Origin of the sequence: Nocardia amamiensis (assembly GCF_015477605.1) — a bacterium.
Lineage (GTDB): Bacteria > Actinomycetota > Actinomycetes > Mycobacteriales > Mycobacteriaceae > Nocardia > Nocardia amamiensis_A.
This window is the reverse complement of record NZ_JADLQX010000024.1, coordinates 1-54,701: the sequence shown is the minus strand read 5'-3', so window position 1 is coordinate 54,701 and position 54,701 is coordinate 1. Positions and strand designations below refer to the sequence as shown.

Here is a 54,701-nt window from a genome sequence, read left to right as displayed (position 1 = left end):
GTCGGCTTCGCGTGGCCCTTGGTCGAGCCGGAACGGCGGATACTCGTCGCGCATCAGACTTGCGTAGGCCTGAACGCGAATGATCCAGCGGTTGATGCCCATCACGAAGTCGTAGACGCCCTGCGGGTAGCGCGCCGTGAACAGCAGCGCGATCAGCGCGACGATCAGCAGAATGCTCATCAGCGGGAAGGAGGGACCGCTCCAATCGTCGCCGCCGCTCATCCCGATCGCGACTCCTCCGCTCACCATCGCGCCGACGATCAGGTAGTGCGGAATAGCCAGCAGCCACCATTTCACCAGCACCAAGCCGCGGTGCAGGGTGTCCGGATAGTCGATTTCCAGATCGGCCGGATACTCCGCGCTCGGCTGCAAGCTGAACGGCGGGTACTTGTCGGTGCCGAGCACCGACAACGCGTAGAACGTGACCCGCCAGCCCCAGCGCATGACACCGACATTGAAGTCGAACAGCGCCCGCGGGTACGTGCCGGTGATCAGGATCGCGAAGAAGGCGACGATCGTGAGGACCAGGTACGCGACGTGCAGGAAGAACAGCACGATGTAGTGCGGGATGGCCAATAGCCACTTGACCAGCCACATCCACCGCGACAGCTCCGGGTCCAGATCTCCCCGAACGCGAATCGGGTCGGCCGCCGCGACGGACTTCTCAGGTTCCATGATCGACACTCCTTCCGGTTGTTTGTGATTCAGGCCACAAACAGTGCGGTATGTCCTGATTGTGGCGCATCCGGTCATTCGGAAACGGCACCATCCGATACCGACACGCCAACAAATCGGTGCAGCATGGCGTGGCGCGCGACGGCCCTGCCGCAACGCCCGCGCAGCCCAGCGCCGGCAGCCTTGCCGGCAGTGCCCGCGAATCGCACTACGCCACGGCGACATGAATACTGACGGACATTTCGACCAATCGCGTTGACCCTGGAGGCAACTCGGTTATGCGCAAATCTCGTCCGGTTGTGGTGGTCGTCGGTGTACTGATGATCGCCGTGCTGGTGTCGCCCCGCGGCCACCTCCACCACACCGCAGCAGCCATTCCGGGATTGCGCCGAGGCGCGGGCTACGGGGAAGGCGCCGGTGCGGCGAAACGACCCCGGCTACTCGATCCGGCTGGACCAGTTGGACGGCACGGCCTGCGCGGTTCGGCCGTCCGTCATCCCCCGCTGACCATCGCGCGGAGCGGCTCCACCGATCGGGTCGGCCGCCCGGCCGCTACCTCGGGGGATCGGTCAGACAGGTCCGTTCGACTGCGCCGAGTACAGGCTGACTTCGCCGTCCTCGCCGAGAAATGCGTTGACCAGCATGGTGCGGGTGGCGCGGAGCTCATCCTGATCCGGAGCGGCGGTGGTGATGGAGATCTGCGGGATGACCGCCCAGTTGACCACGTAACGTTCCGGCGGGCCGTCGTCGTCGGACAGCCGGGCGAGACGGAAGACCGAGACGGTTTTGCGGACGATCAGCGTGCGCACGACCTCCGCGATTCGCTCGGGGTCTTCCAGCGCGAACATGAACCCGAATGTCAACTCGGGCGATGACACGTAGGCGGGCACGAACACCGAGGCTAGCCGATCGAACCCGGACGCGCAGCCGCGGCGCCGGATCGGGTTGCCACCAATGCGCTCGGCTATTCGCGCGGATGCGCGACCGCTCGCAGCCCCCAGGTGACCGATCCGTAACGGAACATAACGATTTCCCGGCAGCTTTCGGATTCGTCCATCACCCTATTGCGTGGCTTCGGCTGCCGCGCTTTCCTGAAAGTGTCCCGATTTTCTCGGACCGTCTTCTCTCGCATCGTCGCGGATTTCCCGGTTTCTCTGCCGTGCTGGTGGACTGTGGGATGGCCATCCGGGTTCGGGACTGCGCCGGAGCCGAGGGGCGCCCCTCCCCGAAATCCCCCTCGGCCCTGGCGTAGCCAGGATTTCCGATCGTGCCGCAGGGGTACACCATGCCGACCGAATACGCGCAGCGCCGCTTCGGAGCCGAAGAGCTACCACCGGCCGCCGCACTGCTTCGCGCATTTCGTGAGCCCGACGACGCCGACCGGCACCGGCACTGCGTGCTGGAGGCCGCGCGAGCGCTCGCCGAATGCCATGAGCGACGACACCGGGCGCTCGAGCAGGCGCACGCCGCCGGAGCCTCCAGCACGCGGGTCGCTGCGTGCACCCAACTGGTGGAGAACATCGACGACCAGCGTGCCGAGTGGATAGGACGCATAGACTCCTGGGTCGACGGGCACATCGAACACCGCGCGGGCGCCTCGCTGCACACGGAGACGCTGGGCGCGGTGATCGATCGCATCGCGGAGAAATGGATTGCCGCCCAATATTCTTTGGGCGACGACATCACGATGAGGCCACATCCACTGCAGGTGGACGGGGAAGCTCACCTGCAGTGGACCAGGCTCGCCGAGCTGATCGACGGCTACCAGGATCTGATCACCGACGTCATCGAGCACCGACGCCGGCTGCCGGTGTGGTGATCAGCGCGTCTCGTCGACCTCGGCGTCGACGACCTCGGCGTCGACGAACCCCGGCGTCTCGGCCACCGGCGGCTTCGTGACCTGGGCGTCGTCGGAATCGTCCCCGAGATCACGCTGCGCCGCCGCGTCCCGGCGCGCCGCGGCGGCGGCCTCGTTCATCTCGATCGCGTCGGTGATCCACTCACCGATCTCCCTCGTGACCTCCGCGACGGTGCCGGTGATGATGTTGGCGATATTGCCGACGTGCCGGGCTCCGGAGGACGTCAATTCTTGAATGAGATCCTTGTTGCTTTCGAATTTCCCGATCATTCACACGCCCGCTTCGCTCGCCTTTCGCTGACGCATCACGATAACACCGGGCGAGGGCTCGCTCTTCACCCAGCGCGGCGGCAGCGCGAGTTTGAAAATCTTCTTCCAGACCGAGCCGATCTGCTTACCGAGGGGGCCGGTGTTGTACGGCAGGCCGTATTTTTCACACAATGCGCGCACCGTCGGCGCCATCTCCGGATAGCGGCTGGCAGGCAGGTCCGGAAACAGATGGTGTTCGATCTGGTGCGACAAATTGCCGCACATGATATGGAACAGCTTGCTGCCGGTAATGTTGGCCGAACCGAGCATCTGGCGGATGTACCACTCACCCCTGGTCTCCTCCGCGGTCTCTTCCTCGGTGAACGTCTGCACTCCGGTCGGGAAGTGTCCACAGAAGATGATGGCGAAGGCCCACACGTTGCGCACCAGGTTGGCGGCGACGTTGCCGGCCAGCGTGTGGAAGAACAGCGGCCCGGTCAGCGCCGGGAACACCAGATAGTCCTTGACCACCTGCTTGCCCGCCTTGCGCCACTGGCCGACGATCAGCTGCTTGACCTCCGGCCACTTCCGCTCGCCGCGCAAGATCTTCTCGACCTCGAGATCGTGGCCCATCACCCCCCACTCGAACAGCACCATCAACACGAAGGCATACAGCGGCTGGCCGAGCCGCAGCGCGTTCCACTCCTGTGCTTCGTCCATCCGCAGGATGGAGTAGCCGATGTCGCGGTCCTTGTTGTGGATGTTGGTGTAGGTGTGGTGCAGGTAGTTGTGCGAGTGCTTCCACTGGTCGGCCGGGCACACCGTATCCCACTCGAACACACGGGAATTCAGTCCCGGTTCGCGCATCCAGTCGTACTGGCCGTGCATCACGTTGTGCCCGATCTCCATGTTGTCCAAGATCTTCGACACGCTCAGCGCCGCCACCGCGGCCAGCCAGAACGGCGGAAGGAAGCCGAGATACATCAGCCCGCGCCCGGCGATCTCGAAGCCGCGCTGCGCTTTGATGATCGAGTACAGGTACTCCCGGTCGCGCTCGCCGAGATCGGCGACGATCGCGGCGCGCAGCTCATCGAGTTCGCGCCCGAGCTCCTCGATCTGCTCCGGGCTCAGCACCAGCGGCCCGTGTTCGGTTTCGGTGAGAATGGTCATGGTTGCTCCCCTTCGGTGTCAGATATCGATGTCGACGTCGCCGACCGGCGCGCTGATGCACAACTGGATCGGCTGGTCGGGATCGCTGTCGGTCTCGCCGGTGCGCAGATTGCGCGTGCAGCCGGAGCGGCGCACCGCGGTGCAGGAAAAGCAGATCCCCATGCGGCATCCGTACTCCGGACTCAGGCCCGCGGATTCCGCCTGCTCCAGCAGTGGCGCCCCGTTGTTCTGGGCGCTCACCCCGCTCGCCGAGAAGCGCACCGTGCCGTGGGCTTGCCCGGCGTCGGCAGGCGCGACGGACAGCGTGAACTCCTCGGTGTGCAGCCGGTCGTCCAACTGTTCCGCGTGGTAAATCGTGCGTACCGCGTCCATCAGCGATTGCGGACCACACACATAGGTCTGCGCGTCGGCGAACCAGGGCGCGACGCGCTCCAGCTCGTCGTAGTCGAAGTACCCGCTGCCCTTCGGATGCGCGACGTCCACCCACGGCGCACCGGAGTCGACGCGTAGCCTGTCCGGTCGGTACGGATGCCGCAGTTCGATGCGAAAGTTCTTGTGCTGCCGCGCGATCACATCGAGTTCGAACCGGTGCGGCAGTACCGCGGGTGACTTCGCGTAGTGCAGGAAGACGACCTCGCCCGGATGCTCCTCTTCGGCCAGCGTGCGCAGCATGGACAGCACCGGGGTGATGCCGCTGCCACCGCTGATCAGCAGCACGCGTTCCGGACGCGGCTCGGGCAGCCGGAACACGCCGTCGGCGGGCGTCAGGTCGACCACCATGCCGGGCGCGGCCTCGTGATAGAGGAATTGCGACACCACTCCGCCGGGATGGGCTTTCACCGTGAGCTCGATGCGGCGATCGCGACCGCCTTCCGGATTCACCGGCGAATAGCACCGGGTGTGCCGCACGCCATCGATCACCACGCCGAGCTGGACGTACTGTCCCGCCCGATGGCCTTTCCACTGTCTGGTCGGACGCAGGGTGAGCGTCACCGAGCCCGGCGCCGAGTGGCGCACGCGGGTGATCTCCGCCCGCATGTCCCGCAGGGTGAGGGTGGGCCGGACCAGTTCCAGATACCGATCCAGCGGGTGCGGCGAGGTCAGGGTCTGCACCAGGTTGACGAGATCCACCATTCGTTCTACGCCTCCAGTCGGGCTGACGACGTGCGATCCACTTCAGTGCACGTCTGTACACTCAACTAGTGTGAACGATGACCGTGGGCCGGTGTCAACCGGCAAAACCTGTGACCCGAACAACAGTTATGGATAGACCGAATGGTGAACGGATGTATGCTCACCGGGATGAGTGAGCAGGCAGCTACCCGAGGCGAACGCAAGGAGCGGACCAGGCAGGCACTGCTGGACGGTACCTTGGCGCTGGCCGCCGACCGCGGTTTCGCCGCGCTCAGCCTGCGGGAGATCGCCCGATCGGCCGGTATCGTGCCGACCGCGTTCTACCGGCACTTCGCGTCGCTGGAAGACCTGGGCGCGACGCTGGTGGACGACGGCGTCACCGCGTTGCGGCTGGCGCTGCGCGAAGTGCGCCGCAACGCCGACGCGGGCCTGTCGGACACGGTGCGATTCGTGTTCACGCAGGTAGGTCCGAAGCGGGAATTGTTCGGCTTTCTCACCAGGGAGCGGCACGGCGGATCGGCGGCGCTGCGCACCGCCATCGCCCGCGAGATCCAGTTGATCATCCGGGAACTCGTCGCCGATCTGTCCCGGATCAGAGCACTGGACTCCTGGACGCCGCGCGACCTGGAGATCGCCGCCGACCTGATGGTGACGACGGTGACCGACGGAATCGCCGCCTACGTGTCCGCCGCATCGCGCGAGGAGCAGGCGATCGTCGACCGCACCGTGCAGCAGATGCGGATGATCGCACTGGGCATGGGTGCGTGGCGGCCACCGAAGCGGCGCTGACCCGGCCGCGCGCGGCGAATCTCAACGGGTCGGCCCGGGCTCCTCCGGAGTCGGTTTTTCATGGACTTCCACCGGATCCGGCGACCGCACGGGCAGCAGCACCGCGAGGCCAACCGCGAGCACGACGAGCAGCCCGGCGATGCCCGCGCGATCGGCGTCGAACAGCCAGACGAACAATCCGAAAAGGGTTGGAGCGAGGAAGGACACCGCACGTCCCGTGGTGGTGTACAAGCCGAAGAGCTGACCCTCGCGGCCCGGCGGAGCCAGCCGCGCCAGGAACGACCGCGCCGACGCCTGCGCGGGACCGACGAAAACCGTGAGCAGCAATCCGAAGATCCAGAACATCAGCGGGCCGGACACCACCAGCAGCGCGAGCCCGCACACCAGCATCGCGGCCAGCGACACCACGATGACGATCTTCGGCCCGGCGCCGTCGTCGAACCTCCCCGCGACGATCGCCCCCAGCGCGGCAACCACATTGGCGGCGATGCCGAACAGCAGCACGTCCGAGTCATCGATGCCGTAGACCCGCACGGCCAGCACCGCCCCGAAGGTGAACACCCCGGCGAGACCGTCGCGGAAGACAGCGCTGGCCGCCAGGAAGCCGATCGTGCGACGGTCGGTGCCCCACAGCTCGCGCAAATCACGCCAGAGCACCCGGTACGAGGCGAAGAACCCGGCGCTCGCCGCGCCGGGATCGGCGTCCGTGCGGGGCAGTTCGGGCACCGCGAACATGACCGGCAGCGCGAAGGCGGCGAACCAGACGGCGGCAAGTACCGCGACCAAGCGGATGTTGAGCCCGTCGTCGGTGGGCACGCCGAGCAGCCCGCGGTTGTCGCCCTCGCCCGAAATGAAACCGAAATAGCAGATCAACAGCAGGAAGATGCCGCCGAAATAGCCCATCGCCCAGCCGAATCCGGAGACCCGGCCGACCGTCTGCGGAGTCGACACCTGCCGCAGCATCGCGTTGTACGGGATGTTCGACAACTCGAAGCAGGCCGACGCGAACGCCAGCAGCACGAGGCCCAGCCACAGGTCGCGATAATCGTCGTGCACGAAGAACATCAGCGTCATCGCGGCGATCATGAGCGCGGTCAGCACGCCGAGGGAGTGCTTGCGTTTCGCCGAAGCATCGAAGCGCTGACCACTGATGGGCGCGGTCAACGCCACGATCAGACCCGCGATACCCAGCGCCCAGCCCAGCCAAGCGCTGGCGGAGACCGAGCCGGGCAGGTCGTCGCCGACCTTGTCGGTGAGATACACCGAGAAGACAAAAGTGAGGATGACGGCGTTGAACGCCGAAGACCCCCAGTCCCACAGCCCCCACGCCACCATCTGCCCGCGCCCGGCGGCCTGCCCGACCGTCGCCCGCGCGTTCACCTCGGTCATGCCGCGCAGCTTAATGGGCGCGGCCCGTCGGCGTGGGCGGGAAAGCGAGCGACGGCCGAGCCAGCCTGATCGAGCACGGACTCGCGGTCCAGCACCACAGATTCACTATGCACCCAGTTGCATAGTACCGAATGTCACGGCTATCCTCACCCCATGGCACTCGAGCATGCGTTGCTGGTATCGCTGAGCGAGCGCGCCGGCTCGGGGTACGAATTGGCGCGTCGCTTCGACAAGTCCATCGGCTACTTCTGGAGCGCCACCCACCAGCAGATCTATCGCGTCCTCAAGCGGATGGAGGAGTCCGGCTGGGTCGACGGCGAGTCCGTGGTCCAGGAGGGCAGGCCGGACAAGAAGGTGTACTCGGTGAGCGAGGCGGGCCGCACCGAACTGGCCCGCTGGATCGCCGAACCGAGCGACTCCGGCACCCCGCGCAACGAGCTCGCGGTGAAGGTCCGCGCCGCCGACTACGGCGACATCACGGCGTTGCGCACCGAGGTGGCCCGCCACCGCGACCAGCACGCCCAACGGCTCGAGCTGTACCGGCACATCGAGAAAAGCGACTTCCCAGCCCCTGGCCAGCTCGCAGGGACCGCCCTGCACCAATACCTCGTCCTGCGCGCGGGCATCCGCGTGGAGTCGGGATTCGTCGAATGGTGCGACGAAGTTCTGCAAGCACTGCATCCGCGCGTCGCAGCCCCGCACGCGGATTGACAGAGAAAGGCGACCTCACCGATGAGCTCCTTCCCCCACCTGCTCGAGCCGCTGGATCTCGGCTTCACCACCTTGCGCAACCGCGTGGTGATGGGCTCGATGCACACCGGCCTGGAGGACCGCGCCTGGGACACCAACAAACTGGCCGCCTACTTCGCCGAACGCGCACGCGGCGGCGCGGGCCTGATCATCACCGGCGGCTACGCGCCCAACCGCGCGGGCTGGCTGCTGCCTTTCGGCGCGAAGCTGACCAACAAGACCGAGGCATACCGGCACCGGACGATCACCAAGGCGGTGCACGAGCAGGGCGGCAAGATCGCCATCCAGATCCTGCACGCCGGCCGCTACTCCTACATGCCGGGCAGTGTCTCGGCGTCGTCGATCAAGGCGCCGATCAACCCGTTCCGGCCGCGCAAGCTCTCGGCCAAGGGCATCGAGCGGACCATCGATGACTACGCGCGCTGCGCGAAACTGGCCCAGTTCGCCGGATACGACGGCTGCGAGATCATGGGCGGCGAGGGCTATTTCATCAATCAGTTCCTCGCGCCGCGCACCAACAAGCGCACCGACGAATGGGGCGGCTCCGCGGAGAATCGGCGCCGGATCGCGGTGGAGATCGTCCGCCGCACACGCGCCGCCGTCGGCCCGGACTTCATCATCGTGTTCCGGCTGTCCATGGCCGAGCTGGTGGAGAAGGGACAGACCTTCGACGAGATCGTCGCGCTGGCAAAGGAACTCGAAGCCGCCGGGGTGAACATCCTCAACACCGATATCGGCTGGCACGAAGCGCGGGTGCCGACCATCGTGACCTCCGTCCCCCGCGCGGCCTTCGTCGAGTTCACGGCGAAGATCACCGCCCAGGTGAGCATTCCGGTCTGCGCGTCCAACCGGATCAACATGCCCGAGGTGGCCGAGGAGATCCTGACCCGCGGTGACGCCCAGCTGATCTCCCTGGCCCGCCCGTTCCTCGCCGACCCGGAATGGGTGAACAAGGCCGCGCAGGATCGTGTCGACGAGATCAACACCTGCATCGCCTGCAACCAGGCCTGCCTGGACCACGCATTCCAGCACAAGACCGTGTCGTGTCTGCTCAACCCGCGCGCCGGGCACGAGACCGAGCTCAAGCTGCTGCCCACCCGCCGAACCAAGCGCATCGCGGTGGTCGGCGCGGGACCGGCCGGGCTCGCCGCGGCGGTGAACCTCGCCGAACGCGGCCACAGCGTCGAGCTGTTCGAGGCCGACGACAAGATCGGCGGCCAGTTCGACATCGCCCGCCGCATCCCCGGCAAAGAGGAGTTCAGCGAGTCGATCCGCTACTACGACCGGATGCTCGAGCGCACCGGTGTCACCGTGCATTTGAACAAGCGGGTGGGCGCCGACGAACTCATCGAGGGCCGCTACGACGAGGTAGTGCTCGCCACCGGCGTGCAGCCGCGCATCCCCGACATTCCCGGCATCGATCACCCCATGGTGCTGTCCTACGCCGAGCTGGTCCGCGAAGAGAAGCCGGTCGGCAAGCGCGTCGCCGTGATCGGCGCGGGCGGGATCGGGTACGACGTGAGCGAATTCCTCACCGTCGAAGGTCATCCCACGCTCAAGCTGGACGAGTGGAAGGAAGAGTGGGGCGTCACGTCCGACGACGAGCAGGTTCCCGGACAGCTCACCACCCCGAGGCCCGCCCCCGCGGCACGTGAAGTCGTTCTGCTGCAACGCAAGACCACACCGTTCGGCAAGGACCTCGGCAAGACCACTGGTTGGGTGCATCGCGCCGCGCTGAAGGCCAAGGGCGTCGAGCAGATCGGTGGCGTGAACTACGAACGCATCGATGACAATGGCCTGCACATCAGCTTCGGCGAGAAACGTCAACGGCCGCAGCTGATCCCGGTCGACAACGTGGTGATCTGTGCGGGCCAGGAATCCGTCCGGGACTTGGAGGTCCCGCTGCGCGCCGCCGGCGTCAACCTGCACCTCATCGGCGGCGCCGAGCTGGCCGCCGAACTCGACGCCAAACGGGCCATCGATCAGGGCACCCGCCTCGCCGCCCGGCTGTGAACCCTCCCGGCGGCCGGGCGTCGACGCCCGGCCGCCGTTACGCCGGCGCCTGAACACCCCGCGGGGAACCGCCCCTGTCAGCGCGGGCGGCATTGCCCGCACCCGGCGGCGATAGGCGGGCGATACACCGGACCGCATTCAGGCCTCCGACATCAGCGCACGCGCAACCGTGAGCGCGGGTGGTCTCCGCGCATCGCCGAGGCATACCTCGGCCTTTGCTGCGGCCGCGCGCGGACTCGAGGCGGACCTTGTCCGACAGCGCCCATTAAGCTGCACCGGGTGAGCCTGCCCTCCCCCACTTCCGAGAACCGCGCGGTCGTCACCGGCGCCTCCTCCGGCATCGGCACCGCGCTCGCCGCCGACCTCGCCGCTCGCGGCTACTCGCTGATCCTGGTCGCCCGTCGCGAGGAGCTGCTCACCGAGCTGGCGCAGCGACTGACCCTGGCCCACGGCATCACCGCCGAGGTGCGTCCGGTCGACTTGGCCGACCGCGCCCAGCGCGGTGTACTGGCGGAGGAGCTGGCCGCGCGCGACATCGCCATCCTGTGCAACAACGCCGGCATCGCGACCTTCGGGGCCGTCGCCGATCTCGACCCCGGCTACGAACGCGCACAGATGGAACTCAACGCCGTCGCCGTGCACGATCTCACGCTGGCCGTGCTGCCCGGCATGATCGCCAGGGGCGGCGGGGGGATCCTGATCAGCGGCTCGGCGGCCGGCAATATGCCGATCCCGAACAACGCCACCTACGCCGCGAGCAAGGCGTTCGCGAACACCTTCGCCGAGTCGCTGCGCGGCGAACTGAAGGGCTCCGGCGTGCATGTCACCCTGCTGGCCCCCGGGCCGGTCCGCACCGACGCTCCCGATCCCGCGGATGCCTCGATCGTGGACCGGATGGTGCCCGACTTCATGTGGGTCTCGTCGGAATACACCGCCAAGGTGTCCATCGACGCGCTCGCCCGCAACAAGATGCGCGTGGTCCCCGGCCTGATCAGCAAGGGAATGAGCGTGGCGGGACAATACGGACCCCGTGCCCTCACCGCGCCCATCGCGGGTGCGTTCTACCGGAAACTCGGCGGCTGAGCGACCTGCGTGACCGACGGCGTCAGCGGCCTGTCATCCTCGCCACCGACATACGCCCGCCCACCGACCTGCGTCCCGGCGAAGTGCTCGCGGTGCCGCGCACGGGCGCCTGCCACCACAGCCCCGCTTCGTCGTACAACAGTGTCGGCCACCGTCCGGTGATCGCCGTCCGCCACGGCCGCGCCCGCGAACTGGCGCGCAGGGAGACCCTCGTCGGCGGCCTTGGCTGCCTTCCCGGCGCCGATTCGGCCGCGCGGGTCGCGACGGCCGTCGTCCGCGGCGCGCGCGGAGGCGGGGAACGGGCCGTACCGAGGGGCCGGGCGGTTCGATCCGGCTAATGTTGCACGAGTGTCCGACAAATACATGGTGTGGATGGATTGCGAGATGACCGGCCTGCGCCTGGACAGCGACAAGCTGATCGAGGTGGCCGCGCTCGTGACCGACAGCGATCTCAACATCCTCGGCGAGGGCGTGGACATCGTCATCCACGCCGACGACGACGCGCTGGCCGCGATGCCCGCGGTGGTCGCCGAGATGCACGCGCGCTCCGGTCTGACCGAGGAGGTCCGCCGCTCCACCGTCACCATCGAGGAGGCCGAGGAGCGGGTGCTCGACTACATCCGCCAGTACATCCCGACCCCCCGAACCGTGCCGCTGGCCGGTAACTCGATCGCCACCGACCGCGGTTTCATCGCCAGGGACATGCCGCTGCTGGACGCCCACCTGCACTACCGGATGATCGACGTGAGCTCGATCAAGGAGCTGTGCCGCCGCTGGTACCCGCGCATCTACTTCGGCCAGCCGGAGAAAGGCCTGAGCCATCGCGCCCTGGCCGACATCAAGGAGTCCATCCGCGAGCTGGAGTACTACCGGCGCACCGCGTTCGTCGCCCCGCCCGGGCCGTCCACCATCGAGATCGCCGCGGCCGCCGCCGAGGTGGCCGAGGAGGTCGCCGAAGAAGTCGCTGAATCAGCCCAGCTCAATGGCTCGCCAGAAGCCGATTAGGGAGTCGGCGGGGTGACACGCTAATATCTAGCCCGCCGGTTCTTCACCGGCGATGGTGAGCGTAGTTCAGTTGGTAGAGCACCAGGTTGTGATCCTGGCTGTCGCGGGTTCGAGTCCCGTCGCTCACCCCATCCGGGCCAGGTCAGGGCATTGAGTTCCTGACCTGGCCCGCTTGCTACTCCGCCGAGTACGGCTCCGTATCGGTCAGCCGCAGCGTCCGCGCAGTCATCGGTGCCACCAAAAGGTCGGGTTCCCGGCTCACCGCAGCAGTCGGCTCCAGACCGATTCCCCCGATCATCCGCCCCGAGAGGGGACCTGGAACGCCGAACGGGCCACCGGATTCCCGGTGGCCCGTTCGGCGTTCTCGTGCTGCGGCTCAGCGGTTGTCGTCCGCGTTGCCTGCCTTCCAGACCGGCCAGGGAATGTTCCAGTCGCCCAGGCCGTCCACGCCCGACAGCGTGCCGCCCACGGTGTTCTTCACGATCGTGATGTCGCCGCGCTTGGCGTTCTGGTACACCCATTGCGCGTTCGCCGGGCTGAGGTTCAGGCAGCCGTGGCTCACGTTGGTGTATCCCTGCTGCCCGACCGACCACGGCGCCGAGTGGAAGAAGATGCCGCTGTAGGACAGTCGCGTCGCGTAGTCCACCGGAGTCTTGTACCCGTCCGGCGAGTTCACCGCCACGCCGTAGGTCGAGGAATCCATGATGATCTTCTCGTGCCGGTCGGCCACGATGTAGACACCATTGTCGGTGGGCGTGCCGGCCTTGCCCATCGAAGTCGGCATGGTCCGGATCACCTGACCGTTCTGCTCGACGGTCACCTGCTTGGTGTTGTCGTCGGCGGTGAAGATCACCGCGTCGCCGATGGTGAAGAACGAGTGGATGTTGTCCTGGCCGTAGAGACCGTCACCGAGATCACGCCCATAGACATTCACATCGATGGTGACCTTCGTCCCCGGCGCCCAGAAATGCTCCGGCCGCCAGCGCACCTCGCGGTTGTTCACCCAGTAGAACGCGCCCTCCACCGGCGGCTCGGTTGTGATCTTGATCGCGGCCTGCGCGGCCTTCCGGTCGGGGATGTTCTCGTCGAACTGGACGGCCACCGGCTGACCGATGCCGACCACCTCCGCCTCGCCCGGGATCAGATAGGGCTTGGTCTGGTTGTCCGGCGAACTGGTGGTGAAGCTGAGCGTCGCGGAGTTCGCTCCGCCGAGCCCGATCGCGTCGGCCTTCAACCGGTAGGTCTTGCCATAGCCGAGCACCTCGGTGGTCTCCCAGGACCGTCCGTCGGCGGCCAGCTTGCCGCTGATCGATTTGCCCTGCGGGCTGATCAAACTGACGGTGGTGAACTTGCCGTCCTCGACCTTGAATGTCATCGGCATCCCCGGCGAGACCCCCACCTCGCCGTCCTTGACCGGAGAGAGAAGCTTGGGCTTGATCAACTCCGTGATGGGGTTGCGATCGATGGCCACCTGCGCGGCGCGCGAGGCGTCGGAGGACGAACACCCTGTCAACGCCAGTGCGGCGACGGTTACGACGATCAGAGGTGCGGCGATCGTGCGTATCGACCACCGCGTGGCCGGTCTGCGCCGACCCTTACCAACGCTCATTTCAACCCCGTTTCAAGTCTCGGTGCTCCCGGAACGCACCGATGGCTTCGGATGCCAACCGCCATGCCGCTCACCCCGCCGTGACGCGGGCGGTCGGAACCACAATCGGACATTCTGCCAGCACGTCACGCCTGGGCCAATGTGAACACCGCGCCCGTCACTGCAGCGTTACAACCGATAGATCAATTCCGCACATCCCGGCGTTACGGGCAGGCAGATACCGCATCAGCGCCGGTCAGAGCGCGATTTCACTTCTGACACCTCAGCCTGTTAAGGTTTGTCCCGCAGCGGAAACGCCGCGCGCCATTAGCTCAATTGGCAGAGCAGCTGACTCTTAATCAGCGGGTTCGGGGTTCGAGTCCCTGATGGCGCACAGAAGCCTGAACGTCCTGTTCGGCAGGGGTCCTCTGACCGGTTAAGAGGTACAACGCCGAGATCCCGACCGTCCGCTCAATGAGTTCGAGCTCATCGGTGTTCATCGCCGTCTCGCCGGACAGTCTGCGGTTAATCGTAGATCGACCGAGCCCGGTCATATTTGCAAGTTGCAGGCCCGAGATGCGCAGCTCGCCACAGCGACCTCGCAATCGCCGCGCCACAGCCTCGGTCAACGTCTCCTGCCTACTGACACTGCCGGTCTCATATGTAGCCGTCATGCGCCAATGATGACACGGTGAGCGAGTAGATTCCAGCTTGAGAGTGTAGGCAACGCGCCACACGGGCGTGGCAGCCTCCGCAACACGATGCGGCAACCTCATTGACGGTGCACGCCCAGCGTGTAATCTACGCGGCATGACCGATTTGCACGCTGAGCGTGTAGCAAGCTCGGCTAGAGCGGAAATTGCACGAGCAAACCTGTCGCAGTCAATGGTGGCTCGCCACCTGCGCCTCAGTCAGCAGGCGATCTCTCGTCGACTAACTGGCAAGGTCACATTCGACGTGGTGGAGCTCAAGAGGCTCGCCGACCTGCTGGGCATCTCGGTAGAGGTCTTGATAGACGGCGGCCAGCACAAGGCAGCGTCATGAGTGCACGCGTCGATGAGCTGCCCGATTGGGCACACAGGTTGCTGCGAGCCGAGTTTGCGGCACATGGAGGCCGACTGTGCTGACGTATGTGCAGTTGCGTGCTCGTGGATGGGTCGCTGTGCGTACCGCGGCGGGGCTCGGATTTGTGGCGGTCGCTGCCTCTCGTCTGCAGCTGGCAGTGGGTTTGGGGGTCCCGATCCTGTTCGACGTGGTCGTGTGGTTGGCGATGGCCGCGGTCGCGTTGACGGGGTGTGGTGCGGCCGGGGTGTGCGGGTGGACGTGGGTCTCCGACTATGTGGCGCGCCACCGGGCTCGGGTCCGGGGGCGGCATCGGCGGGTGGCGTCGTGATCGCGGGCCCGGGCTACCGCTGGTGGACGCCGCTGGCGAGTGATGCTGCGGCGTGGTCGGCGACGGCGGGGCTGGCCGCGGGCTGGGTGGCGTATCTGGCTGGGTGGGTTTCGGTTGGCACGTTCGTTGTGTGGGCGGGGGTGACGTTGGCGGCTGCGGTGCTGATGTGGACCGCGCGTCTGGCGGTGGTGGCGCGGCGGTGGCTGGTCCGGACTGGGCGGAGGTGGCCGTGATGACCGCGCAGCTCGGGTGGATCGCGGCGCATAGCCCGGCCGAGGACGAGATGGTGCGTGTGACGAATGCCACTGTGGCTGGGCACGACGAGTGGGACAGTCCGCACTACTTCACTGCGCTGGCTTGGGATGGGACACGTGTCTTCGCGACGATGGTCACGGTCATCGACCCGGGGGTGAGGCCGCAGGACTACCCGCCTGTGCTGCTCGAGGTTATGTCCAAGCATCTGGCTGACCGGTTACGCGACAAGCCCGGCGCCGCCCCCGTGGTTGCCTGCATGTTGCAGGTCGAGACGTTCGGGCTGCGCACGGGCCCGGGCGGGATGATCCCGGAAGAACGCGCAGCGTTGCACCGGGGTGAACTGCACATGCTGCCGCATCGCACCGAGGCCGTGATTGTCATGACCGCTGACATTGCGGGGCGGATGTGGTCTGCGGCCAAGGAACGGGGCTGGGACGGCGGCCCGGACGAGGTGCTCGCCGACGACATCCGCTGTGGTGAGTTCCCGGAGCTGGCGCGCCGCTGCGCGTCGCTGGCGCCGCCGATGTATGTCGCGGCGGCGCGGTCGTTCTGGGCGCGGGGAGGGGGTGATCTGGGTGGGTGATTGGTTCGTGTGGCTGCGTGTGTGGCTACGTCCGGCGCCTTTGCCGCTGGCGAGTTTCTGTGCGCCGGTGGGCGTGTGGCCGGTGTAGCTGAGCTGCCCTCGTTGCGGGTGGATTGTCCTCGCAGGCGAGGTGCGGGGGTGCGGCCCTGGTTGTTTGGTGAAGGACCCGCGCGATGGCGAGAGGTTGGCCCTTCGCGGAGCCGCACCCCTTCCCAACATACCCCTGGAGCAAGGGGTGAAACGGCCGTCGGCCGCCGCGACCAGCGAGGCGAAGCGGGTCGCGGCGGCCGAGGAGCCGCGGGACAACGGCGAGTGTTCGTGCGAGAGGAGAGCTTACTGGATGGCTGGTGAAAACCGCTACTACACATCCTCTTTCGCGAACCGACTAGTCGGCTCTGTGGTTTTCGCCCGACATGTCCACATCCCTTCGTGAAGGAGTTCATTCGATGTCCATCAACGGCGACCAGCCCTTCTCCGGCAGCATCGCGCACGCGTTCGTCACTGATGAAACGCAGGCTCGTGTGGCATTTGCGCGGTTGCTCGAGACGGCCGCCGGGCTGGCCGCGCGGGATGAGGCGGTCGCGATCGTCGTGCTGGCCCCGCCGCCGCCGGGGGTCGAGGCCGATGTGGCGGCGTACACAGCGGCCCTGCACATCACCTCTCCCTACGTCTACGCCGACGCGGTGTCGGCGATGGCGCAGCAGTGGCGCGCGGCGGCGGACGCGCAGGCCGGCGGTGCGGGCGGCTCCGGGTGTGCGCGGGAGTAATCCCGGGCCCGTGGCCGGGCAGTGGCGATCCTCCGGAGAAGCAGGGCAGGCGGCCTGCGGCCGGTGGGGGGCCGCCGCCTGTGCGGGTGGTGCGCACGGAGTGTGGCCCGCTGCCGCACCGCTACCGGGTGGGCCGGTATGGGCCGGTGGTGCTCATGGACTGCCGGGAGTGCCGCCGCCCGTTCGCCCCGGACCGGCCGGTGCCGCGCGATCGGTTGTGCGGTGAGTGCCGCGCGCTGGTCGGGGCCCTGACCTTGTTCGACGTCACCGAATCCGATGGAGATCTCCCCGAGAGTGAGCGCGACCAGTGACAGCCACCCATCACGACGACCAGCCGCCGGAGCAGACCGCCGCGGCCGCGCTCGAGGACGGCACCCCGGTGCGGTTGGCGGTGCAGTGCCGCCGCTGCCGGGGCTGGGTCCACGCACCGAGCTCGGTGGCGGCGCGGATCGGGCCGGTGTGCCAGATGCACGAACGCGCCGCCGCGCGCCGCGTCGCGGCACTGGCTGAGCCTGGGCTGTTCGACATCGCCGAGCCGCTCGCCGGGGACCAGACCTAGTTCCAGTCAATGCGGCCGGATCCACCCCCGGTCCGGCCGGAAGTCAGAGAGGCGAATTTATATGGGACGGAATTTCACGAAGTCGTGGGCCTCTCGCCTACAGGACGACGAATTCTGCGAGCAGCACGACGTTCTGGAGAAGCTGCTGTTTCTCGTGCTGCAAAGCCACACCGAATGCGATAACGCCGGGTTGGGTCGGGTGACGGTGCGGCGGTGGGTACGGATCGTCGCTCCGGCCACCGAGGCCGATATCTGGGATGCGCTGGCACGCCTGGAGCGCACCGGTGAGGTGTTCGTCGATGCGGCCACCGAGGAATTCCTGGTGCGGGAATTCATGCACGACGACGAGGTTGGCCGCAAACCGAACATCCTGATCAACGCCGCCCGCTCCGCGGCGCTGGTCCGCTCCCCGAAACTGGCGTCGGTGCTGCTGGCCGAACTGCAGCGCGTCGATGTGCACCGGCCCGCCAACGCCGAGATGGCGACCCGCCTGGACGCTGCCCTGGTCGCCGCCGAAGAGCACCTGCGCGAGCGCGCCGCACGGCTGCCCGCGCCCGCGCCGGAACCCTTCGGCGAACCCTTCACGGGAAGGGTTCCGGGAACCCTTCCCGGTGAGGGGCCGAAACCGGCGAATCGGGCGGATTCGGAACCCTTCGGCGAAGGGTTCGACGAACCCTGTGTTGCTGGTGCAGTTGCAGCTGTTAGGTCACCTTCTGTTTCTTCACCGATCGAGAAAAACAATCACCTAACGCAACCCAGTTACGTGCCCCGCGCCCGCGAACCGCGCACAGACTCCGACTCTGATCACGATCCCGGCAGACCACCACCAGGTCGGCATCGATCCCGACCACCGGCCACGGCGACGGCGGGCGAGCACGCGTGCGGGCACAGCTGCGGGCAGCCGTGCGGCGACTGCGCGGATGCGGCACGGGCGCGCATCGCCGTGGTCGCCGAGCGCACCGCCGACCGGCAGGGCTGCTCGTGGTGCGACCACCACGGCCATCGCCACGAACCACCCGAACTGGTCGCCCTGGGTCTGCCGGTGGTCGTTTGCGACCACACCGCGTACTCGGTCGCCGACTGGCAGCGCCACGCGCCGCGCCCCAGCCCGGGCGACGGGCGGGTGCCGGTGATTTCCGAGGCCCGCCGCAATGCCCTCGATTCCACGAAACGAACCACGAAACGAACTCAGAAACGGAGCACGAATGGCATCCACCACGTTCGTCGACGTCGAGACCACGGCCGCTCACTTGCGTCGTAGGCCCTGGGAAATTCACCTGATCCAGGAATTCGAGAAATATTCCGGCGACCCGGTCGAATGCCGGGAGATCAATATCCAGATCACCAAGGTGGACCTGACCTACGCCGAACCCGCCGCGCTGAAGATCGGCCGGTTCCATCAACGGCATGTCGAGTACGCGACCGACCGCGGCCCGGATGCCCCGCCGGTGCTGTGGTGGCCTGCGGCGCACACCCCCGACATCCCGGCGGGCACGACCCCCGCCGAGCACGCCGCGACCACCATCGACGAGGCCATCGCCGACGGCGGTATCGACCCGGCCACGGTCTTCGCGGTCGACGAGCCCACCGCCGCGGTGCTGGTGTCGCGGTGGACGGCGGGCACCAACATCGTCGGGTTGAACCCGAACTTCGACACCGAGACCTTCGCGTGGATGCTGGATCGCCACGGGTTGGATGCCGAGCCGTGGGACTACCACCTGACCAACATCGCCACCGAGGCCGCCGGATGGCTGCGCGGCCAGCTCGGGGTCTCCTACGCGGCAGCGATGGCCGAAGGCGGGCTGGCGGCCGCGGCCGCTGAGCCACTGCGGATCACCCTCGCCCTGCTCGAGCGGCTGCCGCGCAACTCGGCGCTGCTGTCACGGCTGTGCGGCGTCGAACCACCCGCGCCCGGCCAAGCACACGCCGCCCGGGCCGATGCGCTGTGGGTGCGCCGCTGGTGGCACCGGATGCAGATGGGAGCCATCACCTATGCCTGAGGAGGAGCGGATCGAGGGCGCGGTCGGTGTCGTGTGGAGCGGCGCCGGAGGCGGTGTGCCGAATCTGCGGGTCATCCGCGACCGGGTGACCGCCGACCGGATCGCCCGAGGGCTGCGCAGCATCCAGCGCGCCCGCGGCGCGGTCCCCGACGCGCACGTGGTCACCGGCGCCACCGTCGGCGGGAAACCGGTCGGTGAATGGCTGCCCGCCCCACCCGCCGCCCCGCCCGCGAGGCAAGCATGAGCGGCCGCCACCACGCCACCCACACCGCCGCCGACGCCCTGGCCGGGCGCGTCGCCCGGGCGCGGCTGCGGATGGCTCACCAGAACGACCCGGCGCTGACCGACGCGCTCAGCGATGACGAGCTGGCCGCCGAGCGCGAGCTGGCCGAGTACACCCGCCGACTGGACCGTGCAGGCCTGCGCGCCAGCGCCCGATCGGCGGCCGCCGCCCGCGAGCGCGCACGCAAGACCGCCGATGCGATCGCAGCGATCGAGCAGCGCGACACCCTCGGCGCGGCCCGGGCGCTGGCCGAGCATCGGCGCACCCTGCACCCGGCGGCGTGGCTGGCCGGGCTGCGCCGCTACCGGGTCTGGGCCGGGCGTGGTGTCGGGTTCGTCGTCACCGCGGCGATGGGTTGGTCGGCGGTGAACGTGCAGCACAACATCGCCGCCGGCCTCACCGTCACCGACCCGCTGTACTGGTTCAGCTATCTGGTCGAGGCGATGATCTCGGTCTGCCTGATCATCGTGATGGCCGGCGCGTCCCGGCTGGCGGCCTGCAAGATCCACCTCGACCGCCGCGCCCGCACCGCCGCGGAGGCGGCGCTGCTCGCGCTCACCCTCGGGCTCAACACCTACCCGCACCTGCGCACCGGCGCGTGGTTCGAGGTCGGGGTGCACTCGATCCCACCGGCCATGATCGGCATCGCGCTGCTGATCCACCACACCGTGAGCACCGCGGTCGCCCACGCCATGCACCAGGCCGCACCCGCGACCGCCGAACCGGAATCACCGCAGGCCACCGCGGGTGCACCCACACCCGCGCCGATGGGTGCACCGCCGCGCGCACCCGCCGCCGCGAGCGCACCTGCCCCGGCACCGGCCGCGGGTAGTGCACCCACACCCACCGCCACACCGGCCGCCCCGGCTGCGCGTGCGAGCGCGGTGCAGTTGCATCCGAGTGCGGTGCACGCGCTGGCCGCGCGGCTGATCGCCGAGGGCGCCACCACCATGCCCCCCGATGTCGTGGCCGTCGTGATCGCGGCCGCCGATGCCGATGCCGCCGCCGGCCGCACACCACGCATCACCCGCATCGCCAAACACGCCAAGGTCCACCACAAGACCGTCAAACGCATCGTCGACGCCGCAACCGTGGCCCGCGGCAACGCCCGAGTCATCGCCCTACGCCCAACCATCCAGCAGCAAAGAAGCATCCCATGACCCGCAGAATCGCCCGCACCGCAACGACCACCCGCAAGTCCACCGCCCGCGACGCCGACAAGCGCCTGATCGCCGTGCTCACCGCGCTCGGCGAAACCTACAGCCCGCTCGGCGTCGCCCTCGCCGCCGCTGTGCTGACCGACCCCGCGGTGCTCATTCATCGACTCACCACCTCCGAGGAGGACTCCGCCGCATTATGATTCGCGAACACACCCACTCCGGCGCCCCCGTCGACGTCGACCCATTCGGGCGTGACGTCGACGCCGGGCTGCTCGGCCAGCTCGTCGGCGCGGCACTCGACGGATGTCAACCCTGCCAGCGCGAACTGATCGCCGCGGTCGCCGACCATGCACCGACCAGCGCCCGCGTTGTCGAGCTGGCCTGCATCGGCCTGCAGGACGCACTCGGCGGCGTGCCCCCCTCGGCCTACATCGACGACGACAGCTCGAGTTTCGTGCCGCAGTTCCGCGCGCTGGCACGCACCGGACTCGACGGCGCCAACGACGCCATGTGGACCGCCGCCGCCGCGATGACGCCGGCCGAGCGCGCCGCCGCCATCGACTGCGCGCTCGACACCCTGATCGGACTGCTATGACTTCGTACAGCGCCGCCGCGCGGCAGCGGAAGGGGCAGGCCGCGGCCCCGCACGCGGTGCCCGAGCGTCGAGTGCAGCTGGTCCTCGAAGCACACGCCGACAGCGGCAGTGCGATGACAGACGTGCTCGACGACATCGCGGGCCGCCTCGATGGCTGCGACTTCCCCCATGGCACCGATCTGCTCGAGGGCGGCAAGCACTCCGGTTACCGCCTGCGCGTCGATGTCGACGACGCGATGACCGCCGAGCGGTACCAGCAGGAACTTCATGACTGGCATGCGGCGAAGAAGCGCCTCGCCGAGGGTGGCGGGCTGTCTGATGCGTGATCGAGCGACCCCCACGGGGGTCGTCCACGTCGGTAGTGCCACGGCGGTGATCTTTTTGCCGTGGACGTGCCCGCCGTTGTCGATGAACGACGGCGGCGCCAGCCCCGGCGCGCGGATGGCGAAGGCCCGCAAGATCGCGACCATCCGCGCCGCCGTGGTCACCCTCGCCCGCGCCGCGGGCCTGCCGAAGGGCGTCGGGTACGCCACGATCACGCTGCACTACCGGCCCCGCGACAACAAGCCACGCGACAGCGTGAACCTCGCCCCGACGGTGAAAGCGGTCGTCGACGGGCTCACCCCGCAGAAGGTCGTCAAGACCAAGCGCGGGTTCAACGTGCACCCCGGATACGGGTTCGTCCCCGACGACTCCACACGCCATGTCTCCACACCCGAGCCGGTCATTCACCCCGCCGAGCCCGGCCGGGACGGCGCGCTCTGGCTCGACATCACGTGGGAGGCATAGCGATGGCCTGGTATGAGACCTACGAGCGGGACGTCAACGGCTGCCCGGGTGTGCCCTGGCCGACACGCCCCAGGAATGTCCTCCCGGAATCCGATTCAGGGATTTCCTCGCCACCGGCACTTACTACGCCCATACAACCCTCGACGCTGCCGAAGCGTCGACGCCTGGAGTTCGACGCTGCGGCTGCGGCCGGTGAGCTGGTGAGCGGATTCGTCGAGGGCCTACTCGAATTCGTCCTAGGCAGGCGATGAGCGAGACACCCTGCCTAGCCTGCGAACGTCCCGTGGCCGACCACGCGCCGCTGTGCACGAAGTGCGGCCACCGCATCGTCGAGGCCTTGGGCATGGTGCCCGCGCTGCTGGCCGAGTTCGCGGTCACCCGCGCGGGTCTGGCCCGCATGACCGCACACCAGGTCGGCCGCAGCGCGGAGATCGTGCTGCCGGTGCGCGTCACGACCGGCCGCGGCGTCGTCCTCGCCGGCGACATGGCCTATCACCGGCTCGTGAACTCGGTCACGACGTGGGCGCGAGTTTTGGCCGAGGACCTCGGCGAGTCGCCGTACATCGGCGGGCCGTACTTGCTCGAGTTGGCGGCCGCGCGCCGCGGCGCGGTCACCGCCGACCGGACCGCCGCGGCGCTGCCCGTCGTTCCACCGGATGCCACGGCGCAGGCCGCGGTGTGGCTGGCGCATCACCGCCACCAGCTGCGCGCGCACGAGGCCGCCGCCGAACTGCTGGCCGACATCACCACAGCTGTCGATGCGCTGACCCGTTTCGTGGACCGGCCTGTCGAACGCCGCTACCTCGGTGCGTGCTCGGCAACCCTCGACGACGGCCAGCCCTGTGGGTACGGGTTGCGCGCCGAACTCGACGACCAGGGACGCCCGGCCGCCTACGTGTACTGCGGCCGCTGCAAAACCCAGTACGACGTGCGCCGGATCGAGGCTGAGGCCACCGCGCTGGCGATCGAGCAGTGCTACAGCCTCGCCGAACTCGTGCGGCTGCTGCCGGCACTGGGGCATCCGGTCGCGCGGCCGACCTTGTATCGGTGGGCGAGCAACGACCGAGAAAAGGGCCGCCGAATCCAGGCGCGCGGCTGGCGCCACGTCGACGAGCACGGCTTCATCCGCATCACCGACCACCTGCTCGCCCCCGACGACGAGCAGGTGTACCGGCTCGGCGACGTACTCGACACTGCCGCACGAGAACGGACCGCCAAGCCTACAAAGCCCACGAAGGAGGCAACGGCATGACCGGCGAAGTCATCACCGTCGACAGCAACGGCGACATCGCAAGCGTCGTCGAGTACGACGGGGAGCGATGCTGGTCGCGCGTCAGCATATTCCGCGGCCGGCAACTGATCGACGAGTACACGGTCACCGACGAGGAAAGAGCCCGCGGCCGCAGCCTCTACGACTACGACCCGCAACGGTCACTGGCGAACCCCGGAGGAGGGATGCCGGCGTGACGGAGATCGACATCGTCGCCTCAGGCGAGGAGCCCGGAGCACTGGAGTTCCTCACCACACTCACCGACGCCGGCGCCGCCCTCGAAACACGGTATGCGGGAACCCGCCGCTACCTGGCCGGCCGGATCTTCGTCCCCGGATATCTGCTCGCGGTGTTGATCGAGAACTTCCACCGCCGCATCTACTGGGCGGTGGTCGATGACATCTACATCCGAGTCTGGGGATTCGTGCGAGACCGCCGAAGCGGTCGCGGGCACCTCGAGGTAGACCAGTCCGCGCCGGTGCTGATCCCGGTGGGCGGTGGCGCCTGTGGATACCTGCGGCTGGTCGAGCCGTCCCCGCCCCGGCCGCCGACCGAATGGCTCGACGCCGAGAAGGAACGCGCTCGCCGCGACTGGGAGGCGTTCCGCGCCATGGCCACCACCATCGACGAAATCCTCACCCGGCCAACCCTCGACGGAGGAGCATCCTCGTGATCCCTCCTCGCGGCTCGGAATGCGACTATCCCGATTGGCCTGCATCCCGGCCACGTGGTGATCAACCCAAAGGAGCGGACATGACGATCGACGAGCGGTTTCTGCCGGTTTCATGATGGTTCGGGTCGGTCGGGGGTGTCGGTGATGAGCCATTCCGTTTCGCTGAGCTGTCCGTCGGGCTGGTGTTGGCGGGCCAGGTAGCCGTACTCGAGGAGTTCCTGCAGTGCCGTGGTGATCGCGGCGGGTTCCTCGGTGCCCGCGGCGGCGATCGACTCGATCGTGAACTCCTCACCGCCGCCGGCCGCGATCAGCAACGCCAGCACACCCTTGGCTCGAAACGACAACCGCGCATCCCGCACCGCCGCGACACTGAGCCTGACACGATCGTTCACACCAGGGCACGTACCCTCGCAGATCGATTCCACACGCCAGCCCGCCCACTCCTGCCCGAACTCGAGGGCGGGCAATCGAGGGTGCACCGAGTAGCGGCAAATGATCGAAACCGTACGGCTGATCCTGATCGGCCGGGCGCGAACATCAGCATTTGCGCACGTCATCGACCGTAAATCGAGTTAGTCCCCACGCGAAAGTGTACTGTTCATTTAGTTTCGCGTGAGCGTGACAAATCGAAAGGGTGCTCGAATGGGGCGTGGCCGTCCGGCTCGTGACGAGATCTACAAGCGACTCGATGCGCAGATCAGTGAGTTGTGGAACCAGCTCGGTGGCCTCCCGAGCCCGCTGGAGGCATCGGATATCTGGACCGATATCTGGACTGCCGAGGCCCATCACTCGACAGCGCTCGAGGGGAACACACTGGTCATCTCCGAGGTGGAGCAGCTGCTGAAGGAGGGCCGAGCAGTTGGCGCCAAACAGTTGAAAGAGTATCTGGAGGTGCAGGGCTACGCGGCTGCGTCCACGTGGGTGTATCGCGAGGGCTCATGGCGCAAAGATGGCCCCACGCAGGACTCGTTGTATCAGTCCGACGGCGTGATCTCGATCAACGAGGTCCGTCACATCCATCAGTTGGCGATGCAGCCGGTCTGGGACGTTGCACCCCATCCCGACGCGACCGACTACGAGGGCCCCGGGTCGTTTCGTCAGCACGAGATCCAGCAGTTCCACGGCGGCATGAAGCCGCCGACGTGGCCGACAATCGACTCCCGCATGGCCGCGTGGCGCGAAGACGCCTTGACGATCGGCGCACGTACGCCGGAGTTCACCGAACGAATCGCCCGCTCGCATTGCCACTTCGAACAGATTCACCCGTTCCTCGACGGCAACGGTCGTACCGGACGCCTGGTGATGAATCTCATGCTCGTCCGGTTCGGGTATCCGCCGGTGATCATCTTCAAGAACGACCGGGAGCGCTACCTCAAGGCGCTGCGACGGGCGGACAAGGGCGATTACGGAGCGATGGGCGAGTTCCTCGCTCGCGCGATCCTCGACAACCTCTACCGATTCATCGTGCCCGCTGTGGCGGGGCCGGCCAAGCTGGTCCCCCTGGGCGCTCTGGCCACGAACGAGATCAGCCACACCACACTGCGTACCGCAGCGAATCGGGGGACCCTGCAAGCGACCAGGGGCGCTGATGGCCAATGGCGGTCGAGCCGTAAGTGGGTCGACGACTACCTGCGCAACCGGTACAAGCGCCGCTAGCCGCCTCGCCGGGCCGCCGTGCGCGAAGCCCGGTGCCGACCAACGATCTTGCACGCAAATTGCCAGGTCGCTACAGTGAGACTCCAAACCGCTACTGACGACCCGACCCCGGAAGTCGATCAGGGCGGTTTTTTCATGCCCTGACGGGCCGCCGCGGCCCGCTCGGGGCTGGAAGGCGGCGGTCATGGACGACCACAGCGATCCGACCCGGACGGGCATCCGCGATGCGGAGATCATCCACGGTGAGGCCCTCGCGACCATGCGGACTCTCACCACCGGTGGGTTCGACGCGCTGATCACCGACCCGCCCTACTGCAGCGGTGGCACCAGCAGCGCCGAACGAACATCGCGCACCGCCCGGCAGAAGTACGTCAGCACCGGTTCGGCCGCGGGCAAGGCGATGCCGGACTTCGGTGGTGACCAGCGCGACCAGCGCTCGTTCACTCTCTGGTGCACCCTGTGGCTGGGTGAAGCGTTGCGCCTCGTGCGCCACGGCGGGCAGGCCCTCGTGTTCTGCGACTGGCGCCAGCTGCCCGCGATGTCGGATGCGCTGCAAGCCGCGGGGTGGCGCTGGCGCGGAATCACGGTGTGGGCCAAAACGAATGCGCGCCCGCAGCCCGGCTTCCGCAACGAATGCGAATACGTCCTGTGGGCCTCGCACGGCACCATCGACCGCGATCACCAGCCGCCCTGCCTGCCTGGTGTGTACCGGATCGGCTCGCCGAAAGGCAAAGAGCGCCAGCACATCACGGCCAAGCCGGTCGAGCTGATGCGCTACCTCGTGCGCACGGTTCCTGTCGGCGGTCTCGTTCTCGACCCCTTCGCAGGCTCCGGAACCACCGGCGTCGGCGCCCTGGCCGAAGGCCGGCGGTTCCTCGGTATCGAGGCGAGCGCGGCTTACGCCGAGATCGCGACACGACGGCTGGCCGAACACACCGACCACCACCTATCGCAAGGAGCTGATCCGCTGTGACGAGCTACCACGACCCGAACAGCACCGACGACATCGACAACCGGTTCAACTATCACCCGGCCAGCGGCGACAAGGTCACCGCACACGAGCAGACCCGCGCCGCCTGCCGCGAGCTGGCCCACCGGTTCGACCGCGAACTACCGCCCGGCCGCGAGAAGGCCCTCGCGCTCACCAAACTCGAAGAGACGATGTTCTGGGCCAACGCCGCCATCGCGCGCGCCAAGAACTGACCCTCGATCGCAGCACCGCACTCCCCGCAAGCGGCCCATGACCATGGTGCCCGCGTCCGGGCCAGCGGGGGACACGGGCGCCACCGGAGCCCCTTATGTCGTCGCAAATTCATTCCATCCACCAGGAGGTCGAACAGTACATGGCCGGCATTCACCGCACTCTCGACTTCGAGACGTTCACCCTCGCAGTCGATCTGCCCACCACCGCCCAGGTCGACATCGAGACCCGGACCACCGGCAGTCGCGACTACCTCGCCGGGCAGATCATCGTCGATGCCGGCACCATCAGCGCCTACCTCGACGACTGCGCCATCGCCGCTGACCGGTTCCTGCGTCGCGACGACGGCAGCTACATCCGCATCACCGGCGGCGCGATCGATGGCGACGGCGGTGTGCTCTACCTCGACCAGTCACGCGAAACCCTCTTCAGCCCACCCGAAGGCGGGGATCCGGTGCTGTTGCGCGTCGTCGAGCCGGATCCGCCGACAACGCCGATGGACTGGTTCTTCGATGAGGTCGCGCGGGCATTCGCAGACCTCGAGCAGGAGTGATGGACCTGCCCACGCTCGCCAACGCCGCAGCCGAGATCGTCAGAGCTGCCGTCGATTCCCTGCTGCACCACCCGATCGGTCACGCGCCGATGCTGAAGGCGATTCCGCTGCGCATCCTGATGGCGGTGCAGTGGTGAGCCCGATGCGCCTGCGCGTGCTCGAACTGCCGACGCGAACACTCGGCGCCGCATCCGAGACGCCGTTCGTACTCGTGATCGACCGCTGTGCACCCGTAGACGCCGAGGTACTGGCGTATCAGGCGCACGGCATCCGCGCCACCACCGGCGCTGCCGGTGTCCTGGTCTTCGTGGACGAGGTCGATTTGGACGCCGCGGCTGAATGGGATGAGGCCACCGCCCGTCAGGCGCTCGGCAGCCTGGCTCACCTGCTCGACGCATCCGAGCCGGTCACGCACAGGGCGGACGAGGACCGGCCGCCCTGCGTCGGCGACACCCACCACATCGTCGGCAGCAGGTGCGCGTGCGGCATGGCCGGCGCAGGCGGCGCAAGAGCCGGTCGCGCGTGACCGTCGTCGCGGCCATGGTGACCGGCGATCACGTGGTGATGGGCGCCGACAACGCCTCCGATCACAGCGGCACGTTCGTTTACAACCAGGGCAAGATCGCACGCAAGCAGTTCTCCATATACCCGGAGCAGCTCATCATCGGCGCATCGGGCAACGCGGCCATCGTGCCGACCGTGACACACAATCTGACCATCGAGAGCGCACCGCAGCCACACGCCGACCGGGATGCGGTGGACAGCTGGGCTCACCAGGTCGCCGAAGCGATGACCCAGATCCTCGCCGAGGCCACCCCATCGGTGCTCGACGGGAACAACATCGACGGCGCGATCCTCATGGCCTGGCGCCAGCATCTGTGGTTGGTGCACGCGCACAACGCGATCCGCCCGAACAACGGCATCGTCGCCATCGGGTCAGGCCGCGACATCGCGCTCGGCAGTATGCACACATCCGCTGCCAACCGCGCCGACCCCGTGAAGGCCGTCGACCTCGCTGTCCGACTGGCAGCCACCTACGACAGCGGCTGCCGCCTCGACGAGTCCGGTCCGCTCATCTACACCACAGCGCCGGACTGATGGCCTGGTCCCGTGACCCCGACCGATACCGCGGAGTGCCGCGGGCACAGGCCGAGCAGATCCGCCAGCGCGACAAAGGCATCTGTCAGAAGTGCAGCAGGCCCGGCCATGAGGTCGACCACATCATCAACGTCAAGGCCGACGGGACCGATGACGACGACAACCTTCAGGTGCTGTGCAAGGACTGCCACGACGCCAAGACTCAGGGTGAGGCGCAAGCGGGCAAGGCCAAGCGGAGTCGGTACCGCGAGCCCGAGCCACACCCCGGACGGTTGCCGAGGCGTAGCTGAGGGGTGGGGGATGACCCTCGATCGGGCTCGGGAGCGGCGGAAGGCATAGCACCTCCGACCATGCGTGCGCCCCTCTCCTGTTTTTTCGCAGGTCAGCGTGGTGCGCCCGGTGAGCCGACGTGACCAGTCCGCCGTGTTGCTGGCATCACCACTGATAGGGGCTCTAATTCGTAACACATCCAGGTAGAATGGGTGTATGGGCAGCAGGGAGTGCGAGTACTGCGGCGTGCGGTTCCAGCCGACGAACGCGCGCGGCCGGACGCCGCGGTTCTGTTCGAACGCCTGCAAGCAGGCCGCCTACCGTGACCGCCAGGTGCTGCCCGTCGAGTTGCGCACCCGCGACCGCTGGGTGATGTGGAAGCTGGCCAGCCGCGGCGGGCTGCCGACGAAGGTGCCGATTCAGCCGACCGGCAAGGCTGCTTCGTCGACCGACGCCGCGACCTGGTCGCCGTGGTCGCGCGTGCGCCCGGCCGCCCGCAAGGGGTTCGTCCTGGGTGCTGGCATCGGCTGCCTCGACCTCGACCACTGCCTCATCGACGGTCTACTGACCCCGGCCGCCGCGAGGTTCCTCGCGCAGCTGCCGCCGACCTACATCGAGGTCTCGCCCTCGGGTGATGGTCTGCACGTCTGGGGTCGCATGCCCGAAGGCCGCGGCCGCCGATATGTGACCGGCGACGGTCTGCGGGTGGAGCACTACAGCGTTGGCCGGTACATCACGGTCACCGAGCGTCCGGCGCCGGGCTCGGTGCGCCGCCTGGCTGATCTGTCCGAAGTAGTGAGCTGACCTGCGGTCTCGGCCTCGGGGCGGCTCGGCCAGCCGCCCTGGTGGCGGTCGAGACCCTGGAGGTCGGATGGCATCGAAACCTGCTGCGCCGAAGGGGCTTCGCCCCGGTGGCCGGAAGTTGTGGACCGACATCGTCGGCAAGTGGGAGTTGCGTCCCGACGAGCTGCGCGTGCTGCGTGAGGCCGCGCGCGAGGTCGATCTGATCGACGCTCTGGAGTCGGCGTTGTCGAAGGACTCGATCATGATCGCGGGCTCGATGGGTCAGCGTGTGGTCAACCCGCTGGTGAGCGAGCTGCGTCAGCATCGCGCGACGCTGGCCGGCCTGCTGCGGCAGTTGAAGCTGCCCGACGCCGATAGCGGCGAGGCCGGGATGGAATCGCGGAGCACGGCGGCCCGCGCGGCGGCGAACGCGCGCTGGTCCAAGCGTGGCCAGAGCGCGTAGCGCCGGTCCTGCCCTCATCACGTCCGCGGAATCGGAGTTCGCGCAGATCATCGAGTGGTACGAGTACAAGCTCGAAACCACCGCGCCGCCAACAGATCTGGAGTGGGAGCCGGTCAAGATCGGCCCCACCTGGCAGTGGGACGGCGGATGGCTGCTGCCGGAGTGCACGCTCGGGTGGCGGGTGCTGGCGTGGTGTGGTCGGTGGCTGCGCGACAAGAAGGGCCGCGAATGGCAGTTCACCCTCGAGCAGGCCCGGTTCATCCTCTGGTACTTCGCGGTCGATGCCGAAGGCGACTTCATCCATCGCAACGCGGTGCTGCAACGGCTGAAGGGCTGGGGTAAGGACCCGCTGGCCGCGTGCCTGGCGCTGGCTGCGTGCTTCGCCGAAGTGAACTTCGACCACTGGCATCATGGCCGCCCGGTCGGCGCGCAGGAGCCGAACGCCTGGGTGCAGATCGTCGCGGTGTCGGAGAAGCAGACCAAGAACACCATGCAACTGTTCCCGGTGCTGCTGCCACCGGAGACGCGCAACCGCTACGGCATCGGCCAGCCCGGCAAGTTCCACGTCTTCGGGCTGGGCGATACCCGCCAGATCGAGGCCGTGACCAGCAACCCGGACTCGATCGAGGGCGGGCGCCCGACCCTGGTGATCCGCAACGAGACCCAGAACTGGCGCGAGTCCAACCGCGGTCACGACATGGCCGGTGCCCTGGCGGGCAACGCCGCGAAGTCCGAGCGCGGCGCGGCGCGGATGCTCGACATCTGCAACGCCTACCGTCCCGGGGAGGACTCGGTCGGCGAGCGCCGCCGCGAGGCCTACGACGCCACGCAGGGCGAGGACCCGACGGCGATGGACTTCGGCCTGCTGTATGACTCGCTGGAAGCGCCGCCGGAGGCCCCGCTCACCGCGGAGGACGCGCCCGCGGTGGTGCGGGCGATCGCGGGCGACTCGACCTGGCTGGACACCCGCCGCAACGGCAGCATCGTCCAGTACATCCTGAACCCGGAGAACCCGCCGAGCGAGTCACGGCGCAAGTGGTACAACCAGATCGTCGCCACCGCCGACGCCTGGACCACCCCGCAACTCTGGGATCGCCTGGCCGACCCGAGTGTCCTACCGCCCGAGGGCGCCGAGGTGTTCTTGTTCCTCGACGGCTCCAAGAGCGACGACGCGACCGCGCTGATCGGCTGCCGCCTCGACACCGGCGACGTGTTCGTCGTCGGCATATGGGAACGACCGGCGAACTGGGACAGCAAGCGCGCGTGGCTGGTCGACCGCGCTGACGTCGACGGCCGCGTCCGGTGGGCGTGCGCTCGCTGGGACGTGTACGGCTTGTGGTGCGACCCGTCCGACGCCCGTGACGACGAGTCCGGCGAGCTGTACTGGGAGCCGCTGTGCGACGACTGGACCGAGATCCAGGACTGGCGTCTGCCGGCCGTGAAGTCGGGAGACCGCCAGCACCCGATCATCTGGGACATGCGCTCACCGCGGCACGCCGCGCTGCACACCCAGCACGCCGAGCGCACGGTGACCGACATCAAGGACGGCGCGTTCCGCTACGACGGCAACAAGCGGTTGCGCACGCACGTGCACAACGCGCGCCGGCGCCCGGGCAAGTACGGCGTCGGCCTAGGCAAGTCGGGCCGCGGTTCGTCGAGGAAGGTCGACGCCGCGGTGGCGATGGTCGGCGCCCGGCTGATGCGAAAGACCTGGCTGCTGGCCAACCCCGACGGGCCGAACGAGGCGTTCTTCTTGTGAGAGGCGGTGATCGGTGAATCGGGCTCAGGCCGTCGACGCCGTACGCGAGATGTTGCAGGGCCCGCGGGCATATGAGATGCCGCGCCTGGATGTGCTCGACGCGGCGCTGAAGCCGTGGGATTCGCCCGAAGCGGCGGTGCACGCACTGGAGATCCGCGGCATCAGTTCCTCGCAGGCGCAGGGGTCGTTGGCCGCTCTGGTCGGTCTTGCCCGCAAGTCGCAGACGAACTTTCTGCCGTTGATCTTGGACGTGTACGGCCAGGCGATGAAGGTCGGCAACTACCTGACCGGTGTCACGGTCGACGAACTGACCCAGCGGCGCACCGGCACACGGTCGGGGCCGTGGAAGTGGTGGCAGCGCAACCGGATGGGCGCGGGCCAGACCGGCATTCATCGCTCGGCACTGCACTACGGGACCTCGTATGCGACGGTGCTGCCGTCACTGCGGCCGAAGGATTGGACCGGCGGCGAGGAGATTCCGGTCTACATCCGCGGCGTCTCCCCGCGTCAGATGACCGCGATCTACGGTGAGCCGCTGGAGTGGGATCCGCGCGACGGCGGCCCGGTCGACGACGCCTGGCCGATCATGGCGCTGGAAATGAAGGGGCCGATGATTCGGCTCTACGACGAGGTGAACGTCCACTTCATCGGCGCGAAGAACCTCCCGCAGTCCGCCTTCGGCTGGCGCGACCCCTCCTACATCAGCGTCAACAACTTCGACTACATCGAGGGCCGTCGTCACGATGTCGGCGTCTGCCCGATCGTGCGATATCGAGACCGCATCCTGCTCGACGGGGAGGAACAGTTCGGCATCATCGAACCCCTGCTGACGATTCAGCAGAGGATCAACGAGACCACCTACCAAATGCTGGTGGCCCAGTACTACTCGGCGTTCAAGCAGCGCTACGTCATGGGCTGGCTGCCCAAGAGCGAAGCCGACGCACTGCGTGTCGCAGTCTCCGACACCCAGTTCTTCAAGGATCCGAACACCAAAGCCGGCCAGTTCGACGCCACCGACCTCGAGAACTACATCAAGTCCAAAGAGAGCGCCCTGCGCGACGCCGCTGCGATCGGGCAGGTACCTGCCCAGCAGCTCGGTTTGTCGGGGATCAGCAATATCTCCGAGGCGAGCCTGGCAGCGCTCGAGGCGGGTAAGGATCGCAAGGCCTCCGAGATCCAGACCTCGCTCGGGGAATCGCACGAGCAGACACTGCGCACCGCGGCGCACATCTCCGGTGACGTGGCGGCGGCAGCGGATTTCGCGGCCGAGGTGATCTGGGACGACACGACCGCACGCAGCTTCGCGCAGACGATCGACGGTCTCGGCAAGATGGCCACGATGCTCGACATCCCACCGGAGATGGTCTGGGAGGACATTCCCGGCTGGTCGAAGGAAAAGGTCGAGCGCGCCCTGCAAGCGCGCGCACGCCAGGACGACCGCCTGATCGAGGTCTGAATGCTGTCCGCTGCGCTGCGGCTGCTGCACCGCGCGCTCGGCGCCACGCTGTCCCGGATCATCCTGCGGCGCATGCGCGCCGAGGGTGTGCCGGTCACGCCGCAGCAGCGGCAGCAGATGGCGCGCCGCCTGCACCGCGAGGTGGTGGCGGCCCGCCGCCGCAGCCACGCCCAGGCCACGCGGGCGATCCGCGAGTTCGACCCGGATATTCGCATCCCAGAACCGGACCCGTACCCGGTCGCCGCCGTGGTGGCCGCGATCGACCGCGCCGTCGAGCCTCCGCCGCCGCGGCCCGCACCCGAACCAGAGGAACCGCAGCCCGCTGCCCGCGTGACCGGTGCCGATGAACAGCCGCGGGAGCGAATACGGGTCACCGCGCCGGAGGTGGCCGAGCGCCCTCGCGGTCGCGTGGCCGCACCGAGCGAACTCGACCCGCGATCCCGTCGGCGAGCCCGTAGCCGGGTGATCGCGCCGACGCTGGACAACCGCACCGACCCCCGTGTGGTCGTGCAGGTGTCGCAGCGCCTGTCGGCCACCCTGGCGCGGCATGCCGCGCAGGCGGGCCGCAACGCGGTGGTCAACGCGGCGCTCGGTGCGGGCGAGGAGATCGGTTGGGCGCGTGTGCTGTCCGGCAGCGAGAACTGCGCGTTCTGCGCGATGCTGGCCTCACGCGGCCCGGTCTACCGGTCGGACAAGTCCGCGCTGACGGTCGTCGGCCGCGGCGGGCGGCCTCGCGGCAGTCGTGCGCTGGGCGAGCGTTACCACGACGGATGCGACTGCGAGGCCGTGCTCGTGCGCCGCGGCCAGGACTGGGAGGGCCGCGAGGAATCCGAGCGGTTGGAACGGCTCTGGATCGCCGCGAGCACAGCGGCCACTCAGGCCGGCGAGGAGCCGCGGCGCGTGTTCAACAGAGCGTTCCGCCGCATCGAGCGTGACCCGGAGCTGGGTGAGGAAATCGAGAAGCTCTGGGCCGAGGTCACCGAAGGCTTGACCGGCAGCGAAGCCATCCGCGCTTTCGCGACTGTGATCAAGGAACGCCCACCGGCCGCCCTGGCGGCGGCCCGACGCCCCAGGAGGGCCACCACCGATGAGTGACAACCCGATTACCCAGCCCGCCATCCCGATCGTCGTCGGCAGCGCAGGCGCAGGGGGAGGGGGGATCAGCAGCTTTCCGCTGGCCGCGCCCACGCCCGCCGCGCCGCCGGCCTCACCAGCCCCCGCTCCTGCCGCATCGGCGTCGACCGAACCTGCCGCACCGGCGAATCCGGCACCGCCCGAGCCCGCCGCCCCGAAGACGCCGGAGGAGTACGAGGCGGTGATCAAGGATCTGCGCAAGGAGAACGCGGGCTGGCGTACGAGGCTGCGGGAGGCTGAGCCGATCATCGAGGCGCACAACCAGGCGCAGGAGGCGGCGAAGACCGACATCCAGCGCGCCAACGACCAGGCCGCGCAGCTCAAGACGGATCTCGACGCGCGAACCAACGAACTGAACGTGCTGCGTGCCGCGCACAAGCACGGCGTCCTCGAAGAGGACTTCGACTTGCTGGGGTCAGGCACCCCGGAAGAGCTGGACGCCCGAGCGGCCCGCATCGCCGCCCGGTATCCCTCCAGCGCCGCACCGACCCCGCCGCCGAGTGATCGGCCGGTCGAGGGTCTGAGGCCTGGAGCCTCGCCTACTCCACCGGCACCGCCGGACACCTCATACCCCGCGTCCTGGCGGCCGCGGGATTCCGAAAGGAGCTGACATGGCGAATGATTCGCAGCCACTGTTTCGGCCGGGCGCCGACATCACCGGCCTGGCCACCGCCGCTATCACGGGTAAGACGTGTGTAGGTATCTCCGCCACCCGCGACGCCACCACCGGCCTGATCAAGGTCGCGACCGCCACCGCCGCGGCGAAGGCATTCGGGGTGGCCTGCGCCGACATCGCTTCCGGCGCCATCGGCCTGATCCGCCGCGGCGGGATCCTGCCGGTCACCGCGGGCGGCAGCATCTCCGCCGGCGCTCAGGTCGAGGTCGGTACCGGCGGCAAGGTCGTCACCCTCGCCTCCGGTATCGCCGTCGGGCAGGCCGTCGAGGACGGCACCAACAACAACCCGATCTTCATCGCCTTCTACGGCGCGTAACCGAAAGGAGGAACGGCAATGGCATACACGGCGTATAACCAGGAGTTCCCGCTGGGCACCCCGTCGGTGTCGGGCAACAACATCACCGTCGATTTGATGTTGAAGGAGCCGACGCGCATCAACGCCTACCTGTCGGATCTGGCGCTGAAGGGCTACTTCGCCGAGCGGATCTTCACCAACGGCGGCACCGTTTCCGGTGGCGCGCTGGTCTACACCCAGCTCACCAAGAACGACCTGTTCCCGACCCGCTCCGTGCAGAAGGTCGCGCCGGGCGCGGAGTTCCCGGAAGTCACCTTCGACCGGCCCGAGCCGTTGACCGCGCAGGTCGAGAAGCTCGGCGGCAAGTTCAAGATCACTGACGAGGCCCGTCGCCGCAATGACATGTCGGCCATCCAGACCGAAGGTGTGAAGCTGGGCAACGACGTGCAGCGACAGTTGCACGTGCGCGCCCTGACGGAGCTGGAGGCCTCGATCACCGCGATCGGTTCCGACGTGCAGATCAGCGGCACCTCGTGGCTGGATGCCACCGTGCTGACCATCTCGACGGAGAACAAGGCCGCCCTGCCGGCGGCGGACCTTGCTGAGATCCGCAAGCGGGCGGCGGTCAAGGAGCTCGGGACGCAGTACAACCTGATCATCCTGAACCCGCAGGAATTCGCGAACCTGTCGATCATCTACGGCGACGCGGAAGCCTGGCTGCGCAGCCAGGGATTCGGGCTGGCGGTGTCCAACGTGATCACCGCGGGAACCGCGTACGCCGTGCAGGAAGGCATGGTCGGACAGGTCCGCTACGAGGAGCCGCTGACCACCGAGACCTGGCGGGATCCGAGTGTCCAGTCGACCTGGGTGCAGACCTCGATCAGCCCGGTGTTCGCGGTGACCAACCCGTACAACGCGCTGAAGATCACCGGGCTCGCGGCATGAGCACCGTGGAACGGACCGTGGTGCTGGGCTCGATCGTCTACCTCGACGACAAAGGCCGTACCCGACGCGCAGATTGCGGAACGGTGGTGCAGGTCAACACCGCCGATCTCGAGCGGTTCGACCGGCTCAACGTGCTCCTGCCGAAACCCGAGCCCGCCCCGGCGGCGGACCCGGACCCGGTCGGCGAGACGATCGACGAGAACGCCGCCGACGACGCCGAGGACGCGCAGCCTGCCCCGGCGGCGGCTGCTGACCTGGTGTATGAGCCCGCGGACGAAGACGGCGAGCCCGACACCGACAGGCCCGCCGCCCGCAAACGTCGCGGCACTCTGCGCGTGGACGGCTGAGGCGATGGCCTACGCCACCGCTGACGAGCTCGAGGACGGCTGGCGCACCCTGTCCCAGGCGGAGAAGGATCGCGCCAGCGTGCTGCTCGACGATGCCGCCTGGTGGCTGGGAATCTGGTTCAAGCCCTTCGGCGACCTCGCGGCCCTGGCGGCCGCCGATGCGAACCTCGCCCAGGGCCTGAACATCCTCTCGCGCAGCATGGTTCGCCGAGCGATGACCACCGGCGCGGTCGAGGGCGCGCAGTCCACCTACCAGGTGATGGGCCCGTTCTCGACGCAGATCGCGTTCAAGAACCCCGACGGCAACCTCTACATCTACGACTCCGAGCGCGACGGCATCCTCGCCGCGCTGGGCGTGGATGTCTCGGGAGCCAAGTCGGTCTCGGCCCCAGGGCTGTAGCGATGCAGCCGTTCGAAGTCCCCTTCGGTGAGGAATGGACGATCCTGCGTGGCATTCGTGACCGTGTCGGCGACAAGGCCCCGGCGGCCGCCGGCAGTCTCGAACGCTGCGTGTTCTGGCAGAACGTGCCCGTCGAACCCGGCGGCACGTACCCGGCCACAGCCCGCGACTCGGCGACGCTCACCGGCACCCTGGCGGTGCCGAAGGGTTCGGCCGAGGTCAAGCAGTCCGATCAGCTGCGGCGCGAATCCACCGGGGTCGTGTATCAGGTGCTCGGCCCGGCGAATTGGGACCACGTGCATCCGATGAGCGGTTGGGACCCCGGCTATGTGACCTATTCGGTGAAGGCGGTGACATAGGTGCGCCACAATATCCCCTACCGGGACGCCGCCGGTGCCGGCAGCAACCCGGCCATCGCCGGTCTGCTGCTGTCGGCGCAGATGCGTTCGCTGATGTTCGAGGTCGCCGAGATCGCGCAGGCCATCTACCGCGACGAGGTCTCCCAGCGCACCGGCCGCCTGGCGCGGTCGGCGCGTGTCGAGACCTTCCGTGGTGGGCGGCTCAAGGATCGCTGGAAGTCGCGTCTGGTCATCGGCGGCAGTGAGGCGCCGCATGGGTTGTCGCACGAATTCGGTTACGAGATTCACGACGACGATGGCAATGTGACCGCGGTCGTCGGCGGCGCGCATGATCTCAACCAGGTGCTCAACCGGTTGGGGACGCTGTGAGCGTGCAGTTTCCGGACTGGTACGAGGGCGGCTGGCCCGACCGCGAACTGGTCGTGCTCGATCTGGCGCAGCGCTGGCTGGATCTGCTGAACCCGCCAGGGTTGGCGGTGACGTGGCTGCCCGACGACCTGAACGAGCTGCTCGACGCCGGGTGCGTCGTGGTGCGCGTGTATCGAGGCGGCCTCGGCGCGGATGGCCTGATCGACGCCGCAGCCGTGCAGCTGGGCGTCATCGGCCAGACCCGCGCGGATTCGTGGGCGGTCGTGGAATACCTGCGCCAGATGCTGTTGTCCTACGAGCACGGCGGCGAGGTCCGCCACGAGGACGGCTCGGTCTCCTACGTCTCGTTCGTCGAGGAGATGATCGGACCGCAGCAGCTGCCCGAACTGAATCCCGATCACCGGCTGGTGCCGGTGACCTTCCGTGTGGAATGTCGTCTGCCGCGCGGCATTCCGGACTACGCGCGTATCCGCGAGTCCCTCCCTCTCTGATCCACCCCCCTTTGACGCACCGCGCACCACACCCGGTGCCGCGGGACTTTCGTCATGCCCGAAAGGAGCAGCCCTGCCATGGCCGCAACCACGTTCGCCGCCCTGAAGGACAAGAACGACGCACTGGTGCTCACCGCGAGCGACTGGTACGTCGGCCTGCACGCGTGGACTCCCGGCGCCTCCTACATGCCGACCGATCTGTGCGACTCGGCCGGCGTCTTGCAGACCCTTCCCGCCGGGTGGAAGACCTCCGGGGAGATCCAGAAGGCCAAGGGGGTCGACCTCGCCCCGGACACCCAGACCGCCGACATCGAGGGCTACGGGTCGCCATCACCGCGCCGCAAGCTGGTCACCGGCGAAGGATTCACCATCGACTACCTGGCGCAGGAGTGGCGCAAGATCAACCAGGAGATCTGGCACAACACCGACCTGACCACCATCAGCGCCACCCCGGGCAAGGGCTACACCGGCCGCAAGTACTCCGACCTCACCGTGCGCTACTACTCGGCGCTGCTGATCGCGAAGGACTTCGCCTCCGACTACCTCTACCCATGGTTCAAGTTCCCGAAGGTGTCGGTGTCCAAGCGCGCGGCGATGGCCGGCCAGATCGGCAAGGAACTCGGCCTCGGGTTCACGATGACCGTGCTCGATGACGCCGAGTTCGGGTCGCTGTACGACTTCGGTGTCGCCGGCGCCGGTTTCGACGACATCGCCGAAGACGCGGGATTCGCTGCCGCGGCGACCTCGATCACCGTCAGCCCCGCCGCGGCGAGCATCGCCGTCGGCGAACAACTGCAACTGCTGGTCATCGACAACAACGGGTTCGACCGCACCGCAGCATGCACCTACGCCACCTCCAACGCCGGCCGGGCGACGGTCTCGACGTCCGGCCGCGTCACCGGTGTGGCCGTCGGTTCGGCCGCGACGATCACCGCCACCCTCGGCGCACTGACCGACACCACGGCAATCACCGTCGCCTGACCCCTCCAGCGCCGTCCCCGCTGCCGTTTCCTGGTGCGGCGCGGGGGCGGCTTCCACCAGGAAAACACCAGGAAAACCAGGAGGATCCATGGCCGCCCGCACACCCCGCACAACCACTGCCGGCAAGACTGCGGCGAAGAAGGCCCGGCCCGCGACGGCGCCGGAGAAGATCGCCGCGTTCGACGAATTACGCGCCATCGCCGGGGATTACGAGCTGATCGCCGCAGTAACCGAACCGTACGAACTCGGCCAGGAATGGGGGTTCGACCCGCCGGTGATCGCACGGTTCCCGGCCGACCTCGAGAACAAGGTCCTGCTCGACATGGCCAGCCGCCGCGCCGATGCGATCGGCATCCTGAGCGTGCTCCTCGGTGACGTCGGGCTGCTGCGCGTGGTGCAGGCCTTCAAAACCCAACCCGACGGCGACCGTCTGCTGATCGGGCTGCAGATGCGCCTGACCAATCACTTCCTCGGCCGGGGCGCAGCCCAGGTGGGGGGTACAGCGGCCTCATAGACCGCATCGCCGTCTATGGGGCCGAGATCCGCTGGGATCTGCACACCATCGCCCACGCCGACCTCGACGACTGGATCCTCCGACACAGGGATTGGCGCGTGCTCTGGGACTGGCTCGACCGCCTCAAAACCCACCCCGGCGGTGCGTACAGGTCCGCGCTGCTGCAAGACCCCGACGTCGTCGAACAACTCGCCGCAGCCGACGACGCACCCGCCGCCGACGTGCCCCTGGAGGGATTCGACCGGCTCGACGGATGGGCCGCCGACATCCTCGACCGCCTCACCCAAATCGTCTACGCAACCCTGCGAGCCGATATTGCGACCGCCCCCACCACCCCACGGCCGACCCTTCCGCACATCACCCGCCGCGCCGAGTACAAGCGCCAGCGCGACCGCGCTTTCGAGCTGCAACTGATCCCAGGAGGTGAATGAGTGGCGAACTTCACCGCGGGCACCGCCGACGTCGAGATCGGCCCCAACTTCAGCAACTTCGTGCGGCTGCTGCGAGCCGACCTCGAGCGGGTCGAGGCCGAACTCGGCGTCGAGATCAACCCGGACATGTCCCGCTTCGCCGACGAACTCCGGGACCGGCTCGCCGAAATCACCGCCGCGCTCGACGTCGAAATCAACCCCGACACCTCCGGATTCGCCGACGCCCTGCGCACACGGCTCGAGACCATCCAGGCACAACTCGACGTCACCGTCGGCGTCGATCAGACCTCGCTCGACAACCTCGAAAACCTGATCCGCGCCCGGCTGGCGCTGATGGACCTGGCCGTCGACATCCACGTCGGCGCCGACACACGGGTCGCGGCGAACGACATCGCCATGCTGCGGCAGCTGGCCGGCCAGGACATGACCATCCAGGTTGACGCCGACACCGCCAGCGCGGCCGCGCAGATCGCCGCGCTGAACGGGCAGACGGTCACGGTCAACGTCGCCGCCAGCGGCACCAGCCGATCCGGATCCGGCGGGCTGCCGTCCGGGTTCGGCAACGCCGGACTCCTGAATGCCGGTGTGCTCGGCATCGGTGCGCTACCCGCAGGCGGGGCAGCGATCGCTTCGATCGGCGCCGACATCCAAGCGCTCGCGCAAGCCGGGGCGCTGCTGCCCGGCATCTTCGCCGGTGCCGCCGCTGGTGTCTCGACGCTGGTTGTCGGACTCGGCGGCATGAAAGACGCCCTCTTCGCCGACGGCAAGAAAGCGATGGAAGCCTACGACGGCCTCGGCCGCGAGGGCCGCGCCCTGGTCGACACCAGCAAGCGATTCGGCGACCAATGGGACCGCATCAGCACCCGAGTGCAGAACACCACCCTCGCCGGTCTGTCGCAGCCGCTGGACCGGATGCTGACCACGCAACTACCCGCCCTCGACCGCGGAATGGGCGGCGTGGCCAAGCAATTCAACACCGGACTCCACACCGCCCTCGACGAACTCGGCAACGAGCAATCGACCACGTTCCTCGACACCGTGTTCGCCAACACCACCGACGCCGCAGGAAACCTGAACGGCTCGATCACCCCGATCATCAACAGCGTCCGCACCCTCGGCGGAACCGGCTCCACCTTCCTGCCGCAACTGGCGCAGGGCTTCACCAACGCCACCACACGCCTCGACGCATTCCTCACCCGCGCGGACAAGTCCGGCGACCTGTCACGATGGATGCGCGAAGGCATCGACACCGGACGCGAACTGTTCTCGGTGATCGGCAACGTCGGATCAATGATCGCCTCGGTGCTGCGCGCGGGCAAGACCGACGGCGACGGATTCCTCGGCACCGTCGACAACCTCACCGAACGCTGGGCCGGCTGGCTGAAGTCCAGCGAAGGCCAAGCCAAGATGAAATCGTTCTTCGCCGAGGGCCGGGAACAACTCGATCGCTGGCTCCCCCTCCTGAAATCAGCCGGATCGCTGATCGTCACCGCCTACGAAGCCGCCCAAGCATGGTCGGCGATCCTGATGCCGTTCCTGCGCGCTGGGTCCGAACTACTCGGCCAGCACGACAGCCTGCTGAAAACAGTCCTGATCAGCTACCTGGCGTTCCGCACCCTCAGCCCGATCTTCAACACCTTGCAGACAGCGATCTCCGGCGCGAACACGCGGCTGCAAACATTCCGCACGGCGATGGCGTCATCTTCCGGCACAACGGCATTCAGCCGTGCGCTCGGCGGGATCGGCGCGATGCTCGGACCCGGCGGCCTGGTCACTGCTGGCGTCGTCACTGCCTCGGCACTGATCGGCACACTCGCCGCCAAACATCAGGAGGCCGCCGACGCTGCCGAGCGTCAGCGCACGAAGCTCAGGGAGTTGAGGGAGACCCTCGACGAGCAGATCGGTGCGGTAACCAAGGAGTCGATCGCCTCGACGACGAACGATCTAGAGGACCGCGGCTTCCTTGAGCGCGCCCAGACTCTCGGTGTCGACCCGCAGCGCTATGTGCGTGCAGGACTCGGCCTGGACCAGGCGGGCAAGGATGACATCAACGCCCGGCTGACCGGGATCATCCTGGAGCAGTACCCCAAAGACAAGAACTCCAAGATGCAGTTCGATCAGGTCGCGCAGACTCTCGGCCTGACGAGCACCGAGGTGGCACAGGCATTGCAGGGCATTCCAGACGCCGTCGCCAAGTTCGACCAGGCGTGGGCCAAGAATGGCAACGGCAGTCTGCAAGACCTTGCCGAGTTGAAGGAGGCTCTCCCGGACATCGCAGAAAGCGCAGCCACGCTGGGCGGCGAGATGAACGGCCTGGAAACAGAGACCGGTAGGGCGCGTGAGTCGCATCTGCGAATCAATGAGGCATTGAACGGGACCTTCCAGCTCACCGAGCGGGGCAAGGCTGCCTTCGAGGCCTACGGCGGAGCGGTCGGGGTGGTAACGGCCAACACGGTTGAACTGAAGGCGGCTTCGGCCGAGCAAGCCGCGTCCATGATCCAGGGGCTGCGGGCCGCCGGCCGCGAAGTCGAGCTGATGCCTGACGAGAAGACCTTGAAGATCACCCTGAACGCCGATCAGGCGAAGTCCGAGATCCGTGAGGTCACCAAGCCGGAATCGAAGACCGTCACGATCAATGCCGAGTACGCGAAGGCTACGGAGTCGGGCGAGTGGCGGGCGCCGATGGCCTTCCGGGCGGACGGCGGTCCGGTCACCGGCGGCATTCCCGGCCGGGACTCGGTGCCGATCCTCGCCATGCCTGGTGAGCACATGCTAACCACCTCCGATGTCGACAAGCTCGGCGGGCAGGCGGGCGTCTACCGTTTCCGCGCGGCATTGCAGGCCGGTCTTGTGCGACCGATGCGCGCTGGTGGCGCGGTCGGTTGGACCCGCGGCGATGAGGTCGACCTGCAGCAAGCGCAGAACGCTGTCACCAAGGCGGAAGAAGAACTGCGTGTACTGGACTTCAAGAAGAACGTCTCCCCATCCCAGCGTCGCGCCGCGGAGCTGAAGATCGACGAAGCGAAGAACAAGGTCCACGAGCTGGAAGATAAGAAGGCTGGCCGGACCGGATCGTCGACGGAAGTCCTTCCGCAACAGGCACTGCCGGGCCGTCGCTCTGGCAAGGATCTCGACCGCGAGGACGCACAGGCCGCGGTCGATCAGGCCAACACCGAGCGCAACCGTGTCTACAACGATCTGAACTCGACGCCTGAAGAGCAGGCCGCCGCCGACCGTAAATACCAGCGAGCACAGAACTCTCTGGCCGAGGCGAACAAGTCTGAGAAGTCCGGCGACAGTACCGATCTCAGCCTGCAGGGGATCTTCTCCAGGGCGGGCGGGATTGTCGCTGAAGGCATCCTGTCGGGACTCGGACTTGAGAACAGCATCCTGTCGAGCAACAACGTCTACAACAAGGCGTTCAACAGCATCGTCGACTTCTCTTCGAACACCAGCCGGGACGAGCAGGCCGGGGCGGGCGATGGCTACGCCTACGTGCCGAAAAACTTGCCGGTCGATCGTGAGGATCGCCCCGCGGGAACGTCCGGGCAGGCCGGTCGATCGGCCGAGTCGTACGACGCGGGCGGTGGCGTCGAGCAGTGGAGCGGAACTTTCGCCCAGGTGCTGCGTGGGCTGGCGATGCCGGCGTCCTGGCTCGAGCTGGGCAAGGCGCAGATGCGCACCGAGTCTGGCGGTAACCCGAAGGCGATCAACCTGTGGGATTCCAACGCCCAGAAGGGCACCCCATCGAAGGGGTTGATGCAGGTCATCGATCCGACGTTCGCCTCATACCGGTCGGCGCTGTATCCGGATGACATCTGGGACCCGAGCGCCAATATCGCTGCGGCACTGCGCTACACGGTCGCCCGTTACGGCAGCCCGGTCGGTGTGTGGGGGCAGGGCCACGGCTACCGCAACGGCGGCTGGGCGTGGGGCCCGGGTGGTCCGCGCGGCGACGGGTTCTTCGCACCGCTGAGCAACGGCGAGTTCGTCGTCAACGCGGTCGATGCCGCATTGAACGCGCCGACTTTGGAGGCGATCAACGCGGGTCTGCCGGTGCCGCTGCCGCCGTTGCCTGTGGGGATGGGGGCGCGGGGTGGGGATTCGACCACGATCAACCGCGATCACGGCACGCACTTCCATGCGCCGATCCAGCTCGCTGACCCCCATGAGTTCATTCGCGAACTGGAGCGGCATCAGGCGCTTCAGGCGCAAGGTCCGATGGCGGGGTTGCCCGGGTGAGCGGTTACCTGACGCTGTACCTGATCGGTCAGGACGGTTCCCGCTGGAATTTGACCGATGAGACCGAGGGCGTGCTGTTGCGTCGGGGCCCGCAGAAGTTGATCGATGCCCCGGCGAAAACGTTCTGGCTGGAATCCAGCACGGGATCGCACTACCAGGGGATGCGGTTCGAGCGTCGCGACCCGGTGTTCTCGGTGCAGATCCACGCACCGGATCCGATCGTGTGGGCCGACATCGACTCCCGGTTCCGGATGGCGCTCGGCATGGTCGGTGAGGACACGTTCTGGCTGGAGGCGCACACCGCCTATGGCGTCAGGCGCTTGGCGATGCGGTTGCTCACCGAGCCGACCGCATACGGCTCGGCCGATTATGAGGCGCGGGATCCGTGGCTGACGCACGATTCGACGCTGGCGATCAGCGCAGCGTGTGAGCAGCCGTTCTGGGAGTCGACACCGGTGCCGCTGGAATGGGAACTGACCTCGGGTACCAGCGGAACGGGCACGCTGATGTTCGAGAACCGCGGCGACGTGCCGGTGTGGTGGTACGGGTTCGTGACGGCTCCGGCGCGCTGGCGGGTGCCGGATCGCAGCTGGGGCCAAAAGATCTACGCGAAGTCGGTCTATCCGTTCCACCGTGCCGATGACGATGCCGCACGCATGGAGTGGCTACCGGAGTTGATCGCGGGCGAGGACACCTCGATCGACACCGACCCGGACAAGCCGACACTGATCGCAGCCAACGGCAACCCGGTGCAGAACCGGTGGCAGTCGCGCGGGCTGCTGTATCCGATCAAGCCCTGGACTTCGCCAACCCCGGTCACCGTGCAGGTCGAGGACGCGAACCCCGGGGCAGGCATCCGCATCTGGATTCCGCGTCGTTTTTCGCGGCCGTGGGGGGTGACGCTGTGACGACCACCCTCGCCGACATCCCGGCGTTGATGGCCCAGACCGACGGAATCCGCGAGAACCTCACCCGTCTGCGCAGGATGCCGCCGCTGATCCGGTTGTGGACCAACCAGCAGGACGGCTCGCCCGGGCTGACGCTGCGCGGGCGGGTCCCTGAGACGGTCGCCGGGAAGTTCCCGTGGCGCAACAACCAGTCCCAGGGTGGGCAGCTGCGGTTGCGGCTGGATCACCATCTCGCGCGGTGGTTGACCAGCATCCCGGACGATCCGGACGCGAAGAAGAACGTCGTCCTCACCGTCTGCGCGATGGGCGGGGTGAAGCGCTGGTCGGGACTGCTCAAGAACTGGAACGTTATCACCAAGAATCGAATTCACTATCTCGAAGTGAATTTCGTGGACGACCTTCAGTTCCTGCAATTCATGCTCGGCCCGCCGAACCCCGCGCTACCCATCCCGGTTTTCCAGTTCCCCAGGGTCCTGCCAATTTTCGGCCCCGCGAAGTGGGCAGTTTCCATGCTGATCCTGATGAACTTGATCAGGCTCAATGGACATCCCTGGACGCTTCCGGACGATCCGTTCAACGTCGAAAGCTGGGACGACTTATTCGATTGGAACGACTGGCAGGTCTTCGTCAAGGCCAAGGCATTCGACCTCGACGACAGTTCGCTGTGGGCGATGCTGGCGACGCGCATGAATCGCATCGACCAGGCGGTCGCCGACGCGCTCGACGACGCGCAGCTGACGATCACGTATCGGCGGATCCTCACTGTCGACGGCGAGGTGTCGCCGATCGACGGCGTGCCCGACATCGCCAACGGCGCACTCGTCTTCGAGGTGGTCGACAACTCGGGTTACTACGGTGCCACCGGCACCGGCACCGGCGGCGGTATTGCGGCGGGCCTGGAGCGGTCGGTCGCGCAGTTCCTGTCCGGGTTTGTCGAGGACTACCGCGTCCTGGTGACCGACGACGAGACGATCTGGCCGGACGAGTACTACCAGGAGCACTACCACGGCACCGTGCCCTCGGCGCCGCACGTGACGATCCGCGACAGCCGATATAGCCAGATCGAAACCAGCCAGCTGACATGGTCGCCTGCGACCGCCGTCAGCGTCATCGTCGGCGGCGACAACCCGTTGGCCGACAACCTCGCCAGATTGACGATCGAGAGCATCGCCGCGCTGATCGGCTACTTCCTGCTCGCCGGATTCTCTGGTCTCGGGTCGATTGTCGCCGACGTGGTGATGCCATTTCTCGTCGGAACGATTTTCGCGTGGCTGCAATGGACCAACAACACCCGCGCCCATAACCTCGGCTGGGTCCATCTGTACGAGATTTTCCAGCAGGGCGCGGAAAACAACTCGTGGAGCCTGAGCGCTGTCGCCGCATTGCGCGCAGGATTCGAGTCGACGCGGGCGCAGACCGCGCACCAGTTCACGATGCGAGACGGTGGCGAGTACCTGCCCGGGCTCGATTACGACATCGGTCACCGGATCGCGTCAACCGCCAGCCATGTCACCGACAAGCTGTTCGTCGACCAGGCCGAGACCATGGAGATCGACTGGGACTTCGAGGCGCAGAAGTATTTCGGCTGGGGTACCACCGTCGGCAAGGCGGATGCCGCGCTGAGCATGGCAGAGCGCAGCGCGCGCCTGATGACCAAGACGCTGACCACCCTTCAGAACATCGGCGTGCACCTGATCTCGTAAGGAAGCGAATTGTCTGACAACACATTCGGGCACCCGATATTCCATGACGACGGCGACCAGCTGACGATGCTCACCGCACTGCTGGACGCCTTCCCCGGGCAGGCCGGCAACCCGAATGTGCTGGTGCCGATCCATCCTCGCGTGCGGCAGGCGTGGGCGCAGACGCTGATCGAACGCGGTGTCGTGGTGGTGCCGGAGCTGATGCGGGAGTTGCCGCTGGAGACCGGGGAGCACCCTGAGGCCGGTTGGATGGCGCCGAGGGTGTGGGTGAAGCGCGAGGAGTACGCCCAGCAGCGCGCCGCGCAAGCCGCGGAGGCTCCGCCATCGACGCCGGAGCAGCAGCAGGAACAGGCGCGGCAGATGCTGCGGGCGGTCAAGCCGAGCCTGCTCGACCAGATCGATGCACTGAAAGATCCGCAGCAGCGCGCGGCCATGGCTGCGCGCCTGGAGAAGGACATCCCCGCCCACATCGACGCCGTCAATGCCGCGCTGGAGCAGATCGAGCGGGCCCGCGCGAAGGAGGGCAACGACAATGCCTGACCCCGTATGGCTGCCCGACGTGCTGCGTGCCGCGGGCCTGGAGGTGCGCGAGTATCCAGGCTGGCGCGACCGCGGACGCGGAGATTTCGGCTCGATCTGGGGAGTGGTGTGCCACCACACCGGATCGTTCGGCGAGACGCCCCGCGGTATCGCCGAGCATCCCGATCTCGGCCTGTGCTCGCAGCTGCACCTCGACCGTGACGGTGTCTACACGATTTGCGGTGTCGGCATCGCCTGGCACGCAGGCGCCGGGGCGTACCCGGGTCTGCCGACCGGCAACGCCAATCAGTGCACGATCGGCATCGAGGCGGCCAACGACGGCGGCGGCCGGCCCGGGCTGCCGCACCGCGCGAGCTGGTCGGATGCGCAGTACGACGCCTATGTCCGTGGCGTCGCCGCGATCCTCGACCACCTCGGCCAGCCCGCCTCGCACGCGATCGGTCACAAGGAGTGGGCCGGTGCGTCGCAGGGGAAGTGGGATCCGGGCGCGATCGACATGACCATTTTCCGCGCCGACGTGGCGCGGGCAATGAAACACCGGCCGCTGCAGAGAGGAGAGCCCGGCGTGTGGGGTGAGCAGTTCAAAAATTTCAAGGACCAGCTGGTGTCGTACGGCACCGCGATCTTCTACCTCGACAAGCTGGTGAACGCGATCGCTGATCAGGTGACGCGTGGCTGGAAGCAGCTCGGTGTCAACGACAAAGGCGAGCCGCTGACGCTGGTGGATTCGCAGGCCGCGCAGAACGAGCGGCTGGCCCGAATGGAGGCCAAGCTCGACGAGCTGCTGTTTGGTGGTGCGAAGTGAACACCCTGAATCCGTTGAAGTACAAGCCATCTCAGATCGCGAAGGCGATTGTCGCCGGTTTGGGTGCGGTCGTCGGTCTGCTCGGTGTTGCGGCGAGCACCTTCACTGACGGGCCGCTCACAGCCCTCGGCCAGTGGGCTACCGCGGCGTCGCTGTTGCTGATCCCGATCCTGGTGTTCGTCAAGAAGGCCGAGCCGTGGATCGGCGTGCTCGAGCCCGGCCCGCCGGGTGGCGGGCGGGAGGGCTGAGTAGTGGTCACCTCGGGGCGCCGGGTGCTGCCGTGCGCTGTCGCGCGTCGCGTGCGGTGGGCGTGAGCGCCGATGGCGGCGGCTGGTGCGCGGAAGGGGTGTGAGCGTGGACGAACGGTTCATGGCGCGGCTGTTCGGCGTCCTGTCTTCGCTGGTCACCATCGTATGGCTGGTCGGGTACCTGGCGCCGATCTGGCGCCCGTCCTACCAGCCCCCGCCGGAGCTGAACATCGTGATGATGGCGATCGTCGGCGTATTCGTCTCGCTCTACACCAAGGCCAAGAATCCCCGAGATCCGAGGGACGGTGACAGCGATGACAAGTCTTCCTGAAGCGCTGGGATTGGCTGCGGCGTCGTTCATTACCGGCGTGCTCGTCGGCCAGTTCGTCCGCTTCCGGCGCGTCGACGCTGGCGACCGGCACCTGCTCAAGCCCGAGCTGGACCGCCGGCCGTTCTCCGGGCCGTGGTTCAAGGCCGGGATCGCGGTGCTGTTCCTGGCCGCAGTCGGGCTTATGGTGCACGCGAACAGTTCGCAGCGGCTGTGCAACGTGGAGTTCCGGCGCACGATCACCGAGCGAGCCGACATCGCCGCCGACGACAACGCCGCGCGCAAGGCCCAAGACCAGGCGGTCGCCGACCTGATCGCGGGCGTCCTGTCGATCGAGCCCGGCCCGGACTCGCGTGAGCGCAGCCGCGCCGCGCTCACCCACTACCTCGACCGGTTCCGGGCGAACAACGCGCGACAGGCCGACAACGAGCGCAAGCGGGCCGAGAACCCGTACCCGAGGTGCTGAGGTGACGTTCCCGCCCGGCGCGAGTTTCGACCCCACCCCCTACGGCGTCTCGGCGGGCAGCTCGGTCCCCGGCATGTCCGGGCGCACCCAGGACGCGATCACCGACCAACTCAAAGCCACGGTCGGAGACGGCCGGTGGGGTCAGATCGAGGGCGGGATCGTCGCGATCATCGCCGCGGCGATCGCTGCGATCCTTGGCGGATTCGGCACGGTGATCGACGCAATCTTCGGCACCGTCGACAACAGCTACGTGGCCGATCTGCCGATCATCAACGACCACAGCCAGTCGATCACCACTCTGCAAGAGCAGATCGAGCAGATGATCCTGCAGGGGCTGGCGATCAAGTTCGAAAGCAACGGCACCTACTACCCGAACCCCGAACTGTTGTCGGTCGACATCATCGTCATCGGTGCGGGTGCGGGCGGTGCGTCCGGGCGGTGGGACGTCATTCCCGACAACCGCCGCGGCGGCGGTGGCGGTGGCGGCGGTGGCGAGGTGCACCTGTCCATCCCGGCCTCCCTGTTGCCGGTCTCCGGCGGCGTGTTCGTGCCGATCCCGATCACGATCGGCGCGGCCGGTGCGGGTGGCACCGGTTCGCCGAGCCCCGGAACCGGTGGCGGGAATACGAGTTTCGGCTCCTACGTCATCGGCGGCGGCGGACAGGGCGGCACCGGCGGCGGCGTCAACGTCAACGGCGTCGGCGGCCAGGGTGGCGCCGGCATGATCCCGGGTGGTAACGGCGGTAACGGCGGCGGGTTCACCGGCGCGGGCACCACCCAGGTTCCGCCGACGGCCGGGACCCACTCCACCAGCGCCTACGACCTGCACGGCGGTGGTGGCGGCGGTGGCGGCGGCGGCGGAATCGGCAGCACGTCCGGTGCCGTGCCAGGAGCATCCGGCGGAATCGGTGGCGCGTCCGCAGGCGGGGCAAGCAACGGCGCAGCCGGAACGGCGCCGAGCTCGATCGTCGCGACCGGCGGTGGTGGCGGCGCGGGCAGCAACGCCGAGTCCGGTGTCGCCGGCGGCGCGGGAGCTTTCCCCGCCGGCGGGGGCGGCGGCGGGGGCGGCGGCAACGGTGCCGGCAACAACGGTGCCGGCGGCGCGGGAGGCAACGGTGTCCTGTTCGTGATCGAGCGCCTGAGCTGAGATGCGCTGCACCACAGTCGTGTACACCAGCTCCGACACGTGGCCACAGCCCGACGGGCTGTTCGCGATCGAGGTCGTGCTACGCGGGGCCGGTGGCGGGGGTAGCGCGACCGTCGGCGGCGGTGGCGGCGCCGCAGTCATCACGCAACGGCGCATCGCCGCGACCGAGCTACCCGCATCCGTTGTCATCACGGTCGGTGCCGGCGGCACGTCCGGTGGCGACGGCGGCGACAGCAGCTTCGGGAATCTCCTTATCGCACCCGGCGGCAAGGGCGGATCCAACGGCGGCGCGGGCGGCCTGGTCGCCGGTATGCGCGGCGGCGATGGCGGCGCGGCCGGCCAAGCCGGGCAGTCCGTGACCTCCGCGCCGGTTCGGTTGCTCGCCGGTGGCGGTGGGGGTGGCGGCTCAGGCGCAGCGGGCGGCAAGTCCGGCCTCGTCGCTGCCGGTGTATCGAATCCGTCGTTCTGGCAGGTGGCCCAGTCCGGCGGCGGCGGCGCAGCCGGGCAGGCCGGCGGCTTCCCCGCAGGCGGAGGCGGAGCCGGCGCGGCCGGCGCCGCGGGCTGCGTGACCGTCATCCACTACATCCTCGACTAAGGAGGGCGCATGGCTACGGCCACACTCCACATCGCTGACGTCGGCGGCTACGCGGGCCCGGCACGCTGCTACCGGCTCGACCCTCCCGCCCGGATCGGCGGCATTCAACACCAGTACGTCACGGCCTGGATCTCGCGCGCGGCGCACCACCAGAACGCGGAGGTCAACGTCGTTGCGGCTTGCGAGACCGGTTCGTCGGCATACACGTCGCTGCATCGCCGCGGCGGATCGTTTGTCCTGCACGAGGATCCGGTCACACCCGAGCAGGTCGAGGGCGCGTACTGGCTGGCGCTGCTGATGCTCGGCGGCTACGAGATCGCGCAGGCCACGCCATGACCGTGATCAGCGAACCGATCTCCTCGATCGCGGGCGCGGACAACAACACGATCTTCGGGTTCCAGTCCATCCTCGACCGCGAATCCTTCGACGGCACAGGCATGATCACCACCGCTCTGTACACGGTGCAGGCACAAGGCGGTGTGCTCACGACCGCCAACCTTGATCCGGGCGCCACCGTCGTCTACGTCGGGCCACGCCGGTACCTGATTGTCGTCCCCGACTCCGAGGACCCGATCCGGCTGTTTCCACTCATCCAGGCCGGGCTGCCCATACCACCCGCCCAGGAGGCCACCGCCGTCCGCAACGGCGGCGGCGTCGCCCGCATCCAGACCTCCACTCAAGCCGCGTACAACGCGATCCCCACCCCAGACCCCGAAACCGCCTACCTCATCAACGGATAAGGAGATCGTCATGGCAGCCACCGCGAAATGGTACGGCCTGGGCCAACGCGCGCTCGCGCGCAAAGAGGTCGACTGGACCACCGACGCGATCAAAGTCCTGATCGCCGGATCCGGCTACACCCCCGATCAGGACGCGCACGACTACCTCGACGATGTCGTGTCGAACGAGATCAGCGGCACCAACTACACCGCTGGCGGTGTCCTGCTCACCAGCTGCGCAGTCAGCTACGACAGTGCCACCAACCGGTGCAGGCTCACCGCCGCGAACGCCGTGTGGACCAACGTCACGTTCACCAACGGCCGCTACGGCATCGTCTACAACAGCTCACCATCCACGAACGCGACCCGCCCGTTGCTCGGCTACGTCGACTTCGGCGCGAACCAATCGCCCACAGGGATCAACTTCCAGATCACCTGGGACGCCACCGACGGCGTGCTGTACCTGGCCGCGTCCTAACCGGCAGGCGACCCGGTGGGCATCTACGCGCGCGGCGCAGCCGTGACCAGGATCTACCTGGGCACCCAGCACATCCGTCGCGTCTACCTCGGCGAGACACTGGTATACCTCGACCTCGAGGGCATCATCCTGGCACCGGCCGCAGCCTCGCAGGCGGTCATGCCCGAACCTCAGATCTTCGCCGCGGTTGCCGCGGTTGCGGCGGCCGCTACCGCGGCGATGCCGGTTCCCGCGTTCGGGGCCGCCGCCGCGCCACCCCCGGCTGCCGCCGCCGCGGTCATGCCCGAACCTCAGGTGACGATGGGTATCGAGGTGCCCGCCGCCGCGGCGACCGCCTCGGCCACCGCACCGACACTCGAATACGCCGAGGGAGTCGTAGCCCCCGCAGCCGAAACGGTCGCGGTGATGCCCGCACCCGTGCTGTTGATGGAGGTGATCGCACCCGCCGCCGGGTCGGTCGCGGCCGCTGCCGATCCGGTCCTGACCAACGATCTGATCATCCCCGTTCCGGCTGCTGCTGCCACCGCCGAGATGCCCGCGCCCGCCGTCGCGTTCACTGCGACCGCCCCGGCCGCGGCCGCCGCGGCATCGGCTGCCGCGCCCTCGCCGGCCGTGGTCGCGCTCGCCGATCCAGCCGCAGCAGCGGCGGTCATGCCGACACCAGGACTGTCACAGATCCTGTCGGCCCCGGCCGCCGCAGCCACGGCAGCGACCGCGGAGCCGGTGGTATCGGCCGCGGTCGCACCGCCATCCGGCGCCACGTCAGCGTCCGCGGCCGCACCGGCACTGCTCGCGGCCGTGCCCGCACCTGCTGCCGCGGCGTCGGCTGCCGCGCCCGCGCCGGTCCTGGCGATCGTGATCACCGCACCCGCCGCTGTTACGACGGCTGCCGCGCCCGCGCCCACAGTGCAGACATCGACCCTGTCACCGATGGGCATGGACAAGTCCGGCACACAATCCATCGGCTCGGATCAGACCGCGCTCATCACCAGCTGGACCGCACGCTCCGGATACCCGGCCACCTCCATCGTCAGCGACGCCCTGAAGTCCGACGGCGCCGGGAACGCCACCATCCAATGCAAACTGACCCTCACGGCGAACTGGTTCTCAGGGACCGCGCTCACACTGCGGATCCTGAAGAACGGCTCGTCGATCGCGACACAGACCATCCCGTTCAACTCGATCTCAGGGACCTTCTCAGCGACATCGGCAACCCTCGCGGCGAACGACACCATCTCGTTGCAGTACACCTCAGCATTCGGGGCCAGCGGCACAGTCGCAGCCGGTGCGACCAACACCTACCTGTACTACGACCTCGCGTGAGACCAGCTACCGTACTGCGGTCAGCGTGGCGTTCATCAGCCGCACGCCGCCGTCGCTGGGCAGGATCTCGATCACGCTGACGTAGCCGTCACCGAATCCGGTGTCGGCGTCGAGGAAGTTCTGAATCTCCGAGCACGGCAAATCTGAGCAGCGTATTACCGACAGCACGCCGATCTTCGAGTCGGTCATCTCGATCGTGTACCGACCTGGCGGAATCGCCGCCCTTGCGCCCCCAGTGGGTGTGCTGCCGACGCTGAACACGCCGTTGCCCGACCACTTCGATTTCCGGGGTGTCTGCGCGGCGGTTGCGGTCGCCTGTGCCGCAGTTGCGTGCGGCGGGGTAGAGGCGTAGGTGGTCAGCGGTGGGGGCGGGGTGAACGTGTGACTGCTGCTGGTGGCGATGGCGCGCGCTTTATTGTTGTTCGCGCGAGCGCCATACGCTGCATTACCAATCACAAAGATGACACCAATCGCCGCGACCGCACCGACAAGCACGGTAGTACGGATCCTCGTTCGATTCGGCGGCCGACGCTCTTGGCCCCCATCGCTCATCGTCGTCATTCCCCTTGAATCCCCTTTAGTCGGTTATCTCCACGATGCTGCGTCAGCGCGTCATAACGATCAGCTGGTACTGGCCGCTCGTCCCGCCGAGAGGGTTGCACTCGGCGATGACGCCAGGTCTCCGTAGTCGCGCGGCCTCGCGATTGCATGAAGCGGAGTCGGGGTAGATCGTGCTTTGCGAACGCGGCGGCGGCTTGCTCGACGAGCTGCCGAATGCGTCGGCGAACCCATCCAGGAAGCTGCCGAGGATGTCATCAGTGCCGCCATAGGCAGCCGCGCCCGGCGCCGCGATCAGCAGCGCTGTCGCTTGCCAGGGTGATGGGACCACCGGTTTGCCACGGGTATGGGACCGTGTTGTCTGGTCGCGGGCCGTGTGGTGATGGTGACGCATGATCGGGTTGCTGGTCAATCCGGTGTGGCGGATATC

General features: G+C 67.7%; 72 protein-coding genes, 2 tRNA genes and 1 pseudogene (1 of these 75 running past the window's edge). 65 read left to right on the top strand and 10 right to left on the bottom strand.

The window, feature by feature from the left end:
- On the bottom strand, positions 1–675 hold the 5' portion of the coding sequence (locus tag IU459_RS27285; protein WP_195132444.1) for a DUF4389 domain-containing protein. 3 nt of this gene lie to the left of the window's left edge; the window shows 675 of its 678 coding nt (coding positions 1–675); it begins with the start codon at positions 673–675; its stop codon lies off the left edge, out of view.
- 387 nt (positions 676–1,062) lie between these two features.
- Between IU459_RS27285 and IU459_RS40160 the strand changes: the two are divergent.
- Positions 1,063–1,182: pseudogene (locus IU459_RS40160) on the top strand (excalibur calcium-binding domain-containing protein); the annotation flags it as partial.
- A gap of 62 nt (positions 1,183–1,244) precedes the next feature.
- On the opposite strand, the gene IU459_RS27275 reads toward IU459_RS40160, so the two are convergent.
- Positions 1,245–1,565 carry a hypothetical protein gene (locus IU459_RS27275; protein ID WP_195132443.1) on the bottom strand — a complete coding sequence of 107 codons (321 nt, stop codon included), beginning with the start codon at positions 1,563–1,565 and terminating at the stop codon, positions 1,245–1,247.
- Positions 1,566–1,942: 377 nt separating this feature from the next.
- On the opposite strand from IU459_RS27275, the gene IU459_RS27270 reads away from it, so the two are divergent.
- Positions 1,943–2,494, top strand: a complete 552-nt coding sequence (locus IU459_RS27270) for a DUF4254 domain-containing protein (protein WP_324199045.1) — start codon at positions 1,943–1,945, stop codon at positions 2,492–2,494.
- On the opposite strand, the gene IU459_RS27265 is transcribed toward IU459_RS27270, so the two are convergent.
- The 3 genes from IU459_RS27265 to IU459_RS27255 are packed head-to-tail and all read right to left on the bottom strand — an operon-like array spanning position 2,495 to position 5,086.
- Complete coding sequence (locus tag IU459_RS27265) at positions 2,495–2,803, bottom strand: hypothetical protein (protein ID WP_195132442.1); 309 nt, start codon at positions 2,801–2,803, stop codon at positions 2,495–2,497.
- Positions 2,804–3,952: a fatty acid desaturase family protein gene (locus IU459_RS27260; protein ID WP_195132441.1), complete on the bottom strand. Its 1,149-nt coding sequence runs from the start codon at positions 3,950–3,952 to the stop codon at positions 2,804–2,806.
- 18 nt (positions 3,953–3,970) lie between these two features.
- Positions 3,971–5,086 (bottom strand): ferredoxin reductase, encoded by a 1,116-nt coding sequence (locus tag IU459_RS27255; protein ID WP_195132440.1) that lies wholly within the window; start codon positions 5,084–5,086, stop codon positions 3,971–3,973.
- A 168-nt stretch (positions 5,087–5,254) separates the two neighbouring features.
- Between IU459_RS27255 and IU459_RS27250 the strand changes: the two genes are divergently transcribed.
- Positions 5,255–5,875 (top strand): TetR family transcriptional regulator, encoded by a 621-nt coding sequence (locus IU459_RS27250; RefSeq protein ID WP_228838595.1) that lies wholly within the window; start codon positions 5,255–5,257, stop codon positions 5,873–5,875.
- 21 nt (positions 5,876–5,896) lie between these two features.
- Here the strand turns inward: IU459_RS27250 and IU459_RS27245 are convergent, their stop codons facing one another.
- Positions 5,897–7,264: an MFS transporter gene (locus IU459_RS27245; RefSeq protein WP_195132438.1), complete on the bottom strand. Its 1,368-nt coding sequence runs from the start codon at positions 7,262–7,264 to the stop codon at positions 5,897–5,899.
- Between the two features lie 153 nt (positions 7,265–7,417).
- On the opposite strand from IU459_RS27245, the gene IU459_RS27240 reads away from it, so the two are divergent.
- The 5 genes from IU459_RS27240 (at position 7,418) to IU459_RS27220 (ending at position 12,246) form a co-directional block, all read left to right on the top strand.
- Entirely contained in the window at positions 7,418–7,975 is a 558-nt protein-coding gene (locus IU459_RS27240) for a PadR family transcriptional regulator (RefSeq protein WP_195132437.1), read from the top strand.
- Positions 7,976–7,996: 21 nt separating this feature from the next.
- Positions 7,997–10,027, top strand: coding sequence for an NADPH-dependent 2,4-dienoyl-CoA reductase (locus IU459_RS27235; protein WP_195132436.1), 2,031 nt, complete (start codon positions 7,997–7,999; stop codon positions 10,025–10,027).
- 279 nt (positions 10,028–10,306) lie between these two features.
- Positions 10,307–11,110, top strand: a complete 804-nt coding sequence (cmrA, locus tag IU459_RS27230) for a mycolate reductase (RefSeq protein ID WP_195132435.1) — start codon at positions 10,307–10,309, stop codon at positions 11,108–11,110.
- Between the two features lie 348 nt (positions 11,111–11,458).
- Positions 11,459–12,115: an oligoribonuclease gene (orn, locus tag IU459_RS27225; protein WP_195132434.1), complete on the top strand. Its 657-nt coding sequence runs from the start codon at positions 11,459–11,461 to the stop codon at positions 12,113–12,115.
- Between the two features lie 55 nt (positions 12,116–12,170).
- Positions 12,171–12,246, top strand: a tRNA-His gene (locus IU459_RS27220).
- Positions 12,247–12,491: 245 nt separating this feature from the next.
- Here the strand turns inward: IU459_RS27220 and IU459_RS27215 are convergent.
- A complete protein-coding gene (locus IU459_RS27215) occupies positions 12,492–13,724 on the bottom strand; it encodes a L,D-transpeptidase (RefSeq protein WP_195132433.1) in 1,233 nt (410 codons plus the stop codon).
- Between the two features lie 300 nt (positions 13,725–14,024).
- Between IU459_RS27215 and IU459_RS27210 the strand changes: the two genes are divergently transcribed.
- The 19 genes from IU459_RS27210 to IU459_RS27120 all read left to right on the top strand — a co-directional run bounded on the left by IU459_RS27210 (position 14,025) and on the right by IU459_RS27120 (position 24,030).
- Positions 14,025–14,097: transfer RNA gene (locus IU459_RS27210), tRNA-Lys, on the top strand.
- Between the two features lie 416 nt (positions 14,098–14,513).
- Complete coding sequence (locus IU459_RS27205; protein WP_195132432.1) at positions 14,514–14,747, top strand: helix-turn-helix transcriptional regulator; 234 nt, start codon at positions 14,514–14,516, stop codon at positions 14,745–14,747.
- Positions 14,748–14,823: 76 nt separating this feature from the next.
- Positions 14,824–15,096: a hypothetical protein gene (locus IU459_RS27200; protein ID WP_195132431.1), complete on the top strand. Its 273-nt coding sequence runs from the start codon at positions 14,824–14,826 to the stop codon at positions 15,094–15,096.
- On the top strand, positions 15,093–15,329 hold the full coding sequence (locus IU459_RS27195; RefSeq protein ID WP_195132430.1) for a hypothetical protein: 237 nt from the start codon (positions 15,093–15,095) through the stop codon (positions 15,327–15,329). The genes IU459_RS27200 and IU459_RS27195 overlap by 4 nt, the downstream gene beginning before the upstream one ends.
- Positions 15,329–15,934: a hypothetical protein gene (locus tag IU459_RS27190; protein WP_195132429.1), complete on the top strand. Its 606-nt coding sequence runs from the start codon at positions 15,329–15,331 to the stop codon at positions 15,932–15,934. Before IU459_RS27195 ends, IU459_RS27190 begins: the two co-directional genes overlap by 1 nt.
- Before the next feature lie 446 nt (positions 15,935–16,380).
- Positions 16,381–16,701: a hypothetical protein gene (locus IU459_RS27185; protein WP_195132428.1), complete on the top strand. Its 321-nt coding sequence runs from the start codon at positions 16,381–16,383 to the stop codon at positions 16,699–16,701.
- Between the two features lie 86 nt (positions 16,702–16,787).
- Positions 16,788–17,012 (top strand): hypothetical protein, encoded by a 225-nt coding sequence (locus IU459_RS27180; RefSeq protein WP_195132427.1) that lies wholly within the window; start codon positions 16,788–16,790, stop codon positions 17,010–17,012.
- Positions 17,009–17,260, top strand: a complete 252-nt coding sequence (locus IU459_RS27175; RefSeq protein ID WP_228838594.1) for a hypothetical protein — start codon at positions 17,009–17,011, stop codon at positions 17,258–17,260. Before IU459_RS27180 ends, IU459_RS27175 begins: the two co-directional genes overlap by 4 nt.
- 61 nt (positions 17,261–17,321) lie before the next feature.
- Positions 17,322–18,521 carry a hypothetical protein gene (locus tag IU459_RS27170; protein ID WP_195132426.1) on the top strand — a complete coding sequence of 400 codons (1,200 nt, stop codon included), beginning with the start codon at positions 17,322–17,324 and terminating at the stop codon, positions 18,519–18,521.
- The gene (locus IU459_RS27165) at positions 18,466–19,260 is read left to right on the top strand and encodes a hypothetical protein (RefSeq protein WP_195132425.1); all 795 of its coding nucleotides are present in this window, start codon (positions 18,466–18,468) and stop codon (positions 19,258–19,260) included. Before IU459_RS27170 ends, IU459_RS27165 begins: the two co-directional genes overlap by 56 nt.
- Positions 19,253–19,504, top strand: coding sequence for a hypothetical protein (locus IU459_RS27160; RefSeq protein ID WP_195132424.1), 252 nt, complete (start codon positions 19,253–19,255; stop codon positions 19,502–19,504). Before IU459_RS27165 ends, IU459_RS27160 begins: the two co-directional genes overlap by 8 nt.
- On the top strand, positions 19,501–20,703 hold the full coding sequence (locus IU459_RS27155; RefSeq protein ID WP_195132495.1) for a hypothetical protein: 1,203 nt from the start codon (positions 19,501–19,503) through the stop codon (positions 20,701–20,703). The genes IU459_RS27160 and IU459_RS27155 overlap by 4 nt, the downstream gene beginning before the upstream one ends.
- Entirely contained in the window at positions 20,700–20,903 is a 204-nt protein-coding gene (locus IU459_RS27150) for a hypothetical protein (RefSeq protein WP_195132423.1), read from the top strand. Before IU459_RS27155 ends, IU459_RS27150 begins: the two co-directional genes overlap by 4 nt.
- Positions 20,900–21,298, top strand: coding sequence for a hypothetical protein (locus tag IU459_RS27145; RefSeq protein ID WP_195132422.1), 399 nt, complete (start codon positions 20,900–20,902; stop codon positions 21,296–21,298). Before IU459_RS27150 ends, IU459_RS27145 begins: the two co-directional genes overlap by 4 nt.
- Positions 21,295–21,624, top strand: coding sequence for a hypothetical protein (locus IU459_RS27140; RefSeq protein WP_195132421.1), 330 nt, complete (start codon positions 21,295–21,297; stop codon positions 21,622–21,624). Before IU459_RS27145 ends, IU459_RS27140 begins: the two co-directional genes overlap by 4 nt.
- The gene (locus tag IU459_RS27135) at positions 21,617–22,087 is read left to right on the top strand and encodes a hypothetical protein (RefSeq protein ID WP_195132420.1); all 471 of its coding nucleotides are present in this window, start codon (positions 21,617–21,619) and stop codon (positions 22,085–22,087) included. The genes IU459_RS27140 and IU459_RS27135 overlap by 8 nt, the downstream gene beginning before the upstream one ends.
- Before the next feature lie 247 nt (positions 22,088–22,334).
- Positions 22,335–23,339 carry a hypothetical protein gene (locus IU459_RS27130; RefSeq protein WP_195132419.1) on the top strand — a complete coding sequence of 335 codons (1,005 nt, stop codon included), beginning with the start codon at positions 22,335–22,337 and terminating at the stop codon, positions 23,337–23,339.
- A complete protein-coding gene (locus tag IU459_RS27125; protein ID WP_195132418.1) occupies positions 23,336–23,554 on the top strand; it encodes a hypothetical protein in 219 nt (72 codons plus the stop codon). Before IU459_RS27130 ends, IU459_RS27125 begins: the two co-directional genes overlap by 4 nt.
- The gene (locus IU459_RS27120; RefSeq protein WP_195132417.1) at positions 23,551–24,030 is read left to right on the top strand and encodes a hypothetical protein; all 480 of its coding nucleotides are present in this window, start codon (positions 23,551–23,553) and stop codon (positions 24,028–24,030) included. Before IU459_RS27125 ends, IU459_RS27120 begins: the two co-directional genes overlap by 4 nt.
- Before the next feature lie 110 nt (positions 24,031–24,140).
- Here the strand turns inward: IU459_RS27120 and IU459_RS27115 are convergent, their stop codons facing one another.
- Positions 24,141–24,422, bottom strand: coding sequence for a hypothetical protein (locus IU459_RS27115; protein ID WP_195132416.1), 282 nt, complete (start codon positions 24,420–24,422; stop codon positions 24,141–24,143).
- Between the two features lie 250 nt (positions 24,423–24,672).
- On the opposite strand from IU459_RS27115, the gene IU459_RS27110 reads away from it, so the two are divergent.
- The 38 genes from IU459_RS27110 (at position 24,673) to IU459_RS26925 (ending at position 53,713) form a co-directional block, all read left to right on the top strand.
- Positions 24,673–25,686, top strand: coding sequence for a Fic family protein (locus tag IU459_RS27110; protein ID WP_195132415.1), 1,014 nt, complete (start codon positions 24,673–24,675; stop codon positions 25,684–25,686).
- A 184-nt stretch (positions 25,687–25,870) separates the two neighbouring features.
- A complete protein-coding gene (locus tag IU459_RS27105; protein WP_195132414.1) occupies positions 25,871–26,659 on the top strand; it encodes a DNA-methyltransferase in 789 nt (262 codons plus the stop codon).
- Positions 26,656–26,889 carry an Acb2/Tad1 domain-containing protein gene (locus IU459_RS27100; RefSeq protein ID WP_195132413.1) on the top strand — a complete coding sequence of 78 codons (234 nt, stop codon included), beginning with the start codon at positions 26,656–26,658 and terminating at the stop codon, positions 26,887–26,889. Before IU459_RS27105 ends, IU459_RS27100 begins: the two co-directional genes overlap by 4 nt.
- Before the next feature lie 95 nt (positions 26,890–26,984).
- Positions 26,985–27,440 carry a hypothetical protein gene (locus tag IU459_RS27095; protein ID WP_195132412.1) on the top strand — a complete coding sequence of 152 codons (456 nt, stop codon included), beginning with the start codon at positions 26,985–26,987 and terminating at the stop codon, positions 27,438–27,440.
- On the top strand, positions 27,440–27,577 hold the full coding sequence (locus IU459_RS27090; RefSeq protein WP_195132411.1) for a hypothetical protein: 138 nt from the start codon (positions 27,440–27,442) through the stop codon (positions 27,575–27,577). The genes IU459_RS27095 and IU459_RS27090 overlap by 1 nt, the downstream gene beginning before the upstream one ends.
- Positions 27,574–27,966 (top strand): hypothetical protein, encoded by a 393-nt coding sequence (locus IU459_RS27085; protein WP_195132410.1) that lies wholly within the window; start codon positions 27,574–27,576, stop codon positions 27,964–27,966. Before IU459_RS27090 ends, IU459_RS27085 begins: the two co-directional genes overlap by 4 nt.
- Positions 27,963–28,538: a hypothetical protein gene (locus tag IU459_RS27080; RefSeq protein WP_195132409.1), complete on the top strand. Its 576-nt coding sequence runs from the start codon at positions 27,963–27,965 to the stop codon at positions 28,536–28,538. Before IU459_RS27085 ends, IU459_RS27080 begins: the two co-directional genes overlap by 4 nt.
- Positions 28,538–28,828, top strand: coding sequence for an HNH endonuclease (locus IU459_RS27075; RefSeq protein WP_195132408.1), 291 nt, complete (start codon positions 28,538–28,540; stop codon positions 28,826–28,828). The genes IU459_RS27080 and IU459_RS27075 overlap by 1 nt, the downstream gene beginning before the upstream one ends.
- 196 nt (positions 28,829–29,024) lie before the next feature.
- Complete coding sequence (locus tag IU459_RS27070; protein WP_195132407.1) at positions 29,025–29,612, top strand: bifunctional DNA primase/polymerase; 588 nt, start codon at positions 29,025–29,027, stop codon at positions 29,610–29,612.
- 67 nt (positions 29,613–29,679) lie between these two features.
- Positions 29,680–30,054, top strand: a complete 375-nt coding sequence (locus tag IU459_RS27065; RefSeq protein WP_195132406.1) for a hypothetical protein — start codon at positions 29,680–29,682, stop codon at positions 30,052–30,054.
- On the top strand, positions 30,038–31,813 hold the full coding sequence (locus IU459_RS27060) for a terminase (protein WP_195132405.1): 1,776 nt from the start codon (positions 30,038–30,040) through the stop codon (positions 31,811–31,813). Before IU459_RS27065 ends, IU459_RS27060 begins: the two co-directional genes overlap by 17 nt.
- Before the next feature lie 13 nt (positions 31,814–31,826).
- Positions 31,827–33,269 carry a phage portal protein gene (locus IU459_RS27055; protein WP_195132404.1) on the top strand — a complete coding sequence of 481 codons (1,443 nt, stop codon included), beginning with the start codon at positions 31,827–31,829 and terminating at the stop codon, positions 33,267–33,269.
- Entirely contained in the window at positions 33,270–34,364 is a 1,095-nt protein-coding gene (locus tag IU459_RS27050) for a VG15 protein (RefSeq protein ID WP_195132403.1), read from the top strand.
- On the top strand, positions 34,357–35,013 hold the full coding sequence (locus tag IU459_RS27045; protein WP_195132402.1) for a hypothetical protein: 657 nt from the start codon (positions 34,357–34,359) through the stop codon (positions 35,011–35,013). The genes IU459_RS27050 and IU459_RS27045 overlap by 8 nt, the downstream gene beginning before the upstream one ends.
- Before the next feature lies 1 nt (position 35,014).
- Positions 35,015–35,395 (top strand): capsid cement protein, encoded by a 381-nt coding sequence (locus IU459_RS27040; RefSeq protein ID WP_195132401.1) that lies wholly within the window; start codon positions 35,015–35,017, stop codon positions 35,393–35,395.
- Positions 35,396–35,413: 18 nt separating this feature from the next.
- Complete coding sequence (locus IU459_RS27035; protein WP_195132400.1) at positions 35,414–36,319, top strand: major capsid protein; 906 nt, start codon at positions 35,414–35,416, stop codon at positions 36,317–36,319.
- Positions 36,316–36,666, top strand: coding sequence for a hypothetical protein (locus IU459_RS27030; protein ID WP_195132399.1), 351 nt, complete (start codon positions 36,316–36,318; stop codon positions 36,664–36,666). The genes IU459_RS27035 and IU459_RS27030 overlap by 4 nt, the downstream gene beginning before the upstream one ends.
- 4 nt (positions 36,667–36,670) lie before the next feature.
- Entirely contained in the window at positions 36,671–37,066 is a 396-nt protein-coding gene (locus IU459_RS27025; protein WP_195132398.1) for a Gp19/Gp15/Gp42 family protein, read from the top strand.
- Positions 37,067–37,068: 2 nt separating this feature from the next.
- Positions 37,069–37,425 (top strand): hypothetical protein, encoded by a 357-nt coding sequence (locus IU459_RS27020; RefSeq protein WP_195132397.1) that lies wholly within the window; start codon positions 37,069–37,071, stop codon positions 37,423–37,425.
- On the top strand, positions 37,426–37,794 hold the full coding sequence (locus tag IU459_RS27015; protein ID WP_195132396.1) for a hypothetical protein: 369 nt from the start codon (positions 37,426–37,428) through the stop codon (positions 37,792–37,794).
- On the top strand, positions 37,791–38,285 hold the full coding sequence (locus IU459_RS27010; protein ID WP_440446532.1) for a phage tail termination protein: 495 nt from the start codon (positions 37,791–37,793) through the stop codon (positions 38,283–38,285). Before IU459_RS27015 ends, IU459_RS27010 begins: the two co-directional genes overlap by 4 nt.
- 78 nt (positions 38,286–38,363) lie before the next feature.
- The gene (locus tag IU459_RS27005) at positions 38,364–39,266 is read left to right on the top strand and encodes an Ig-like domain-containing protein (protein WP_228838593.1); all 903 of its coding nucleotides are present in this window, start codon (positions 38,364–38,366) and stop codon (positions 39,264–39,266) included.
- 88 nt (positions 39,267–39,354) lie between these two features.
- Positions 39,355–39,780, top strand: coding sequence for a hypothetical protein (locus IU459_RS27000; protein WP_195132393.1), 426 nt, complete (start codon positions 39,355–39,357; stop codon positions 39,778–39,780).
- A gap of 98 nt (positions 39,781–39,878) precedes the next feature.
- On the top strand, positions 39,879–40,211 hold the full coding sequence (locus IU459_RS26995; RefSeq protein WP_195132392.1) for a hypothetical protein: 333 nt from the start codon (positions 39,879–39,881) through the stop codon (positions 40,209–40,211).
- Positions 40,212–44,453, top strand: a complete 4,242-nt coding sequence (locus tag IU459_RS39800; protein ID WP_324199044.1) for a transglycosylase SLT domain-containing protein — start codon at positions 40,212–40,214, stop codon at positions 44,451–44,453. It begins immediately after the preceding gene.
- Positions 44,450–45,361, top strand: a complete 912-nt coding sequence (locus tag IU459_RS26985; protein ID WP_195132391.1) for a hypothetical protein — start codon at positions 44,450–44,452, stop codon at positions 45,359–45,361. Before IU459_RS39800 ends, IU459_RS26985 begins: the two co-directional genes overlap by 4 nt.
- Positions 45,358–47,064 carry a hypothetical protein gene (locus IU459_RS26980; RefSeq protein ID WP_195132390.1) on the top strand — a complete coding sequence of 569 codons (1,707 nt, stop codon included), beginning with the start codon at positions 45,358–45,360 and terminating at the stop codon, positions 47,062–47,064. The genes IU459_RS26985 and IU459_RS26980 overlap by 4 nt, the downstream gene beginning before the upstream one ends.
- 9 nt (positions 47,065–47,073) lie before the next feature.
- Complete coding sequence (locus IU459_RS26975; RefSeq protein ID WP_195132389.1) at positions 47,074–47,604, top strand: phage gene 29 protein family protein; 531 nt, start codon at positions 47,074–47,076, stop codon at positions 47,602–47,604.
- On the top strand, positions 47,546–48,409 hold the full coding sequence (locus IU459_RS26970; RefSeq protein ID WP_324199043.1) for a peptidoglycan recognition protein family protein: 864 nt from the start codon (positions 47,546–47,548) through the stop codon (positions 48,407–48,409). The genes IU459_RS26975 and IU459_RS26970 overlap by 59 nt, the downstream gene beginning before the upstream one ends.
- A complete protein-coding gene (locus tag IU459_RS26965; protein WP_195132387.1) occupies positions 48,406–48,657 on the top strand; it encodes a hypothetical protein in 252 nt (83 codons plus the stop codon). The genes IU459_RS26970 and IU459_RS26965 overlap by 4 nt, the downstream gene beginning before the upstream one ends.
- A 100-nt stretch (positions 48,658–48,757) precedes the next feature.
- Positions 48,758–48,988 carry a hypothetical protein gene (locus IU459_RS26960; protein WP_195132386.1) on the top strand — a complete coding sequence of 77 codons (231 nt, stop codon included), beginning with the start codon at positions 48,758–48,760 and terminating at the stop codon, positions 48,986–48,988.
- Positions 48,972–49,451 carry a hypothetical protein gene (locus tag IU459_RS26955; protein WP_195132385.1) on the top strand — a complete coding sequence of 160 codons (480 nt, stop codon included), beginning with the start codon at positions 48,972–48,974 and terminating at the stop codon, positions 49,449–49,451. Before IU459_RS26960 ends, IU459_RS26955 begins: the two co-directional genes overlap by 17 nt.
- Before the next feature lies 1 nt (position 49,452).
- On the top strand, positions 49,453–50,598 hold the full coding sequence (locus IU459_RS26950) for a hypothetical protein (RefSeq protein ID WP_195132384.1): 1,146 nt from the start codon (positions 49,453–49,455) through the stop codon (positions 50,596–50,598).
- A 1-nt stretch (position 50,599) separates the two neighbouring features.
- Entirely contained in the window at positions 50,600–51,193 is a 594-nt protein-coding gene (locus IU459_RS26945; RefSeq protein ID WP_228838592.1) for a hypothetical protein, read from the top strand.
- A gap of 9 nt (positions 51,194–51,202) precedes the next feature.
- Complete coding sequence (locus IU459_RS26940; RefSeq protein WP_195132382.1) at positions 51,203–51,529, top strand: hypothetical protein; 327 nt, start codon at positions 51,203–51,205, stop codon at positions 51,527–51,529.
- Complete coding sequence (locus IU459_RS26935; RefSeq protein ID WP_195132381.1) at positions 51,526–51,933, top strand: phage upper tail fiber protein; 408 nt, start codon at positions 51,526–51,528, stop codon at positions 51,931–51,933. Before IU459_RS26940 ends, IU459_RS26935 begins: the two co-directional genes overlap by 4 nt.
- A 10-nt stretch (positions 51,934–51,943) precedes the next feature.
- Entirely contained in the window at positions 51,944–52,390 is a 447-nt protein-coding gene (locus IU459_RS26930) for a hypothetical protein (protein ID WP_195132380.1), read from the top strand.
- 15 nt (positions 52,391–52,405) lie between these two features.
- Positions 52,406–53,713, top strand: a complete 1,308-nt coding sequence (locus IU459_RS26925) for a hypothetical protein (protein WP_195132379.1) — start codon at positions 52,406–52,408, stop codon at positions 53,711–53,713.
- Between the two features lie 6 nt (positions 53,714–53,719).
- Here the strand turns inward: IU459_RS26925 and IU459_RS26920 are convergent, their stop codons facing one another.
- Both IU459_RS26920 and IU459_RS26915 read right to left on the bottom strand, forming a co-directional pair.
- The gene (locus IU459_RS26920; RefSeq protein ID WP_195132378.1) at positions 53,720–54,208 is read right to left on the bottom strand and encodes a hypothetical protein; all 489 of its coding nucleotides are present in this window, start codon (positions 54,206–54,208) and stop codon (positions 53,720–53,722) included.
- 109 nt (positions 54,209–54,317) lie between these two features.
- The coding region (locus IU459_RS26915) for a hypothetical protein (RefSeq protein ID WP_195132377.1) at positions 54,318–54,701 on the bottom strand (384 nt) is incomplete at its 5' end.

What these genes read in the sequence shown, in the direction of transcription:
- IU459_RS27245 (WP_195132438.1), bottom strand. Translation starts at nt 7,264, where the DNA reads ATGACCGAGGTGAACGCGCGGGCGACGGTCGGGCAGGCCGCCGGGCGC.
- IU459_RS26940 (WP_195132382.1), top strand. Translation starts at nt 51,203, where the DNA reads ATGGCTACGGCCACACTCCACATCGCTGACGTCGGCGGCTACGCGGGC.
- IU459_RS27215 (WP_195132433.1), bottom strand. Translation starts at nt 13,724, where the DNA reads ATGAGCGTTGGTAAGGGTCGGCGCAGACCGGCCACGCGGTGGTCGATA.
- IU459_RS27170 (WP_195132426.1), top strand. Translation starts at nt 17,322, where the DNA reads ATGGGACGGAATTTCACGAAGTCGTGGGCCTCTCGCCTACAGGACGAC.
- IU459_RS27025 (WP_195132398.1), top strand. Translation starts at nt 36,671, where the DNA reads ATGGCCTACGCCACCGCTGACGAGCTCGAGGACGGCTGGCGCACCCTG.
- IU459_RS27185 (WP_195132428.1), top strand. Translation starts at nt 16,381, where the DNA reads ATGTCCATCAACGGCGACCAGCCCTTCTCCGGCAGCATCGCGCACGCG.
- IU459_RS27140 (WP_195132421.1), top strand. Translation starts at nt 21,295, where the DNA reads ATGACTTCGTACAGCGCCGCCGCGCGGCAGCGGAAGGGGCAGGCCGCG.
- IU459_RS27155 (WP_195132495.1), top strand. Translation starts at nt 19,501, where the DNA reads ATGAGCGGCCGCCACCACGCCACCCACACCGCCGCCGACGCCCTGGCC.
- IU459_RS27045 (WP_195132402.1), top strand. Translation starts at nt 34,357, where the DNA reads ATGAGTGACAACCCGATTACCCAGCCCGCCATCCCGATCGTCGTCGGC.
- IU459_RS27005 (WP_228838593.1), top strand. Translation starts at nt 38,364, where the DNA reads ATGGCCGCAACCACGTTCGCCGCCCTGAAGGACAAGAACGACGCACTG.
- IU459_RS27205 (WP_195132432.1), top strand. Translation starts at nt 14,514, where the DNA reads ATGACCGATTTGCACGCTGAGCGTGTAGCAAGCTCGGCTAGAGCGGAA.
- IU459_RS27190 (WP_195132429.1), top strand. Translation starts at nt 15,329, where the DNA reads ATGACCGCGCAGCTCGGGTGGATCGCGGCGCATAGCCCGGCCGAGGAC.
- IU459_RS26955 (WP_195132385.1), top strand. Translation starts at nt 48,972, where the DNA reads ATGACAAGTCTTCCTGAAGCGCTGGGATTGGCTGCGGCGTCGTTCATT.
- IU459_RS27125 (WP_195132418.1), top strand. Translation starts at nt 23,336, where the DNA reads ATGACCGGCGAAGTCATCACCGTCGACAGCAACGGCGACATCGCAAGC.
- IU459_RS27235 (WP_195132436.1), top strand. Translation starts at nt 7,997, where the DNA reads ATGAGCTCCTTCCCCCACCTGCTCGAGCCGCTGGATCTCGGCTTCACC.
- IU459_RS27265 (WP_195132442.1), bottom strand. Translation starts at nt 2,803, where the DNA reads ATGATCGGGAAATTCGAAAGCAACAAGGATCTCATTCAAGAATTGACG.
- IU459_RS27255 (WP_195132440.1), bottom strand. Translation starts at nt 5,086, where the DNA reads ATGGTGGATCTCGTCAACCTGGTGCAGACCCTGACCTCGCCGCACCCG.
- IU459_RS27090 (WP_195132411.1), top strand. Translation starts at nt 27,440, where the DNA reads ATGGACCTGCCCACGCTCGCCAACGCCGCAGCCGAGATCGTCAGAGCT.
- IU459_RS27095 (WP_195132412.1), top strand. Translation starts at nt 26,985, where the DNA reads ATGTCGTCGCAAATTCATTCCATCCACCAGGAGGTCGAACAGTACATG.
- IU459_RS27135 (WP_195132420.1), top strand. Translation starts at nt 21,617, where the DNA reads ATGCGTGATCGAGCGACCCCCACGGGGGTCGTCCACGTCGGTAGTGCC.
- IU459_RS27110 (WP_195132415.1), top strand. Translation starts at nt 24,673, where the DNA reads ATGGGGCGTGGCCGTCCGGCTCGTGACGAGATCTACAAGCGACTCGAT.
- IU459_RS27240 (WP_195132437.1), top strand. Translation starts at nt 7,418, where the DNA reads ATGGCACTCGAGCATGCGTTGCTGGTATCGCTGAGCGAGCGCGCCGGC.
- IU459_RS27260 (WP_195132441.1), bottom strand. Translation starts at nt 3,952, where the DNA reads ATGACCATTCTCACCGAAACCGAACACGGGCCGCTGGTGCTGAGCCCG.
- IU459_RS27000 (WP_195132393.1), top strand. Translation starts at nt 39,355, where the DNA reads ATGGCCGCCCGCACACCCCGCACAACCACTGCCGGCAAGACTGCGGCG.
- IU459_RS27145 (WP_195132422.1), top strand. Translation starts at nt 20,900, where the DNA reads ATGATTCGCGAACACACCCACTCCGGCGCCCCCGTCGACGTCGACCCA.
- IU459_RS27160 (WP_195132424.1), top strand. Translation starts at nt 19,253, where the DNA reads ATGCCTGAGGAGGAGCGGATCGAGGGCGCGGTCGGTGTCGTGTGGAGC.
- IU459_RS27040 (WP_195132401.1), top strand. Translation starts at nt 35,015, where the DNA reads ATGGCGAATGATTCGCAGCCACTGTTTCGGCCGGGCGCCGACATCACC.
- IU459_RS27035 (WP_195132400.1), top strand. Translation starts at nt 35,414, where the DNA reads ATGGCATACACGGCGTATAACCAGGAGTTCCCGCTGGGCACCCCGTCG.
- IU459_RS27030 (WP_195132399.1), top strand. Translation starts at nt 36,316, where the DNA reads ATGAGCACCGTGGAACGGACCGTGGTGCTGGGCTCGATCGTCTACCTC.
- IU459_RS27050 (WP_195132403.1), top strand. Translation starts at nt 33,270, where the DNA reads ATGCTGTCCGCTGCGCTGCGGCTGCTGCACCGCGCGCTCGGCGCCACG.
- IU459_RS27075 (WP_195132408.1), top strand. Translation starts at nt 28,538, where the DNA reads ATGGCCTGGTCCCGTGACCCCGACCGATACCGCGGAGTGCCGCGGGCA.
- IU459_RS27150 (WP_195132423.1), top strand. Translation starts at nt 20,700, where the DNA reads ATGACCCGCAGAATCGCCCGCACCGCAACGACCACCCGCAAGTCCACC.
- IU459_RS27065 (WP_195132406.1), top strand. Translation starts at nt 29,680, where the DNA reads ATGGCATCGAAACCTGCTGCGCCGAAGGGGCTTCGCCCCGGTGGCCGG.
- IU459_RS27165 (WP_195132425.1), top strand. Translation starts at nt 18,466, where the DNA reads ATGGCATCCACCACGTTCGTCGACGTCGAGACCACGGCCGCTCACTTG.
- IU459_RS27130 (WP_195132419.1), top strand. Translation starts at nt 22,335, where the DNA reads ATGAGCGAGACACCCTGCCTAGCCTGCGAACGTCCCGTGGCCGACCAC.
- IU459_RS27020 (WP_195132397.1), top strand. Translation starts at nt 37,069, where the DNA reads ATGCAGCCGTTCGAAGTCCCCTTCGGTGAGGAATGGACGATCCTGCGT.
- IU459_RS27070 (WP_195132407.1), top strand. Translation starts at nt 29,025, where the DNA reads ATGGGCAGCAGGGAGTGCGAGTACTGCGGCGTGCGGTTCCAGCCGACG.
- IU459_RS26930 (WP_195132380.1), top strand. Translation starts at nt 51,944, where the DNA reads ATGGCAGCCACCGCGAAATGGTACGGCCTGGGCCAACGCGCGCTCGCG.
- IU459_RS26945 (WP_228838592.1), top strand. Translation starts at nt 50,600, where the DNA reads ATGCGCTGCACCACAGTCGTGTACACCAGCTCCGACACGTGGCCACAG.
- IU459_RS26970 (WP_324199043.1), top strand. Translation starts at nt 47,546, where the DNA reads ATGCCGCGCTGGAGCAGATCGAGCGGGCCCGCGCGAAGGAGGGCAACG.
- IU459_RS26935 (WP_195132381.1), top strand. Translation starts at nt 51,526, where the DNA reads ATGACCGTGATCAGCGAACCGATCTCCTCGATCGCGGGCGCGGACAAC.
- IU459_RS27250 (WP_228838595.1), top strand. Translation starts at nt 5,255, where the DNA reads ATGAGTGAGCAGGCAGCTACCCGAGGCGAACGCAAGGAGCGGACCAGG.
- IU459_RS27105 (WP_195132414.1), top strand. Translation starts at nt 25,871, where the DNA reads ATGGACGACCACAGCGATCCGACCCGGACGGGCATCCGCGATGCGGAG.